Below are 57096 nucleotides of genomic sequence, written 5' to 3'. Positions count from 1 at the left end.
CGTGGACGTTTAGATGTCGCTGCGGACCCGCGAGAGGCAGGCTTCGGGCAGCATCCGGGGTGAAATAGCTTAGATGCCAACCCTCAATAAACCGTCTAAAGGCAGATATTCTAGGATGCTGCCTTAACGAGCCGAGAGTGGCGATACCTAGCCGGCGAATATCGTCCATTTCGACCACTTCAGTATCCGGAGACTCCTCATCGGATTTGGCCAACAATTGCTCGAGTGTTAGCTCGTTCTCATCTTGAAGGCTAATTCCAAAGGAGTCACCACGCCATGCAACTCCTTTGCCATCATTCAAAATCAAAAATGAGAATGGCCAGCCGCGCGATTGATTGGCACGTCGCTGACGCAGTCGTTCCGATTTTACGAACGGCCGTCCGACATTATCGGTATCGAATGAGACTTCATAAGTAATTGGTCGCGAACGCTCATCTTCTCTGTAGTATATCGCAAACTCAATCGGATCTGAACTCCCCTGTGACCTGATGCGGTCGAAGCCGCCTCTATTATGTTGGTCACACGCTTCCTCCACGCCGAGCCTGAGGCAATCGGAAAGAAATCCAAAGGCGTCGAAGAGCGTGCTCTTACCAACGCCATTTTTCCCGATGACGGCTGTTAACGGAGTGAGTGGATCTGACTTTTCCCGCGCGTTCCATAACTGACCGAAAGTTATGTCCTTTAAGGCTCGGAAATTTCGAACCCTAAAGCCCAGAATGCTCGCCATGCCATGTCCCGACTGAAGCCTGCGCCCGCCTAATTGTTGCAGACGGCTATTGTCTGATATTGGTGCAAAAGATACGCTGCGGCAACCCGTTCGTCATCAACGCTTCCCCAACAACGGCGCTAGATACCGCCCCGTAAAGCTCCCCTCAGCCTTCGCCACAACCTCAGGCGTCCCCTGCGCCACAATCTCCCCGCCCTTCACGCCGCCCTCCGGCCCCAGATCCAGCACCCAATCCGCGGTCTTGATCACATCGAGGTTGTGCTCGATCACCACGACCGTATTTCCCTGCTCGACCAGTTGGTGCAGCACCTCCAGCAGCTTGCGCACGTCCTCGAAATGCAGCCCGGTGGTCGGCTCGTCCAAGATGTACAGCGTCTGCCCCGTAGCGCGGCGTGACAGTTCCTTGGCGAGCTTGACGCGCTGTGCCTCGCCGCCCGACAGCGTCGTCGCTTGCTGGCCGACCTTGACATAGCCCAGGCCGACTTCGGCGAGCATCGCCATCTTGTCGCGGATCGGCGGGACGGCCTTGAAGAATTCGACCGCATCCTCGACCGTCATGTCGAGCACGTCGGCGATCGACTTACCCTTGAACTTCACCTCCAGCGTCTCGCGATTGTAGCGCGCGCCGTGGCACACGTCGCACGTCACATAGACATCGGGCAGGAAGTGCATTTCGATCTTGAGCAGCCCGTCGCCCTGGCACGCCTCGCAGCGCCCGCCCTTGACGTTGAAGCTGAAGCGGCCGGGCTTGTAGCCGCGCGCCTGCGCCTCGGGCAGGCCTGCGAACCAGTCGCGGATCTGGGTGAAGGCGCCGGTATAGGTGGCGGGGTTGCTGCGCGGGGTGCGGCCGATCGGCGACTGGTCGATGTCGATGACCTTGTCGAGATATTGCAGGCCAGTGATCTTGTCATGCTTGCCCGCCAGCACCCGCGCGCCGTTGAGCGCGCGCGCGGCGGAGGCATAGAGCGTGTCGATCGTGAAGCTCGATTTGCCGCTGCCGCTGACCCCGGTGATGCAGGTGAAGGTGCCGAGCGGCAGGCTGGCCGTCACGCCCTTCAGATTGTTGGCGGTGGCGTTGTGGACGGTCAGTTTCTTGCCATTGCCCTTGCGCCGGGTGGTGGGCACCGCGACCTCGCGCCTGCCCGACAGATAATCGGCGGTGATGCTGTTGGGGTTGGCGAGCACTTCCTCGAACGTGCCCTGCGCGACGATCGCGCCGCCATGGACGCCCGCGCCCGGCCCCATGTCGATGACATAATCGGCGGTGCGGATCGCATCCTCATCATGCTCGACCACCAGCACGGTGTTGCCGAGGTCGCGCAGGCGCCGCAGCGTTTTCAGCAGCATGTCATTGTCGCGCTGGTGCAGGCCGATGCTGGGCTCGTCGAGCACATAGAGCACGCCCGACAGCCCGCTGCCGATCTGGCTGGCGAGGCGGATGCGCTGCGATTCCCCGCCCGACAGCGTGCCGCTGGTGCGATCCAAGTTGAGATAATCGAGCCCGACATTGTTGAGGAAGCCGAGGCGTTCGAGGATTTCCTTGAGGATGCGCTCGGCGATGGCGCGTTGCTGGTCGGTGAGATCGGCGGGGACGGATTCGAACCAGGCGAGCGCGTCGACCACCGACAGGCGCGTGACGCTGGAAATGTCGCGCATACCGATCTTGACCGCGAGCGCCTCGGGCTTGAGGCGCGCGCCGCCGCACACTTCGCACGGCGCGCTGCTTTGATATTTGGCGAGTTCCTCGCGCATCCACGCGCTTTCGGTCGAGAGCATGCGGCGGTTGAGATTGCCGATCACGCCCTCGAACGGCTTCTTCACGTCATAGGACTTCTTGCCGTCGATGAAGGTTAGCGTCACCGGCTTGCCGCCCGTGCCGTGCAGGATGATGAGCTTCACCTCGCCCGGCAGATCCTCCCACGGCGTATCCAGGCTGAAGCCGAATTCGCGCGCGAGGCTGCCCAGCACTTGCATGTAATAGGGGCTTGGGGGGTTGGACTTCGCCCACGGCACGACCGCGCCCTTCTTGATGCTGAGCGCGTGGTTGGGGACGACGAGGTCCTCGTCGAACAGCAGCTTTTCGCCCAGGCCGTCGCACGCCGGGCACGCGCCTTGCGGGGCGTTGAAGGAGAAGAGGCGCGGTTCGATCTCGGCGATGGTGAAGCCCGAGACGGGGCACGCGAATTTCTCGCTGAACACGATGCGGTTGGCGGGGATGCCGGTATTTTTCATTCCCTTCTTCTCCCTCTCCCCGCTTGCGGGGAGAGGGTCGGGGAGAGGGGCAGTATCGGAGGACGGCGCTTGCGACTGCCCCTCTCCCCGGCCCTCTCCCCCAGGGGGGAGAGGGAGAGCCAGCGCCGCCACGGTTGTGTCCACCAGATCGACATAAGCCAGCCCCTCGGCCAGCTTCAGCGCCGCCTCGAAGCTCTCCGCCAGGCGCGTCGCCATGTCGGGGCCGACGACCAAGCGGTCGACCACCACTTCGATGTCGTGCTTCAGTTTCTTGTCGAGCGCGGGGGCCTCGTCGATCTCGTAAATCTCGCCATCGATGCGCACGCGCGTAAAGCCCGCTTTCTGCCATTCGAGCAGTTCCTTGCGATACTCGCCCTTGCGCCCGCGCACGACCGGCGCGAGCAGATACAGCCGCGTGCCCTCGGGCAGCGCCATCACCCGGTCGACCATCTGGCTGACGGTCTGCGCCGCAATCGGCAGGCCGGTGGCGGGCGAATAGGGGATGCCGACACGCGCCCACAGCAGGCGCATATAATCGTAAATCTCGGTGACGGTCGCCACGGTCGAGCGCGGGTTGCGGCTGGTGGTCTTCTGCTCGATGCTGATCGCGGGGCTGAGGCCCTCGATATGGTCGACATCGGGCTTTTGCATCAGTTCGAGGAACTGGCGCGCATAGGCGCTCAGGCTCTCGACATAGCGCCGCTGCCCCTCGGCATAGATGGTGTCGAAGGCGAGGCTCGATTTGCCCGATCCCGACAGGCCGGTGATGACCGTCAACGTATCGCGCGGAATATCGACCGACACGTCCTTGAGGTTGTGCTCGCGCGCGCCGCGCACCGAAATATGAGTCAGCATGAAGGACGTGTTCCAGATTTGTTCTTGAAAGGCAAATGGCAATCGGGCAAAAACCAACATGGCGTCGCCAGTCGGCATCGACAAGCAGGGGGCTTGCACCGGGCAAGCGATCGGGCATGGTGAATCGATGAACGAACGGCCCGGCTTTTACGAATTTTTCGCAGGCGGCGGAATGGCCCGCGCGGGGCTGGGCGGGGCGTGGCAATGCCTGTTCGCCAATGATTTCGATCCCAAAAAGGCCAAAGCCTATGCCGACAATTGGGGCACGGACGAGCTGTTGCTTGGCGATGTCGGCGAGGTAACACCCCGCCAACTGCCCGGCCAAGCGGATTTGGTGTGGGCGTCCTTCCCCTGCCAGGACCTCTCGCTCGCCGGGGCCGGTGCCGGGCTTACGGGCACGCGATCGGGCGCATTCTGGCCGTTTTGGAACCTGATTCAGGAGGTGAGCACGCAAGGCCGAAAGCCGCGCGCGATCGTGCTGGAAAACGTCTGCGGGCTGCTGACATCGCGGAACGGCGCGGACTTTGCCGCGCTGTGCCAGACGGTTGGGGATGCCGGCTATTGGCTGGGCGCGATGGTGATCGACGCGCAGCATTTCGTGCCGCAGTCGCGCCCACGTCTGTTTGTCATCGCGCTGGATCGCGCGACAGAGGTGCCCGCCCGCGTCTTCAGCCCCTGGGCGGTCGATCGCTGGCACCCCGAGCGGTTGCGGCAGGCACAAGCCGCGCTACCGGAAAAGCTGCGCGCGCAATGGCTGTGGTTCACCGCCCCTGCCCCGGCAACGCGCCAAGCCCGGCTTATCGATATCATCGAGGATCATCCCCGGGACGTCGCATGGCATAGCGCCGCCGAGACGCGGAAGCTGCTGACGATGATGAGCAACGGCAACCGCGCGAAGGTCGATCTGGTCGCTGGCAATGCGCGCAGGGCGGTCGGCGCGGTGTACAAGCGCACCCGGATCGAGAACGGCAAGAAGGTGCAGCGCGCCGAAGTGCGGTTCGATCTGGCGGGCTGCCTGCGCACGCCAGGGGGCGGGTCCAGCCGGCAGACGATCCTGGCAGTTGAGAAGGGCAAGGTGCGCACGCGGCTCATCTCCGCTCGCGAGACCGCCCGGCTGATGGGGCTGCCCGAAGCCTATCGCCTGCCCGAGCGCTATAACGATGCCTATCATTTGACGGGCGATGGCGTGGTCGTTCCGGTCGTGCGCCACATTGCGGAATGGGTGCTGGAACCCGCGCTGACGCAATCGGGGATCGCCCTTGCCTCTGCTTAAGGAGCCACGATCGCCGACCCGGCGTCGGGTCGCCGACATCGACACCAAAAACGCCCCCGATGAGACGATCGAGCTGCGCCGCGCACTCGAGCAGTTCAAGCGCCAGAAACTCTCCGATTTCTTCGACCAGGCCCCGGTAACCAAAGCCGGGGTCTCGATTTCGGTCGGGGCGGTGAAATGGGGCGTCTACGCCTTTTTCGATTATGACGGCGAGCCGATCTATGTCGGCCAAACGCGCGAAACCGTGGGCGGGCGGATCGGGCGGCATTTGACCAACCAGCGCACCGACGCGGTGGCGATGTCGGTGCTCGATCCATTTGAAGTGCGCACGATCAAGGTCTGGCTTTTGCCTGAATATCAGGACGTAAAGGGCGATCCGAAACGCGTGCCCGCTGCGCGCGCCGCCGCCGACCACCTCAACGCGCTGGAACGCAGCGTGTTTATGAAGCTTGTCAGCGAAAGCGATTTCGGGCGCATCCTCAACGAAAAGGATCCGCCCGACGTCCCGTTATGCGCGCTGCCACCGGCGATCGAAGGCGAGATCGTCAGCCCCGACGTGCTCAAACTCCGCCAACACCCCGATGTGCGGATCGCCCGGCGGGCGCTAACCATCGCCCGACTGGCACAGATTATCGCCGGACGCGACGTGCAGGCCGGGCTGCGTCGGGCGCTGGCAACGCAGGCGGATCGGTTGGCATGGCTGGCGAACGAACGCTTCGCGGCGCTAGGCGGCGAAGCGGCGGTCGAGGAACGCGACGCGGACGAGCCGACGGACCATGACATGGATGGCGGTGAGGCGTCCTAATCCGACACCGACCGGATGCGGTTCCAGGTCAGGGCATTGGTGGTCGCAGATCAACCCTATGGTCGTGCGGCCCGCTGCAATCGCTGCACTCCGCAGTCCCAAGCAATACCACGAATGGAACGGAAAACGATCCGTTGCAGAGCAGCGATGAACCGCTAAAGTCCTGAAAACACTATGCTGGGGGGCAAGCAATGAGGACGATCGCGATCGCGGCGCTGCTGATGCAAGTTACGACGGCACCCAACGACGCTCCGTTGGTCCCAAGCGGTAAGTGGACCGTGGACTATGCCAATGCCGGCTGCATCCTGTCGCGTGATTATGGAACGGCACCCGCAGTCACGTCGATCGGGTTCAATCCATTCCCGCTCGGCGACACGCTTGAAGTCATCACGGTATCGCCGGGCATGCCCGCAAAACGCTACGAGAAATTGAAGGGTACGCTGACCCTGCAGCCGTCGGGTGAAACGTTCCAGAGCGACGTTGCCGTTTATGGCATAGCCGCCAGGAACAACACCCTCACCACCTTGAACGCCGAAGGCGATATCGCGGCGAAGTTATTGCGCTCGACCAGCGTATCGATCGCTTTGGCCGACGGAACCCACAAAAGCTTCGCAGTCCCCGGCATGCAGGGCGCGGCGGCGGCGCTGAGGGCCTGTCAGGACGATCTGCTTAAAGGCTGGGGCATTGATCCCAACGAACGCGACCGCGTTCCGACGCCCAAACCGCGCACTGAGATTGCGACGTGGCTCAGCACCGACGACTATCCATCCGAAGCTATGGCATCGAATTCGGAGGGCACCTCCGTGATCGTATGGACGATCCAAACCAACGGCCTGATAGGGGATTGTCGCGTCGTCCAATCCAGTGGCTCAAAACCTCTGGACGACGCCGCCTGTCGCGCTTTCAAAAAGAGGGGACGCTACCCCCCGGTCATCGATCGTGACGGAAAACCTGCAACAGCGCACGCGATGCACAAAGTCGTATGGCGTCTTCCCTAACGGTAGCTATTTCGCCCCATAAGCCGGCAGCCCCAACCGCCACCGGATCGCCGCCGCGCGCAGGGCGAAGCCGCAGCTTGCCGCCACGCCCGCCGCGAGCGTCGGCGATACGCCCAGTTCGACCAGCGCGACGTGCAGCCCCGCCGCTAGCGCGGCTGCCGTGACATAGAGTTCGGGCCGCATCAGGATCGACGGTTCGCCCGCCAGCACGTCTCGGATGATGCCGCCGACGCACGCCGTTACCACCCCCATCAAGGCTGCGGGCACGGGCGGGATGCCGAAGGCCAGCGCCTTGGCCGCGCCGAACACGGCATAGGCAGCCAATCCGACGCCATCGAGCCAGTCGAGCGCCGAGGTCGGCGCGTGCGCGCCCTGCCACCAACCGCGCGGTGTCGTCCACACCAAGACCGCCACCGCGAGGCAAATGGCGGCGACCAGCGGATCATGCACCCAGAACACCGGCGCACCGATCAACAAATCGCGCACCGATCCGCCGCCAACCCCGGTGATCAGCGCGAAAAAGGCGGCGGTGACGAAGGTCTGCCCGCGCCCCGCCGCCGCCAGCGCCCCGGTAATGGCGAACACCGCGATCCCGAACAGATCGAGCCACGGCAGAATCGAGCCGAATTGCCAGGGAGCGAGGGGGAGCATCCGCACTCCTGTAGCGCGCCTGCGCGAGGAAATGAATGCTGGGGCGGGCTTATCACGGACGCGGCCCAAACTGGCATGGGCAAAGCCCATGCCGTCGGTCGGCGCCGTAGCGCCGCCGGCCGGTCTGATCGCGGCAAGCCTCGGCCGTAGCTTTCGCTACGGCCTCGGGCGATCAAACGTGGATCGCTTTCCCGCGTACCGCCATCGCCGCTTCCTTGATCGCTTCGCTATGCGTCGGGTGAGCGTGGCAGGTGTAGGCGATGTCCTCGCTGGTCGCGCCCATTTCCATGCCCAAAGCGGCCTCTGCGATCATGGTGCCCGCTGGGACGGCAATCGCCCACACACCGAGCACGCGGTCCGACTTAGCGTCGGCGATGATCTTCACGAAACCGTCGGGCTCGTGATTGGTCTTGGCGCGGCTGTTGCCTGCCATCGGGAACTTGCCGACCTTGATCTCGCCTTTGGCCTTGGCCGCTTCCTCAGTCAGGCCGACACCCGCGATTTCGGGCCAGGTGTAGACCACGCTCGGGATGACATCGTGGTTCACGATGCCGGTCAGCCCGGCGATATTCTCGGCAACGGCAATGCCTTCGTCCTCTGCCTTGTGCGCGAGCATAGGGCCGGGGATGACGTCGCCAATCGCCCAGATGCCGGGAACCGCGGTCTGGAAGCGGTGGTCGGTGTCGATCTGGCCGCGCGCATTGGTGGCAAGGCCTGCCTTTTCGAGCGCCAGACCATCGGTGTTGGGACGACGACCGATCGCGACCAGTACGCAATCCGCCGTGATCGTCTCGGCGGCACCACCTGCCGCGGGTTCGACCGTGATGCTGGCGGTGTCGCCGCTCACAGAAACGCCAGTGACCTTGGTCGAGAGCTTGAATTCGATACCTTGCTTGCGGAAAATCTTGTTGGCTTCCTTGCGGATGTCGCCATCGAAGCCCGGCAGGATCTGGTCGAGATATTCGATGCAGGTGACTTTGGCCCCCAGCCGACGCCACACGCTGCCCAGCTCAAGCCCGATCACGCCGCCGCCGATGACCACCAGATGCTCGGGCACCTTGGCCAGTTCAAGCGCGCCGGTGGAATCGACCACGACCTTCTGGTCGACCGTCACACCCGGCAGCGGGGTGACCGAGGACCCGGTCGCGATCACAATATCCTTGGCGGTGACGGTCTGCTCGCCGACCTGCACGGTATGCGCATCGACGAACGCGCCGCGGCCCTTCAGCCAGGTCACTTTGTTTTTCTTGAACAGGAAGGCGATGCCACCGGTCAGCTGCGTCACCGCATCGATGCGCTGTGCATGCATCGCGGGGAGATCGAGCTCGGGCGTGACCTTGATGCCCATCTTGGCCATCGTGCCATTGGCGGCGGCATCGAAATATTCGGACGCATGCAGCATCGCCTTGGACGGGATACAGCCGACGTTGAGGCAGGTGCCGCCGAGCGTCTCGCGGCTCTCGACGCATGCGGTGCGGAGACCCAGCTGCGCCGCGCGGATCGCGGCGACATAGCCGCCGGGGCCCGAACCGATGATGAGGACGTCGTAATCGTAGTCAGCCATGTGTCACTCCGTTCGCCCTGAGCTTGTCGAAGGGCTGCGTTCTCTTCCGTCCGATGAAAAAGGACAGTGCTTCGACAAGCTCAGCACGAACGGAATATGGGTAATCTCAGTTCGCGATTACAGGTCGATCAAAATCCGGGTCGGGTCTTCGATCGCGTTCTTCAGTGCGACGAGGAACGTCACCGCTTCGCGCCCGTCGATCAGGCGGTGATCGTAGCTCAGCGCCAGATACATCATCGGGCGGATCACGATCTCGCCGTTCACCACCACCGGGCGGTCCTCGATGCGGTGCAGGCCGAGCACAGCCGCCTGGGGCGGGTTGATGATCGGGGTCGACATCAGCGAACCGAACACGCCGCCGTTCGAGATGGTGAAGGTGCCGCCCTTCATCTCTTCCATCTTCAGCGTGCCGTCCTTGGCGCGCTTGCCGAAATCGCCGATCGTCTTTTCGACTTCGGCGACCGACATCTGATCGGCATCGCGCACCACCGGCACGACGAGCCCACCCGGCGACGACACCGCGACCGAGATATCGGCATAATCGTGATAGACGATCTCGTCGCCCTCGATCGAGGCGTTGACGCTGGGGATGTCCTTCAGCGCAAGGCATGCCGCCTTCACGAAGAAGCCCATAAAGCCCAGGCGAACGCCATGCTTCTTCTCGAAGAGATCTTTGTACTTGGCGCGCGCCGCAATCACCGCGCTCATGTCGACGTCGTTGAACGTCGTCAGCAGGGCGGCGGTGTTCTGCGCTTCCTTCAGGCGCTTGGCGATGGTCTGGCGCAGGCGCGTCATGCGCACGCGCTCTTCCTTGCGGCCAGTGGCGGCAGCGACCGAGGGGGTTACCGGGAGCGGTTCGCTCGGCGCGGCGACGGGCGCTGGCGTCGCGGCGGCGGCGAGGACATCGTCCTTGGTCAGGCGACCGTCCTTGCCGGTGCCCTTGACCGTCGCCGGATCGACGCCGTGTTCGAGCACCGCGCGGCGCACCGACGGGCTGAGCGCGGCGGGTGTGTCCGCCGCCGGGGCCACGGGCGATTCGAGCACCGCCGGCTGCGGTGCAGCGGCGACCGCAGGCGCCCCGTCACCCGCCTCGATCGTCGCGATCATCGCGCCGACGAGGACGGTGTCACCAACCTGCACTGCATGCTGGCCCATCACGCCCGCCACTGGCGAAGGTACTTCGACCGAGACCTTGTCGGTTTCGAGGCTCGCGATCGGCTCGTCGACCGCGACCTTATCGCCCGGCTGCTTGAGCCATTCGCCGAGCGTCGCTTCGGTGATCGATTCGCCGAGTACCGGTACTGTGACTTCGGTTGCCATATCTTGCTTCTTCCAACTGTGCTCCTGCGGAAGCAGGAGCCTAGGGTTGCTCTGCGGGAGCCTGGGTTCCTGCCTGCGCAGGAACACAAGCGCCGTCGTTAAACCTTGCGCGTCCGCCGAATTTCCTCGCGGACGCTATGCCCCAGCGCATCGGCAACCAGCGCTGCCTGCTCCATCTGGTGCCGCTTCATCAGCCCGGTGGCGGGCGATGCCGAAGCCGCCCGCCCGGCATAGCGCGCGCGTGTCGAGCGCACGCCCGCTTCGACCAGACACTCCTCGATGAACGGATCGACGAAGCTCCACGCGCCGTTATTCTTTGGCTCTTCCTGCGCCCAGACGACCGTCTCGAGATTGGGCATCTTCTTCAGACGCTCGACCAGCGGCTCGCCGGGGAAGGGATAAAGCTGTTCGAGGCGGACAATCGCGGTGTTGGTATCGCCAGCCGCATCGCGCGCTTCGATCAGGTCATAAGCGACCTTGCCGGTGCACAGGACGAGGCGTTTCACATCGACATCCGCCGGAGCGGAAGGGTCACTAAGGATGCGCATGAAATGGCTGTCGCCGAGGAAATCCTCGGTCTGCGACACCGCTAGCTTATGGCGCAGCAGCGACTTGGGCGTGAAGATCACCAGCGGCTTGCGGAACGAACGGTGCATTTGCCGCCGCAGCAAGTGGAAATAATTGGCGGGCGTGGTGCAGTTGGCGACCTGCATGTTATCCTGCGCGCACAATTGCAGGAAGCGCTCGACGCGCGCCGAGCTATGCTCGGGCCCCTGCCCTTCATACCCATGCGGCAGCAACATCACCAGGCCGTTGGCGCGCAGCCACTTGGCCTCGCCGCTGGCGATGAACTGATCGATCATGATCTGCGCGCCGTTCATGAAGTCGCCGAACTGCGCCTCCCACATCACCAGCGTCTTGGGGTCGGCCAGCGCATAGCCATATTCGAAGCCGAGCACGCCATATTCGCTAAGCGGGGAGTCGAGCACTTCGAAGCGGCCATGCGGGATCGTCTCGAGCGGGCGGTACTTATGCTCGTCGGTCTGGTCGACCCACACTGCATGGCGCTGCGAGAAGGTGCCGCGGCCCGAATCCTGGCCCGACAGGCGCACGCCATAGCCTTCCGACAGCAGCGACCCGAAGGCCAGCGCCTCGCCCGTCGCCCAGTCGAAATTCTTGCCCGACTTGAACATCTCGCGCTTGGCGTCGAGCACGCGGTTGAGCGTCTTGTGGACGGTCAGCCCCTCGGGGATCGTGGTCAGCGTGCGACCAAGCGAATCGAACAATTTCTGCTCGATGCCGGTGTTGACGTTGCGGCGTGCGGTCTCGGCGTCTGCGGGTGCGTGCAGCCCCGACCAGCGCCCGGCAAACCAGTCGGCCTTGTTGGGCTTGTAGCTCGCCCCTGCCTCGAACTCGCCCTCGAGCAGCGTGGTGAACTGTTGGATATTGTCGTCGATCCAGGCGCGGTCGATCACCTTCTGCGCGATCAGCTTCTGGCCGTAGATTTCGCTGACCGGGGGATGATCCTTGATCGCCTTGTACATCAGCGGCTGGGTGAAGCCGGGCTCGTCACCTTCGTTATGCCCGAAGCGGCGATAGCACCACATGTCGATCACGATGTCGCGGTGGAAGCGCTGACGGAACTCGATCGCCATCTTGGTGGCGAAGGTCACCGCCTCGGGATCATCACCGTTGACGTGGAAGATCGGGGCCTGCACGCCCTTGGCGACATCGCTCGGATAGGGCGAGCTGCGCGCATATTGCGGGCTGGTGGTAAAGCCGATCTGATTGTTGATGACGAAGTGGATGCAACCGCCGGTATTGTACCCGCGGATTCCGGAGAAACCGAGGCACTCCCACACGATGCCTTGCCCGGCAAACGCCGCGTCGCCGTGAATCAGCACGGGGAGCGACGCCTTGTGCTCGGTCAGATCGTTGGCGATCGTCTGGATCGCGCGGGTCTTGCCCAGTACGACCGGGTCTTCCGCCTCGAGGTGCGAGGGGTTGGCGACCAGCGACATATGCACGCTGATCCCGTCAAATTCACGATCGGTCGAGGTGCCGAGGTGGTATTTCACGTCGCCAGACCCGGCGACGTCATCGGGATTGTCCGACCCGCCGCCAAATTCGTGGAAGATGATGCGGAACGGCTTGGCCATCACGTTGGTGAGCACGTTCAGGCGACCGCGATGCGCCATGCCGAACACGATTTCGCGCACGCCGAACTGGCCGCCATATTTGATGACCGATTCGAGTGCCGGGATCATGCTCTCGCCACCGTCGAGGCCGAAGCGCTTGGTCCCCACGTACTTCTTACCGCAGAAGCGTTCCCACTGCTCGGCCTCGATCACCTTGTTGAGGATCGCCTTCTTGCCGAGATCGGAGAACTCGATCGCTTTATCCTTGCCCTCCATGCGCTCCTGCAGGAAGCGGCGCTCCTCGACATCGGCGATGTGCATATATTCGAGGCCGACATTGCCACAGTAATTGGCGCGCAGGATGTCGACGAGTTCGCGCACCGTCGTCCATTGCAGCCCCATCGTGCCGCCGAGATAGACAGGCCGATCGATATCGGCGTCGGAAAAGCCGTGATATTCGGTCTTCAGGTCATCGGGCATCTCGCGCTTGGACAGGCCAAGCGGATCGAGGTTGGCCGCCAGATGGCCGCGCACGCGGTAGGTGCGGATGAGGAGCATCGCGCGGATCGAATCGCTCGCCGCGCGCAGGATGGCGTCCTGCGACGGGGCGGCGGGTGCTGCGGCAGCGGCAGGCTTGCCCTTGGACGGCTTGGGCGCGGGCTCCATCTGGGTTGGATCGAGCGCGGAGGTCAGGTCGTCGGTGGACGAGAGCGGCCAATTGGCCTGCTGCCACGACGCGCTGCCCGAAGCGCCTTCCAGCCCTTCGAACCACGATCGCCAGGACGGCTCGACACTGTCGGGCGACGCCTTGAAGCGCGCATACAGCGATTCGATAAAAGCGGGGCTTACGCTGCCCGCCACATCCGCGAAATCCTGGCCTTCGAAGCCCATAATCTTCACCTCTGCTTTCCCTCTCCCACCGGGAGAGGGAGGGGCCCGCCCGCGAAAGCGGGTGGGAGGGTGAGGGTGACATCGGGCACTGTGCCCGTCACCCTCATCCGGCCCTGACGGGCCACCTTCTCCCACCGGGAGAAGGTTCTTGTTTAACCGTTCAACACCGCCAACAAGGTGGTGCCGAGCTCGCTGGGCGAGTCCGCGACACGGATCCCGGCGGCTTCCATCGCCGCGATCTTGTCTTCGGCACCACCCTGCCCGCCACTTACTATAGCACCGGCATGGCCCATGCGACGGCCCGGAGGTGCCGTGCGGCCCGCGATGAAACCTGCCATCGGCTTTTTGCGGCCGCGCTTGGCCTCGTCGATCAGGAACTGCGCCGCCTCTTCTTCAGCCGAGCCGCCGATTTCGCCGATCATGATGATCGACTTGGTCGCCTCATCGGCGAGGAACAGCTCGAGCACGTCGATGAAGTTGGTGCCGTTGACCGGATCGCCACCGATGCCGACCGCGGTCGTCTGACCGAGACCTGCATTCGACGTCTGGAACACCGCTTCATAGGTAAGCGTGCCCGAACGGCTGACAACCCCGACCGAACCCTGCCGGAAAATGCTGCCGGGCATGATGCCGATCTTGCACTCGCCAGGCGTCAGCACGCCCGGGCAGTTCGGGCCGATCAACCGCGACTTGGAGCCCGACAGCGCGCGCTTGACCTTGACCATGTCGAGCACGGGAATGCCCTCGGTGATCGTCACGATCAGCGGCACCTGCGCATCGATCGCTTCGAGGATCGAGTCGGCTGCGAAGGGCGGTGGAACGTAGATTACCGATGCGGTCGCGCCGGTCTTGGCGACCGCCTCGGCCACGGTGTCATACACCGGCAGATCGAGGTGCGTCGTGCCGCCCTTACCCGGGGTAACGCCGCCCACCATCTGCGTGCCATATTCCAGCGCCGCCTTGGTGTGGAAGCTGCCGGTCTCCCCGGTCATGCCCTGGGTGATGACCTTGGTATTCTTGTCGACGAGGATGCTCATAAGGGTCCTGCTCTTCGTTCAATTCCACCCCGGCGAACGCCGGGGCCCAGTTGCGATTCGGCTCATGGCTGCGCGATCCGGTCGTAGAGATCTTCCCAATCCGGGTTGAGCCCTTCGATCTCATCGACTTTCCAGCGCCGCCTCCATTCCTTCATCTGCAGCTCGCGCTGCCTTGCATCTTCCCAGTCGGCTCGGGCTTCGTACCAAACCAGCAGCTTGCACCCGTATCGCTTCGTGAACCCTTCAACGAGTCCGTTGCGATGCTCCCAGGCGCGCTTGGCCAGATTTACCGTCGAACCCAGATAAATCGTGCCGTTGCGCTGACTGGCCATGATGTAGACATAAGCGTGTCCGTTCATCGCCAGCGTTCCACAACTGGGCCCCGGCGTTCGCCGGGGTGGTACTTACTCCCTTAGTTCAAGCTCGAATCGATCGCCTTGCAGGCAACCAGCAGCTCCTTGACCGCATCGACCGACACGGCAAGGTTCGCCTTGGCTTCGTCGTCGAGTTCGATCTCGACCACCTGCTCGACGCCGCCTGCACCGATCACCACCGGCACGCCGACATAGAGATTGTCGATGCCATATTGGCCGGTCAGGTGCGCCGCTGCCGGCAGCACGCGCTTCTGGTCATAGAGATAGGCTTCCGCCATCGCGATGCCGCTGGTGGCAGGCGCATAATAAGCCGAACCGGTCTTGAGCAGCGCAACGATCTCGCCGCCGCCGCCCCGCGTACGCTTGACGATCGCGTCGATCTTTTCCTGAGTCGAACGGCCCATCTTGATGAGGTCGGGAACCGGGATACCCGACACCGCCGAATATTGGATCACGGGGACCATGGTGTCGCCGTGGCCGCCGAGCACGAAGCTGGTCACGTCCTTGACCGAAACATCGAACTCCTCGGCGAGGAAGTGGCTGAAGCGCGCCGAATCGAGCACGCCGGCCATGCCGACGACCTTGTTGTGCGGCAGACCCGAAAATTCGCGCAGCGCCCACACCATCGCATCGAGCGGGTTGGTGATGCAGATGACGAACGCGTCAGGCGCGTTGGCGGCGATGCCCTCGCCGACGGCCTTCATCACCTTGAGGTTGATGCCGAGCAGATCGTCGCGGCTCATGCCGGGCTTACGCGCGACACCGGCGGTGACGATGATGACGTCCGCGCCCGCGATGTCCTTGTAATCATTGGTGCCGGTGATCTTGGCATCGAAGCCCTCGACCGGCGAGCACTGGCTGAGATCGAGCGCCTTGCCCTGCGGTACGCCTTCGACCACGTCGAACAGAACGACATCGCCCAGGCCCTTCAGTGCTGCGAGATGGGCGAGCGTGCCGCCGATGTTGCCGGCGCCGATCAGCGCGATCTTCTTGCGAGCCATCGAATGTCCTTCTTCGCTGTGGCCGCGTGCGGCCGACCTGTCTCGGCCGCGTTCGGCCTGAACGCGCGCGGCTTAGGCCGGTTTTCCCTGCGGGGCAACCCGAAAGAGAACGCCTTTGTCAAGGCTTATTGCACATGGTTCGCAAGTGCAATTATTTGACATCCGGGTGCTCCATTGCCACGTACCGCCGCTCGCCAGTCTTCGCATCAAACCATACCGACACCGGCTTGCCCGACGCATCGTCGATGAAACGCTCCGACGTCTCGCGCCAGTCAGGCCCCTGGGGCGCGCGCTGCACCGCGCCGTAGCGCACGCGCTCAAACGCAATGCCACCCGCCAGCAGCCCGGCCGCGACGACCGTCGGCCACGTTCCCGGATCCAGCACCACGCCAATCAGCGCGGCCGTCAAAAACAGCGCGGCGGCGACCAGCACGAAGGTACGCAGCATCATCGCCGGGGCTTCATTCGGGCGCGGGATCGAGCAGCACGGCGGTGCCGTACGCGACCACCTCGTTCATCGCCTGCGCGATCTCGCCCGAGTCGAAGCGCATCATCACCACCGCGTTCGCCCCCATCAGCGTGGCGTTGGCCACCATCCGGTCGATCGCGTGCCGCCGCGTATCCTCGACCAGCCTGGTATATTCGGGAATCTCGCCACCAACGATCGAGCGCAGGCTGGCGGTGATGTTGCCGCCAATCCCGCGACTGCGCACGACAACGCCAAACACCTGACCCAGCGTCGCGCGCACGGTGTGGCCGGGGACATTCTCGGTAGTGGTCACGAGCATGGCATGGCTCCCAAGGGCAGCAACTCCCTTAACGCGCCAACACGCCGCTGTTAAGCGGGTTCAGTCCGCGCCATGCCCCTGCGCCAGATAGGTTTCCGAACGCATCTCTTCCAGGCGGCTGATCGTACGGTCGAACTCGAAGCGGCCATCGCCCTTTTCGTAGAGCTGCGCCGGTTCGGCATCTGCGGCCGCCAGCAATTTGACCTTATGCTCATACAAAGCGTCGATCAGCGCCACGAACCGCGCCGCTTCATTGCGGTTTTCCGGCCCTAATTTGGGAATGCCGACCAGAATCACCGTATGAAAGCGCCGGGCGATCGCGATGTAATCGGCGGGCCCGCGCGCTTCCGCGCACAGTCGCTTGAAGCTGAACACCGCGACGCCTTTCAGCGCCTTGGGCACATGCAGCGTGCGGCCCTGCACGGTCAAATCCTCGGACGGCACGTGCGCGCGATCCTCGACCGGGAAATCGGTGAGGCGGAAAAAATCGCCCGAAAGGATGCGCGTCGCCTCCGGGCCGTTGGGCACCAGCCAGGTATCGACCTGACCCAAACGGTCGCGCCGATAATCGGTCGGGCCGTTGAGCGCGATCACGTCCAGCCGCGATTCGATCAAGGCGATGAAGGGCAGGAAATGCTCGCGGTTGAGGCCGTTCTTGTAGAGATCGATCGGCGGGCGGTTGGAAGTGGTCACCACCGTCACGCCTTCCTCGAGCAAGTGCGTGAACAGCCGCGACAGGATCATCGCATCGGGGCTGTTGGTCACCATCATCTCGTCAAAGGCGAGCAGCCGCGCTTCCTCGGCCAGCGCACGGGCAAGGCCCGGGATCGGATCGCCCTGCTCCTTGGCGCGTTCGATGGCGAGGCGCTGGTGCACCTCCAGCATGAATTCGGCAAAATGCACGCGCCGTTTCCGGCGGATATCGAGGCTGGTGTAGAACAAGTCCATCAGCATCGATTTGCCGCGCCCGACCCCGCCCCACAGATAAAGGCCACGGGGTGGCGCGGGCTTGCGGCCCAGCGCTCGCCACAAGGTGGAACCACGCTTGGGTGTTGCCTGCAGCGCCGTGGCGAGATCCGCCAGCCGCCGCGCCGCCGCCGCCTGTTCCGGATCGGGCTTGAGCTCGCCCGACGCGAGCAGCGCATCATAGCGCTTGAGGATGTCGGTCATCTGTCGCCGCTCGGCGCTTGAACGAAGCGGACGGACGCTCTGCGGCTCACTGATTGGCCCCCGGCGGCGTCGATTTGCGGAGCGTGCCCGTGAAACTGGCGATCGTCGGCGTGGCGTCCTGGACAATCAGCCCGCGCAGAAACAGCATGTTGCGCGTTTCCCGCAGCAATTCGACATGCGCCTCCAGCGGAACGCCGATCGCGCCGCCCCCGATGAGCTGCGCCGACAGATCGAGCGTCACCGCCCCGCCCGCCTGCAAGACACCGAAGCCGCGCGCCGCCGCGAACAGCGCGACATCCATGAAACCGAGCAAGGCCCCGCCATGCACATCGCCGCGCATATTGGAATGTTCGTGCCGCGGCAGCATCCGCACCCGCGCGATCGGGCCTTCGACCTTGACCAGCAACGGCTCGATAAAGCTGTTGAAGCGCGTCGGATCGCGAAACTGCCAGCGCTTCCATCCCGGCAGATCGGGATCGTCGTCATACGAAAAAGGAGCTTCAGTCAAAACGCGACGATCCCCGATAGCCTGCTCCCCGCGGGAGACGACAGCCCCCGCAGCGCGGATTAGGGTGACGCAGGCGACCGTCGGCCTCACCCCAACCCTTCCCTCCAGGAGAGGGCGTTATACGATCCGTTCGACTTCCAGCTTCTTGATCTCGGCAATCGCCTTGGCCGGATTCAGACCTTTGGGACAGACGTTCGCGCAATTCATGATCGTGTGGCAGCGATACAGGCGGAACGGATCCTCCAGATCGTCAAGCCGCTCGCCGGTCATCTCGTCGCGGCTGTCGGCGAGCCAGCGATAGGCCTGCAACAGGATCGCCGGGCCGAGGAACTTGTCCGAATTCCACCAATAGCTCGGGCACGACGTCGAACAGCACGCGCACAGGATGCACTCGTACAGGCCATCGAGCTTTTCGCGATCTTCCGGCGACTGCAGCCGCTCCTTGCCCGAGGGCGGCGGCGTGACGGTCTGCAGCCACGGCTTGATCGAGCTGTACTGCGCATAGAAATGCGTGAAATCGGGGACCAGGTCCTTGATCACTTCCATATGCGGCAACGGCGTGATGCGCACGTCGCCCTTCACGTCTTCGATCGCCTTGGTGCAGGCGAGCGTGTTGGTGCCGTCGATGTTCATCGCGCACGATCCGCAAATCCCCTCGCGGCACGAGCGGCGGAAGGTGAGCGAGCTGTCCTGCTCGGACTTCATCTTGATCAGCGCGTCGAGCACCATCGGCCCGCACGAATCGAGATCGACCTCGAACGTGTCGTAATGCGGGTTTTCGCCGGCATCGGGATCGTAGCGGTAGATTTTGAAATTCTTGGTCCGCGACGCCTCGGCAGCGGCTTTATGCACCTTGCCGGTCTTCTTGATCTTAGAATTGGCGGGAAGAGAGAATTCGGCCATCGCTTGCTCGCGCTTTCCATCCGTGGGGAGCGGTACACCGCCCTAGAGTCTTATAGGCCGTACACAAGCAGGGGCCCGCTCGCAAACCCCTATGGCGACGAATTGCTGCAACTGCGATTGTCCATGCCGGTGCCCCGACGCATCAATCTTTGACGATGCAAAGAATAAGTAGCGGCACGGCGCGTTGAACGCGCAGGGCGCAACGCCATTTGCGAGGCAGCGCCGAAGACCCTCCAGCGGGCGGGCCGCGCCAGGGAATTCGCATCATGACCAGCAGACTCGAGGGCAAGAAAGCAATCGTGACCGGCGGATCGCGCGGGATTGGCGCGGCGATCGCCCGTCGGCTCGCCGCCGATGGCGCCGACGTCGTCATCACCTTTGCCGGCAATCAGGACGCCGCCAACCAGACCGTCGGTGCGATCACCGCCGCCGGCCGGAAGGGCTATGCAATCCAGGCCGACAGTGCCGATCCCGTCGCCCAGCGCGCCGCCATCAAGGAGGCGATCGAAAAGCTCGGCGGGCTCGACATCCTTGTCCACAATGCCGGAATCGCCGACTTCGCCTCGATCGAAACCGATCCGGCCGACTCGTTCCGGCTCCAGTTCGGTGTCAATGTCGACGGCGTGTTCGCCGGCACCGCAGCGGCAGTGCCGCTGATCGCCGATGGTGGACGGATCATCGTGATCGGCAGCATCAACGCGCACACCATGCCGATCGCAGGCGGCGCCATTTACGGCGCGACCAAGGCGGCGGTGGCCGGGCTGGTGCGCGGCTGGGCGCGTGACCTGGGATCACGCGGCATTCTGGTCAACGTCATCCAGCCGGGCCCGATCGACACCGACCTCAATCCCGCCGATGGCGAAATCGCCAAGCTGCTCACCCCCGGCATCGCGCTCGGCCGCTATGGCAAAGCGGACGAGGTGGCAGCGCTTGCCGCTTTCCTCGCCAGCGACGAAGCGTCGTACATCACCGGCGCGGCGATCGACATCGACGGCGGCTTCTCGCTGTAAGCGAAGGGCGGTGCCGGAAATTCCGGCACCGCCCGCCAGCGCCGCCGCGATACGCGGTTAAATCACGTCGAGCACCAGCCCCAGCGCGCGGGCTTCCTCGGCCTCAATGTACCAGTTGGACGGAGCCTTTTCGCGCAGTTCCTCGAAATCGACTCGGCTGCCCATCACGATGTCGCGAAAGCCTTCCTCCTCGATCAGGATCGAATGCTCGACTTCGTGCAAAGCCGCCTTGATTGAGGCGACGACCATGCGCAGCGGGCCGTTGAGGTTGAGCGTCTTGGTGATCGTGCGCTCATGGATCATCAGCCGCGTGTGCCGCGTGAGGAAGCGGCGATCGACCGGGAAGGCCGCCATGAACGTGGCACCTGCCGAATAGACCGCGACCTTGCCCAGGAACAGAATCTCGCGCCCGTCATGATCCTCGAGCAAACGGATATCGTCGGCCATCGTCCGCGCGACCTCGGGGTCGCCACCCAGCGTCGTTAGGGCGATGACGAGCGTGCCCTCGCCCGGGCATTGCTCGAGCTGCTGGCGGAAGCTTGAATACATCATCTGGTCGACCGGCCCCGACAAGCGAATGTGCGGGTTGGCGAGCAGGGGATAGCGGGGCTGGGACATGAGCGCGCAAACCTCCGACGCGCGCGAGAGTTCCGGCGCGATTGGCAAGATCCCGGCCCTCCCTTGCAGAGGGAGGGCCGGGACGCGCGATCAGTATACGCGCTTCTTGGGCTTGATGTATTCGACGTCGTCGGTGAGCGTGTAGTCGTGCACCGGGCGGAAGCCGAGATCGACCGTGCCGTCCTTGCCGCCCCAACCGGTGAAGGTCGCGGTGGTGTGCTTCATCCAATTGACGTCGTCGCGATCGGGATGATCCTCGTTGACGTGCGCGCCGCGGCTTTCCTTGCGGTTGGCCGCCGAGTTCATCGTCACCACCGCTTGCGCCAGCAGATTGTCGAGTTCGAGCGTCTCGACGAGATCGGTGTTCCAGATCAGCGAGCGATCCTGCACATCGACATCGGCCAGGCGGCTATAGGTCGCACCAATCTTCTCGACGCCTTCGCTGAGCAGCGCATTGTCGCGGAATACCGCGCAATTCTTCTGCATCGTGCGCTGCATCTCCAGCCGGATCGCCGCGGTCGGCGAGCCGCCCTTAGCATTGCGGAAATGGTCGAGACGGCCGAGCGCCAGCTCTTCCGAGCCCTTTGGCAGCGGCCCGTGCGGCGTGTTGGGCTTGAGCGTCTCCTTCAGGCGCAGCCCGGTCGCGCGGCCGAACACCACGAGATCGATCAGGCTGTTGGAGCCAAGACGGTTCGCGCCATGCACCGAGACGCACGCCGCCTCGCCCACGGCGAACAGGCCCGGCACGACGCTGTCGGGGTTGCCGTCCTTCAACTGCACGACTTCGCCGTGGAAGTTACACGGGATGCCGCCCATATTGTAATGCACCGTCGGCGTGACCGGCAGCGGCTGGCGCGTCAGATCGACACCGGCGAAGATCTTGCCGGTCTCGGTGATGCCGGGCAGCCGCTCGTGCAGCACCTTGGGGTCGATATGGTCGAGGTGAAGGAAGATATGATCCTTCTCCTTGCCGACGCCGCGCCCCTCGCGCATTTCCATCGCCATCGAGCGCGACACGACGTCGCGGCTGGCGAGATCCTTGGCACTCGGCGCGTAGCGCTCCATGAAGCGCTCGCCCTCGGAGTTGGTCAGGTAACCACCCTCGCCGCGCGCGCCTTCGGTGATGAGCACGCCCGCGCCGTAAATGCCGGTCGGGTGGAACTGGACGAATTCCATGTCCTGCAACGGCAGCCCGGCGCGCAGCACCATCCCGCCGCCGTCGCCGGTGCAGGTATGGGCGGACGTCGCCGAGAAATAGGTACGGCCATAGCCGCCCGTCGCCAGCACGACCGCATGGCTGCGGAAACGGTGGATCGAGCCGTCATCCATGCACAACGCGATCACGCCACGGCACACGCCGTTTTCCATGATCAGGTCGAGCGCGAAATATTCGATGTAGAAGTCTGCGTCATACTTCAGGCTCTGCTGATACAGAGCGTGGAGCATCGCGTGGCCGGTACGGTCGGCCGCGGCGCAGGTGCGCTGCGCGGGTGGGCCTTCGCCCATATTCTGCATCATGCCGCCGAACGGACGCTGATAGATCTTGCCTTCGTTGGTGCGGCTGAACGGCACACCGGCATGTTCCAGCTCATACACCGCCTGCGGTGCCTCGCGGACCATATATTCGATCGCGTCCTGGTCGCCGAGCCAGTCGGACCCCTTGACGGTGTCGTACATGTGCCAGGTCCAGTGGTCCGGGCCCATATTGCCGAGGCTGGCGGCGATGCCGCCCTGTGCGGCCACGGTGTGGCTGCGCGTCGGGAACACCTTGGTGATGCACGCGGTCTTCAGCCCGGCTTCGGCGCTGCCCATCGTCGCGCGCAGGCCCGAGCCCCCGGCACCCACGACAACCGTGTCATAGGTATGGTCGATGATCTTATATGCCTCAGGCATGCGGCGCTCCGGTGGTGGCGGTGAAGGCGACCTTGAGGATCGCGAAAAGGGCGATGGCGGCGGTGCCGAAAGTGAAGAAGTTGAGGATCAGCAGCCACGCGACGCGTGCTGCGCCGTGGACATAATCCTCGATCAGCACCTGCAGGCCGAGTCGGAAATGGTAGAAGACCGACACGATCAGCAAGCCCATCGGGATCGCCGCCCAGGGCGATTGCAGCCAGCCGCGCGCGGTGTCGTAATCATAAGCAGGCATCCGCGCGATCGCGACGAAGAACCAGACCATCAGGAACAGGTTTGCCGCTGCGGTGACACGCTGCGCCCACCAGTGATGCGCGCCTTCCTTGGCGCTGCCGAGGCCGCGCACGCGGCCGAGTTCGGTTCCATTGCCCATCTTATTTCACCATCAGCAAATAGGCCCAGAAGGCCACGGTCGCGAGGACCGAAAATACCATCGTCGCGATCGACCCGACGCGATTGCCCTTCAGTTCATAACCGGCCCCGGTATCCAGCACGAAATGGCGGATGCCGGTGGCGAGATGCTGAAAAAAGCACAGCGTCAAGCCGATGCCAAACAGATAGCCGAGCGCCCCGCCCAGCCATTCGCCAAACACGAAGGTGAAGGTCGCATAGCTCTTGGCACCACCGGCCAGCGCCGCGAGCCACCACACCAGCACCACGGTGCCGACCGTCGCCATGCCATCGCCGGTGATGCGGTGAACGATCGAGACGATCATGTGCGGACCCGGTTTCCAGATCGACAGATGCGGGCTGAGCGGGCGGGCGCGGGGAGCAGAGCTGGCCAAGGCGGAACGTCCTCGTCGATTGATGGGTCGAAATGTGCGGTCTGATACAGGTGTGCTCTCTTAGACACCGAAGCGCGCGATGCAAGGTTTGTAGGCTGCTTGTGCGCATGCAATCGCTACATGCGCCCCCGGGCACTGGTGGCGAACATGCCGACATCGCCCGCAGCGCGGTTGGCCAGAGCGAATCGAAGGGGCGATCGTCGCAGGGCGGCAACCGCGCTTACCGCGCATTAACCAAATCGCGCTACGCCATGTGTCGGACCGTCCGCTTCATCGGTCATGCCAGACACGGAGTTTTCGCCTTGACCGTCAATGAATTGCCCAATCCCGGCACGGTTGCTGCGACGATCGACATCCGGGCGCGGCTGCGCGCGTTCGATTCCGACAATTCGCTGGAGAGTGCGGCACGCGACGTGTGGACGATCCTGGAGCCCGATGCCGCAGACATCGCGCTGGCGTTCTGGGCCCAGTGGCGGCGCGCGAGTCCCGGCGCGCAAAGCTGGCAACCGCATGAAGAAACCAAGATGGTCGAACTTGGCGTCACCTATCTGCGCCACCGTTTCTGCGACGTGTCCGGGCGCCTGTGGGTCGAGTCGATGGAGCGCTCGGTCGCCTCGGGCTACAAGGCGGGGGTCTCGACCATGGCTTTGCTGTCGATGACCTGCGCCAGCGATCGAGCCGCTCTGGAAATTCTGTTCAAGCGCGTGAAATCGGACGACCCGCGCTTGCCGACGTTCATTGATACGGTGATGCGCCTGACCGGCCTCGAAGCCGAGATCACCGTCGAAATCTACAACGCATTCCGCGCTCACACCGCGCGCGGCGAACGCGACCGGCTGGCGATCGACTTCCGCGAAGGAATCGCTGCCACAGTCGAACAGGCGACCCAGGAATCGGAAGTGCTGCGCGGCCAATCGGTCAAAACCTCCACCTCGGCGCGCGGAATGCTGGGCAAGACCAGCGAAGTCGCCGCAGCAGCCGAGCAATCGGCGATGGCGATGCGCGAAGCAGCGCAAACCGCCGCCGGGCTTATCCGCGCGATCGAGGACGCGCGCACCGAAGTCGAAGCCGCCGCCGAAATCGCGACGCGCGCCTCGTCCCAGGCTGGTGCTGCGGTCGGCATGTCGGAGACGCTCAGCGACCACGCCAAGTCGATCGAATCGATCCTCGGTCTCATCCGCGACATTGCCGGGCAGACCAATCTGCTCGCGCTCAACGCCACGATCGAGGCCGCCCGCGCGGGCGATGCCGGGCGCGGCTTTGCCGTGGTTGCGCAGGAAGTGAAGAGCCTCGCCAACCAGACCGCACGCGCGACCGACGACATCGCCGCCAAGATCGCCGCGATCCAGTCCGCCACGCGCTCGACGGTCGAGACCAACGCCTCGATCAAGGCGACCGTTTCGGAAGTGCAGGAAAGCGCCAACCGCATCCGCTATGCGATGGAAGCGCAGGCGCAGACCGTCACCGCGATCACCGCCGCCGTCGATGAAACCGCGCTGGCCGCGGATTCGATGTCCAACACCATCACCGCGATCCGCGAGGACACCGAAAGCGTTGCCTCCGAGATCGACCGCGTCGGGCGCGGTTTCGACTCGCTCGATACGAAACTTGGCATGCTCAAGAACAGCGCGAGCGAATTCGTCGCGAAAGTCGCTGCATGAGCCCTGGAGAGGATCTGACATGGCTGGAAGCGGGACGCCCGAGGGCGCGACCGCCGGCGGGTGGAGTGGCGTAAGCCGCACTGCCGCCGCGCGCGTCGCGGACTATGATTGGGATGGCAGTGTCGCCGCCGCCTCCGCCGAAATTGCGGACGCCATCGTCGGCCATGAAGGCGAAATCGCGCGCGCTTTCTGGGAGTATTATCTCTCGCTGCCGCAAACGGCGCATATCCGGGGGTTCTTCACGCCCGACTATCTGTCCGCGCGCGTGGCGCACAGCGCAAAATATACCCGCGCCAAATATGCCGCGCCGCTGGACGACGATTGGATGCGCATGGCGATCCGCCACGCCACCGATTCGCAAAAGGCCAATATTCCGTTGCCAGCGCTGCTGACCTCGTTGAGCTTCGCGCATAGCCGTACGCTCGAACGGATCGAGGCGAAGCTCGGGATGGGGTCCCCCCGGCTGCGGGTGCTGGCGGATTGCGTGCAGCGACTTGGGCTGGTTGAGGCCGACGTCATGGCATCGCATCTCGGCGCACGCGATGCCGAGCGGGCCCGCGACGAGCGCCGCACGCGGTCAAGCGCGTTCAGCGCGACCATCGCCGGATCGATCGAGGGCACCGCCGCGCTCGGCAATCGCATCCGCATTCAGGCGCAGGGCGCTGCGCGATCGGCGCGCGGGATGCTGGGCAAGACCAGCGAAGTCGCGGCTGCGGCCGAGCAATCGGCGATGGCGATGCGCGAAGCCGCACAGACCGCCGCCGGGCTGATCCGCGCGATCGAGGATGCGCGCACCGAGGTCGAAGCCGCCGCCGAAATCGCGACCCGCGCCTCGACTCAGGCGGGGGCTGCGGTCGGCATGTCGGAGACGCTCAGCGACCATGCCAAGTCGATCGAATCGATCCTCGGGCTCATTCGCGACATTGCCGGGCAGACCAACCTCCTCGCGCTCAACGCCACGATCGAGGCCGCGCGCGCTGGCGATGCCGGGCGCGGCTTTGCCGTCGTTGCGCAGGAAGTGAAGAGCCTCGCCAGCCAGACCGCCCGCGCCACCGACGACATCGCCGCCAAGATCGCCGCGATCCAGTCGGCCACGCGCTCGACCGTCGCGACCAACGCCTCGATCAAATCGACCGTGGCCGAGGTGCAGGAAAGCGCCAACCGCATCCGCTACGCGATGGAGGCACAGGCGCAGACCGTCACCGCGATCACCGCCGCCGTCGACGAAACCGCGCTCGCCGCCGATTCGATGTCTAACACGATCACCGCGATCCGCGAGGACACCGAAAGCGTTGCGGGGGAAATCGAAACGCTCGAACACGATTTCGGCGAGGTCGATGATCGTCTTGGGGGCCTGAAGCGCGCCGCTGATACCTTCTCGGCCAGCGTCGCGGCCTGACCGCGCGCCATCACGAGCGAGCGATATGGCGGCGACCGCGATCGCCCGCTACACCGGGCGCATGACCCATATTCTCCTCACCGGTTCCTCGCGCGGTATCGGTGCCGCGACGCTGACGGCGCTACAGGCGGCTGGTGCCACCGTCATCGGACAGGGGACCGCAAGCGGCATCCCGGCCGACTTTGCCGATCCGGCGGCACCGCGCGCGCTGTGGGACGCGGCGCTCGCCGCGCATGGCGGGCGGATCGACGTGCTGATCAACAATGCCGGGGTGTTCGAAGCCAATCCGATCACGCGCGACGATGCCGCCTGGGTTGCGGAATGGGAGCGCACAATGCGCATCAACCTGACCGCCGCCGCGGAATTGTGCCGCCTCGCGGTGCTGCACTGGCAGGACCGTGGGACCGGTGGGCGGATCGTCAACATCGCCAGCCGCGCCGCCTATCGCGGCGATTCGCCGCAGCATTGGCATTATGCCGCGTCCAAAGCGGGCATGGTCGCGATGACCAAGAGCATCGCGCGCGGCTATGCCAAGGACGGCATTCTTGCCTTTGCGGTCTGTCCCGGCTTCACCATGACCGGCATGGCCGAAGAGTATCTGGAGAGTCGCGGCGGGGACAAATTGCTCGCCGACATTCCGCTCGGCCGCGTGGCTAGCCCCGAGGAAGTCGCCGAGGTCGCCCGCTTCCTCGCACTCGATGCGCCGCCATCGATGACGGGCGCAGTGCTCGACGTGAACGGCGCGAGCTACGTGCGCTAAGTCAACGCAACGCGCGCAAGCGTTCGAGATCCTCGGGCCGGTCGATATCGAGCAATTCGGCCTCGGGCGCGATCACATGCCGCCCGGCCCGCACCATTGCGCGACCGCCTTCATCGCCGCTCAGCGTCATCAGCGCATCGAACTGATCGACCCCGAACAATGCGGGCGGGCTGCTGTGAACCCCGTTACTCGACGCGACCACCGCATCCGGGCCGCTCGCCGCCTCGAGCAAGCGGTGGATGTGCGTCGCGGTCACGCGCGGCATATCGGCCAGAGCGATCACCACCGCTGCGCAGCCAATCTCGCGCGCCGCCGCGACGCCGAGCTTGACCGATCCCGACATGCCGTCATCGGGATTGTGATTGTGGAGCACGGCATAGCCCCGGCTGGCGAAATCGAGCTCGGTGCCCGAACATACCACGAAGCGCGCCTTGAACGGCACGTCCTCCAGCGCAGTGACGACATGATAGGCCAGCGGCTTGCCGAGAAAGGGTTCCTGCAATTTGTCCGCGTCACCGAACCGGCGCGATCGCCCGGCCGCGAGCAGGATCAGCACGCACTCTTCGACCGCGATCATCGCTTCAGTCCTTCCGGTTGAACGCTCCTACCATGGCCGCCGCGATCGACAGCGCGATTTCGGCGGGGCCGATCGCGCCGATATCGAGCCCGACCGGCGCATCGATGCGATCGATGTCCGTGTCTGCAACGCCCGCCGCCGCCAAACGCTCCCGCCGTGCGGCATGGCTGCGGCGCGAACCGAGCGCGCCGACATAGGCGGTGGGCCGCGCAAGTGCTGCAACCAGCGCCGGATCGTCGATCTTGGTGTCGTGGCTGAGCGTGACCACCGCGCTTGCCGGACCCGGGTCGAGCGCTTCGATCGCCTCGTCGGGCCAGCGATCGTCGAGCGTGACGCCGGGGAAACGCTCCTCGGTCAGGAAGCGCGCACGCGGATCGATGATCGTCACCTGGATGCCCAATTGCCGCGCGAGACCAGCCAGCGCCTGCGCGATCTGCACCGCACCGACGATGAACAGCCGCCGCGGCGGATCATAGCGATTGACGAACGCCGCGCCCTCCAGCGGGCGCAGCGAACTTTGCCCGCTGGCAAGATCGGTCGACACCGCCAACGCCTCGCCGCTCGCCTGCGCCTCGGCAATGCGGTCGAACAGTTCGGGGTCGAAGCCTTCGGCCGATACCGGCTGCACCAGCACGGAAATCTCGCCGCCGCACGGCAGGCCGACTTCCCAGGCGGCGGCATCGGCCACGCCATAGTTTTTGAGCTGGAACGGCGCGCCCGCAATCACCTCGGCGGCGGTCGCCAAGATGTCGCTCTCGACACAGCCGCCCGACACCGAGCCTTCAAACCGCCCGTCGGCATGGACGATCATATGGCTGCCACGCGGGCGCGGGGCCGATCCCCAGGTCGATACCACCGTGGCGAGCGCGAGCGGCGCGCCCTTCCACTGCGCGGCGGCGTTCAGCACGGAATCGTTATCGGCCATCATCTTCTCCTGATCCTCCCCGTTCCGGGGAGGAGTCACATTTCCGGCAAACCGGACACTATCTTGTCGAGCGTCAGCGGAAAGTCGCGTACGCGCACGCCGCAGGCATTGTAGATCGCGTTGGTCACCGCCGCGCCCGCGCCGGAAATCGACAATTCGCCCAATCCCTTCACCCCGATCGGATTGGCATGGGTGTCGATCTCTTCGAGGAACAGCACGTCGAGCGGCGGCACGTCGGCATGGCTCGGCACATGATATTCGCCCAGGTCATGGTTGACGAACTGGCCGTGGCGCTGGTCGAGCACCGCTTCCTCCATCAGCGCATAGCCAATGCCCCAGATCATCCCGCCAATCGCCTGGCTGCGCGCCAGCTTCGCGTTGAGGATTCGCCCGGCCTCGAACACGCCAAGCATGCGCCGCACGCGCACTTCGCCCGTCACGGCATTCACCGCAACTTCGGCGAATTGCGCACCGTGCGCCGCCTGGCTGAAGGTGCGGGCATTGGAGCCTTGCGAAATCTTGCCCATCGCCACCAGCGGCGCGTCACCAACCAGTTCGGCGAGCGGCACGCGCCGGTTGCCGGCGACCGCATGACCGTCCTTCAACGTCATGTCCTGCGCCTTGGCCCCCATCCGCTCGGCCAGCGTCGCGACGATGTCCTCGCACGCCAGCGCGACCGAGGACCCCGCGCTCGCCGCACCGAACGACCCGCCCGAGCCCGCGCCCGGCGGCAAATCGGTATCGCCCAGGATCACGTCGATCTGCTCCATCGGCAGCCCCAGCGCCTCGCCCGCAATCTGCGCGAGGATCGTGTAGCTGCCAGTGCCGATATCGGTCATGTCGGTTTCGATCCGCGCGCGGCCATCGGGCGACAGCGTCACGCGCGCTTCCGAATCGACCAGCAGGTTGATCCGCACCGCTGCCGACACGCCCATGCCGATCAGCCATTCACCTTCGCGCACCTGCCCCGGTTGCGCCGAACGCTTGGCCCAGCCAAAGGCCTCCGCCCCGCGATCAAGACAAGCGACCAGCCCGCGCGTCGAAAAGGGCGCACCCGTCATCGGATCGACCTTCGGCTCGTTCAGCTTGCGAAAGTCGATCGGATCGCGGCCCAGCGCCTCGGCCATCTCGTCCATCGCGCTTTCCAGAGCGAGCGTGCCGACCGCCTCGCCCGGCGCGCGCACCGCGCCCGCCATCACCATGTCGAGCGTGACCACCTTGTGGCTGAAATGCCGGACCGGTGCCTCGTAAAGCGAGATCGACCCCAAAGCGACCGGCTCCATGAAACCGCCATCGGGACCTTGGCTAATGACACTGTCATGCCCGACCGCCAGCAGCTTGCCCTCTTCGGTCGCGGCGAGGCGGATGCGCTGATGGGTGTCGGTGCGGCGATACACGTTGTGGAACAATTGGCGGCGCGCCATCGCGATCTTGACCGGACGCCCGAGCTTCTGCGCGGCGATTGCCGCCAGCACCGCATCCGGCCCCAGCATCTTTCCGCCGAAGCCACCGCCAATATAGGGTGACAGGATTCGCACCTTTTCGTCGGCAACGCCCAGCGACTTGGCCAGCACTTGCCGCGCGACCTTGAGGATCTGCAGACTGGAATGCAGCGTCAGCGAATCGCCATTCCAGATCGCAACCGAGGCGTGCGGCTCCATCGCGGCATGGACGTGGTTGGGCGTGGTATAGATTTGGTCGATCGTCACCGCCGCCTGCGCCATGGCGGCTTCGATATCGCCCTTGGCAATGTCCTGCAGCCGCGAATCCTTGGGCGGGCCGCTCGCTTTGTCGATATCGGCCATCGTGTCGAAATGGCCGGGTTCGATGGCGACATGCACGCGCACCGCCTTCGCCGCCGCGCGCGCCGCCTCGAAACTGGTCGCCACCGCAACGCCGACGACCTGATCCCAATGGTCGATCTCGTCGTTCCCTGTATGAGCCGGGCCGAACGCCGCCGCCTGGCGCGGGATGCGCGGATCATCGACGATGATGTCGAGCACATCGGGTAGCGCGCGCGCGGCATCGGTATCGATGCCCGTCACCTTACCCTTGGCGGCGGGCGCTGTGATCAGATAGCCGTACGCCACCTCGCCTTCGACCAGATGCTCATAACCATAATGTGCCGCGCCGCTGACCTTGAGCGCGCCTTCGCTGCGGTCAAGCGCGGCACCGAGCACGCCTTGCACGCCGCGATCCATTGCGAGGCCGGGATGATCGGCATCCATCGTAAAGTCGCTCATGCACCTGCTCCTGTCAGCGTGCGCAGCGTCGCGATCAGCGTCCGGCGCGCGAGCGGTATCTTGAAATCGTTCGCGCCGTGGCCCCTGGCGTCGGCCAGCAGCGCATCCGCCGCAGCCGCAAACACGGCGTCACTCGGCGCTTGCCCGACCAGCGCGGCCTCGACCGCCGAGTCGCGCCACGGCATCGGCGCAAGCCCGCCAAACGCCAGCGCGGCGGAGGCGATCTTCCCGTCCACAACCGCAACCACCCCCGCCACCGACACCAAGGCAAAGGCATAAGACGCGCGGTCGCGCACCTTGCGATAGGCCTGCGCACCGGCAGGCGGCACGGGCAGTTCGACATGGGTGATGAGTTCGCCCGGCCGGAGCACCGTCTCGATTTCGGGCGTATCCCCCGGCAAGCGATAGAAATCGCCGATCGCGATCCGGCGCTTGTCACCGTCAGAGGTGAGCGTGACGATCGTCGCATCCAGCGCGCGCAAGGCCACCGCCATGTCGCTGGGGTTGGTGGCGATGCACTGCTCGCTGGTCCCGAGAATCGCGAGATTGCGGTTGAACCCGTCCATCGCCGAACAGCCCGCGCCGGGGTCGCGCTTGTTGCACGCCATCGCGGTATCATAGAAATACGGGCAACGCGTGCGCTGGAGCAGATTGCCGCCGGTCGTGGCCTTGTTGCGCAATTGCCCGGAGGCTCCAGCGAGCAAAGCGCGGCTCAGCACCGGATAATCGGCGATCACCTGCATGTTCGCAGCAAGGTCGCTATTGGGCACCAACGCCCCGATCGTCAGCCCGCCATCGCCGCGCCGCTCGACCCGTGCGAGATCGAGCCGGCTGATGTCGACCAGTTTCTCCGGCGTTTCGATCTGCAGCTTCATCAGATCGAGCAAATTGGTGCCGCCCGCAATGAAGCGGCCACCGGCGGCGACCGCAGCTTCGGGGCTCTCGGCGCGGCTGTAGGTGAAGGTCTTCATGCGCGCTCCGCCCCCGCGACTTCGGCAATGGCATCGACGATATTGGGATAGGCCGAACAGCGACACAGATTGCCGCTCATCCGCTCCGAAATCTCAGCCCCGTCGAGCGTGACCGTTTCCAGATCGGCACTGACATGGCTCGGCCAGCCCTTGGCCATCTCATCGAGCATCCCGACCGCCGAACAAATCTGCCCCGGCGTGCAATAGCCGCATTGATAACCGTCATGTTTGATGAAGGCGGCCTGCAGCGGATGCAGGTCCTCTGCGCTGCCAAGTCCTTCTATCGTCAGAATGTCATCATCCTGATGCATCACCGCCAAAGTGAGACATGCATTGATCCGTCGGCCGTTGACCAGCACCGTGCACGCACCGCACTGGCCATGGTCGCAGCCCTTCTTCGTTCCCGTCAGCCCGAGATGTTCGCGTAGCACATCGAGCAGTGAGGCACGGATATCGGGCTCGACCGTATGGGTCGCGCCATTGATGGTGAAATGCATTGAGGCTCGCCTCCCGTTGAGCTTGGGGTAACGATTATGAACGCTTTGGTTTCCGTATATCGGCGCACGCCCGCCCTTCTTAAAGGGATCGCGCGCACGCGAATAGCCGGTATGGCGGCGCTGCTGCTGGCATCGGGCGGCGCAATGGCGCAGACTGTGCCGGTGAAGCCGCTTTCCTCCCCTATCGTCATCGCGCATCGCGGCGCGAGCGGGCTGCGTCCCGAACATACCATCGCCTCCTATACGCTGGCGATCGAACAAGGTGCCGATTTCATCGAGCCCGATCTGGTGCTGACCAAGGACGACGTGTTCGTCGCGCGCCATGAAAACGACATTACCGGCACCACCGATGTCGCCAAGCATCCCGAATTCGCCGCACGCCGCACCACCAAGGTGATCGACGGCGAAACCCACATCGGCTGGTTTACCGAGGATTTCACGCTCGCCGAGTTGAAGACGCTGCGCGCGATCGAGCGGTTGCCCAAGGTTCGCCCCGACAACGCCAAATATGACGGCCAGTTCGACGTGCCGACGCTGGCGGAGGTGATCGCGCTCGCCAAGAAACATTCGGTCGGTGGCCGCGTCGTCGGCATCTATCCCGAGACCAAGCATCCGACCTATTTCGCCAGCATCGGCCATCCGATGGAGGCCCGCCTCGTCGCGCAGTTGAACGCGGCGGGCTGGTCCAAGCCGAGCGACCCGGTGTTCATCCAGTCGTTCGAGGTCAACAACCTCAAGCAATTGCACAGCATGACCGGCCTGCGCCTGATCCAGTTGATTGACGCCACCGGCGCCCCCGCCGACAACGCCGCACCGAGCTACGCCGCGATGGCGACACCCGAAGGGCTCAAGGCCGTCGCGGCTTATGCGTACGGGATCGGCCCCAATAAGGACATGATCCAGCGCGGCGATGCCGCCCCGTCCACGCTGGTGGCGGACGCCCATGCCGTCGGGCTGCGGCTCCATCCCTGGACCTTCCGCGCGGAAAACATGTTCCTGCCGCCATCGCTGCGTATCGGCACCGACCCCGTCGCGCGCGGTAAGCTGGCCGAGGAAATCACGCGCTTCCTCAATCTCGGCATCGATGGTTTCTTCACAGACTTCGCGTATATCGGCGTGGACGCGCGCAATGCTCGGCGTGCCAAGGCGAAAGGCCAGTAATGCGCAAATCCGTGATCGCTGTCGCCGCCCTGCTCCCGCTGCTTGGCGGCGGTTGCCTAGCCAAGACGGTGGTCAATGTCGCCACCCTGCCCGTGCGCGCGACCAGCAAGGCGGTCGACTGGACGACGACGAGTCAGTCCGAAGCCGATCGCAATTACGGCCGCAAGATGCGCAAGCAGGAAGCGCGCGAAGGACGGGATCTGAAACGGCAATATAAGGAATGTCGCGCGCAAAATCGCGACGATTGCGATCAATACCGGCCCCACGCCGAACGCTAAACCGGCACATGGCGGCGGGTGCGTTAGGTCGCCCCGCCGCCCAGCACGCGCGCCACCGCCAGCATCACCGCCGGGCGCACCTGCACCCCGACATGGCTGCTCCGTACTTCGATCGCGCGGCTGGCGGCATCATGGCAGATCATGCCGTTGACCAGCCCGTCGCTGCGGCTCCAGATCGCGGTGCTCGGCACCGGCAACGGCTCCGCCACCAGTGCGCTTTGCGCGCGGACATGCGGGGCATCGACGCGCTCCCCGGTCAACAACTCGAACGCGCGCCACACGTTGGTGGCACGCGGGTCGCCGGCGAAGGGCGAACTGATCGTCACCACCTCGCGCACCATGCCGGGCAGACGGTGTGCCGCGAAGCGCGCCATGATCCCGCCCAGGCTGACCCCGATCAGCGTCACCGGTGCGCCCGTTTCGTCATACATCGCACGGATCCGTGCCAACAGCCGCTCGCCCTCCGGCCCGATCGTGCGCGCGCCGAGATTGCGCCCGAGCCCCCAGCCTTCGGCGCGATAGCCAAGCCTACGCAGATAGCGCCGCAGGAACACCCCCGAAGCATCGCTGTTGAACAGCCCCGGCAGCAGCATCACCGCTCGCCCGTCACCACGCGGAGCCTGCGCCAGCATCGTGCGCGCGCCCGCAAGCGAGGCAAGGCCCCAGGCACCCCGCGGCACCTCCAGCGCCCATAACAGCTTCGATGGTGGCTTCATCGCCGATTCCGGTCGCACAGCGCGCTGAAAAGTCGTTTCATCTGCAACCCGTTTCCTGCCCTGCTATGGCTGTGCTACCCTGAAGTCATGACCGAAGAAACGCATGTTCTCGACCGCCCACCAGCCAACGCGGCGGATGATTGGACGATCCCGCAAGACTGGGCGCACTTCACCCAGGAGGAGCACCGCGTGTGGGATACGTTGTTCGCGCGCCAGGCCAAATTACTGCCGGGCCGCGCCTCCGACGCCTATTTACGAGGGCTGGATGTACTGAAGCTGTCCAAACCCGGCATTCCCGATTTCGAGGAGCTATCGGAGCGGCTGATGAAGCTCACCGGCTGGCAAGTCGTGGCGGTGCCGGGGCTGGTGCCCGACGACGTGTTTTTCGATCACATGGCCAATCGTCGCTTCGTCGCGGGCAATTTCATCCGCCGCCCCGACCAGCTCGATTATCTGCAGGAACCCGATGTGTTCCACGACGTGTTCGGCCATGTGCCGATGCTCGCCGACCCGGTCTTTGCCGATTATCTCGCGGCTTATGGGCGCGGCGGGCAGCGCGCGCAGGGCCTGGATGCGCTCAAATATCTCGGGCGGCTTTACTGGTATACGGTCGAATTCGGCCTGATCGCCGAGCCCGAGGGTTTGCGCATCTATGGCGCGGGCATCGTCTCCAGCTTTGCCGAAAGCCGCTTTGCGCTCGACGATGCCAGCCCCAACCGCATCGCCTTCGATCTCAAGCGCGTGATGCGCACCGACTACCGGATTGACGATTTCCAGCAGAATTATTTCGTGATCCCGAGCTTCGACGAACTGCTGCGCGTGACGGTCGAGACCGATTTCGCGCCGCTTTACGAGGCGCTGGCCGGTACACCGGACATACCCGTGGCCACGCTTTTGCCGGAGGATCGCGTCCTCACCCACGGAACCCAGGCCTATGCGCTCGCCAAGCGCTAATCGCGCGTGCGCACCTCGACCAGGACGCGGATTGCCTCGTGCCGCCAATATTCGTGGTCATATTCCACGATGCGATCCGCCGCATCGTAACTGCGGCGCACCACCAGCAGCCCCGGCGTGCCCGACGCGACGCCCAGCGCCTGCGCGATGTCCTTGATCAGCGCGCACGGTCGCATCTCGACATGGTTGCGCACCACCCGCACGCCATACCGCCCGGTCAGCACCGCCGTTAGCGACCCATCCAGATCGTGATCGATCAGGCCGGGCGCGATCGCAGGATCGACCAGGATCCGCTCGATCAGTACCGGCCGCCCGTCGATCGCGCGGCGGCGGGCGAGCGCGTACAGCGGCGCGCCAACCGCGCAGCCGAACACCGCCGCATCCACCGCCGCTGCCGCCACCGTATGCTTGTGCAGCGTTTCGGTCGTCGGCACGCGGCCTTGCTCGGCGACATAGGTCATGAAGCCCGCCCAGCGCGTCGGGTCATAGACCACAGGCGGCGGCGAGACATACCAGCCGCTGCGGTCGCGACGATAGATCAGCCCCTCCGCCTCCAGTTGGAACAGCGCTTCACGCACGGTGCCGCGCGCCGCGCCCGACCCAAGCTGAAGCCGCCGCTCGGACGGCAACCGCGCGCCCGCTCCCAGCGCGCCGCAGGCGATCTCCTCGACCAGACGATCGCGTAGCGCGAGATAATGCGGACCTGACCCCGCTTCTGCTGCCTTCTGCATAGGCCCGATCATGGCCGAAGCCGGAGGATCACGCCAGCGGACGCACCGCAAGCCGTTCGAGCAGCGGACGATAGCTGGCGAGATCGGGCACCTGCCAATCGGGCTGCTTGCCGATATCATCATAGCGGCGCAGCGCCACCGCATCGGCGAAATACGGTTCCTGTTCAAACGCCGCGATGCCCGCCGCATCGAACGCCCCGCCTTGCAAGCGCAGACTGAGTGCCGACGCAGCGCTCAAGCCCGCCTCATAGCTGGGCTCGACCGCGCAGAGATAGCGCTTGGCGGCGACGTGCAGGCGCACCGGCTCATACACTGCGGGCGGAAAGGCCGTGGCGAGCAGCGCCGCACCCAACTCCTCGTGCCGCGCGTCCGCGCCGTGCAGATCGGCAGCGAGCCCGGCCCCGTCAACGAACTGACCAATGTCATGGAGCAGCGCCGCCGCGATCAGCGTGTCCGACGCGCCATCCTCGCGCGCGGCCTGCGCCGCTTGCAGCACGTGCTGCAGCTGATCGACCTCCTCGCCATAGCGATCGTCGCCATACTCGGCGAACAGCGCGTAAATCTGGTCGATAAGGGCGGCGGGCATGGGCATTTTCCTTTGCAGAAGCGGCGATCCGAAGCGCGACTGTCGCACGATTGTCGTTTAACTGGACTATACCAGATTTATGACCTGGTGGCGACATTCGCCCCGGATCGACGGAGAATACCTGTGAACGATGCGACCAGACGGCGCTTTCTGCAGATGGCGGCGGGGGCCGGTGCGGGCGCAGCCGGGATGCTGCCGGGTCTGATCGAGCGCGCCGCCGCGATCGCTGCCAACAGCCCGACCGGCACGATCCGCGATGTCGAGCATGTCGTGATCTTCATGCAGGAAAATCGGTCGTTCGATCATTATTTTGGCAGCTATAATGGCGTGCGCGGGCTGGGCGATCCACGCCCGCTGCGCCTCCCCGGCGGGGGCAGCGTGTGGGCGCAACCGAGCGCGCAGCATCCCGATGGCTTCGTGCTGCCCTTCCACGGCGATTCGACCACGACGCAGTCGTTCCGCGTCGATGGCTCCGAACAGGGCCATCAGCACAATCTCACCATCTTCAACCGGGGTCGGTGCGATCGCTGGGGCGCGACGCGGCAATTGCACCAGCGGATGCTGCATTATGGCGCGGGCGACCTGCCCTTCTATTACGCGCTCGCCAACGCTTTCACGATTTGCGACGCCTATCACGCTTCGACGCTGACGCAGACCTATCCCAACCGGCTGCATTTGTTCACCGGCTGCAATGGCGGTGGCACGGTCGGCGGCGATCCCGAAATGGACAATTATGGCGAGGACGAAACGCCCAGCGCCGACATGGCGACCGACCAGCCGCTGCGCCCCGATGCCTATCGCTGGACCACTTATGCCGAGCGGCTGGAACAAGCGGGCGTAAGCTGGAAGGTCTATCAGGAATATGACAATTTCGGCGACAACACGCTGTCGGTGTTTCCCGCCTTCCGCCCCTGCGCGCGCGATTCCGCTTTGTATCGGCGCGGTCGATCGTGGGTGAGCGAGCACAAGACCGGGGCCGACCGCACCCGTTCGGACGGGGAGCAACTGGTCGAGGGCTTCCGGCGCGATCTGGCGGCGGGGACTTTGCCGCAGGTGTCGTGGATCGTCACCGCCGCCGACCTGTCCGAACATCCGACCGCCGTGCCCGCGCGCGGCGAACATCTCTGCGCCGAACTGATCGCCGCGTTGGTCGACCATCCGGAAGTCTTCGCCAAGACGGTGTTCATCGTCAATTATGACGAGAGCGGCGGCTTTTACGACCATATGCCGTCCCCCGTCCCGCCGGTGGGGGACTTGCCGGGCCACAGCACGGTGTCGATCGCCGGTGAAGCAAAACACTATGCCAGCGGCGACAATCAGGGCGCGCAGCCGATCGGCCTGGGCATTCGCGTGCCCGCACTCCTCGTCTCGCCGTGGAGCCGGGGCGGTTTCGTCTGCTCCGAACTGTTCGACCACACGTCGGTACTGCGCTTTCTGGAGGCGCGCTTCGGCGTGGCCGAGCCCAATATCGGTCCGTGGCGGCGCGCAGTGTGTGGCGATCTCATCTCCGCCTTCGATTTCGCACAACCCAATCGCGACTGGGCGAGCCTCGCCTTGCCCGGCACCGCCGATTTCGAACAGCGCATCGCGCGTTCGCAGGCCGGGCGCGCCACCGCGATTCCGGCGGTGCAAAGCGCATCCCGGCAAATGTCCGGGCAACGCCCTGCCCGCGCCCTGCCCTATCGGCTCGACATCCTCGCTCGGGTCGACGCGGATCGGCGCTTCCGCCTCGACCTGGTCAACCGCGGCACGACCGGTGCAGTGCTGACCGTCCACGACAATCACGATCGCGGCGGCCCCTGGCACTATACGATCGGCGCGGGCGACCACTATGCCAGCACGCAGTGGCATGACGACGGCACCGTCACCGACCGCTACGACCTGAGCGTGATCGGCCCCGACGGGTTGCTGCGCCGTTATGCCGGGACGCTGGCGGGCACGGCGGAGGTCGGCTTGCTCGCATTGCCCAGCCAGGATGCGGTCGAACTCTCGCTCGCCAACCCCGCTACTGTGCCACTACGCTATACGATCACGCTCGACCCGGCCTATCCAGCGTCGACCCTGCGAACCCGTGCCTTCACCGTGCCCGCCGGTGCAACGCTGCGCGACCGCTGGGATCTGGCGGCGAGCGACCGCTGGTATGATCTGACGATACGCTCGCCCGACGATCCCGCGTTTTTGCGTCGCTTCGCGGGCAAGGTCGAAAACGGGCGACCGGGCCGGACCGACCCCGCCATCGGGGAGATGCGGCTCGATGTCTAAGCGTCTTTTCCTCGCAGGCCTCGTCGCGGTTGCAGCAATGGGCAGCGCCGTCGCCGCGATCGGCGATCCCTGGATGCACCCCATGGACGGCGTGCGGATCCTGTCCGCCCCGCCCGCCGCCGGATCGGCGCGCGATATTGCCGACCGCGCGATCTTCCAGGCGACGCGCGCCCTGCAGGGCAGTCCGCGCTGGCGGATCGCGCAGCGCGATGTCGAGAATGGCCCGTTGTCGCGTTATGCCTGCGCGCTCGGCGTGACGTTGAAGGCCAGCGACGTGCCGATCCTGGCGAGTCTCTTCGACCGGGCGGGCGCGGGCTTCCTCGTCGAGCCCGTCAAAACCCATTACGCGCGGGCCCGGCCCTATGCCGACAATGATGCGCCCATGTGTCAGGCGCGCACCGCCGCGCTCGCCCGCAGCGGCGATTATCCCTCGGGCCATGCCGCCAATGGCTGGCTGGAGGCATTATTGCTCGCCGAACTCGCGCCCGACCGGGCGAACGAATTGCTCGCGCGGGGTCGTCAGGCGGGCGAAAGCCGCGTGATTTGCGGCGCGCATTCGGCCAGCGCGGTTGAGGGCGGCTGGCAAGCGGGGGCCGCCGCCTCGGCGGTGCTGCACGGCTCCGCATCGTTCCGCCAGCAGCTCGAGCTGGCGCGCGTCGAACTCGCCCGCGCCCGCGCCACCGCCCCCAAGGTCGATCCCGCCGCTTGCGCGATCGAGGCGGAGGTGCTGGCGCGCGCGTATTATTGAAGCCCCGGTCGCGTCACGCGGCCGGGTTGGGCGAGGCGATGACCAGCGGTGCCGCGCCATGCGCGACCGGATCGCTGAAGGATTCGCCGCCGTTCTCCTGATGACCGGCAAGGCGTACCTGCTCGGTCGCGCTGGTGACGAGCAGATCGTACCAGCCTTGGCTGCCCGACAGATCGATCGGCACCACGCTCTCGGCATGCGCAGCGACCTCCAGCGTGCGCGGCGGCTGGCCATAAGCGAGATCGCGCACCGTCAGCGTCAGTGCGGCGTGACCATGGTTGCGTACCCGCACTCCCTTCGCCTCGAGCATCGGCGCAAAGCCCGCGCTGCGCCCAGTGAAGCGCCGGTGAAACCCGGCCGGCCCGAGCAGAAACGCATCATAGGCCCCATCCGCGCCCACCGGCAGTTCGGCGGCAAGCGATTGCCCTGCGCCAACGGTATAGCGGCGCGGCCCGCCCGCAAGATCGGTCAGCGGATAGAGATGGAACACCGCCGCGCGCTCGCGCCCGGTGTTGGACAGCAGCAACCCCGGCACCTGCCCCGCCGCAGCCATCAGCGTCGCATCGAGCCGATAGGGCGTTGCGCGGCGGCGACGGATGCCTGCTTCCTGCACCGGCGCGGTCAGCGCGGCGGGTGGCAGCGGGCGCGTCTCCTTGAGCGTCGCCGCGCGTTCGGACAGCGCCCGCGTTGGCGGCAAGGCGCTGGCAAACGCCCGGTCGTCGGCGCGCGAGAAATCGAAACACGAGGTCAAATCGCCGCACACCGCGCGCCGCCAGGCGCTGATATTGGGTTCGGCCACGCCGAAGCGCGTTTCGAGGAAGCGAATGACGCTGGTGTGATCGAACACTTCGGACGCGACATAGCCGCCGCGGCTCCACGGCGACACGACATACATCGGCACGCGCGGCCCGAGCCCATAAGGGCGGCCGAGATACGCCGCATCGGCCTCGCCTTGCGAATGGCGGTGATATTCGTCCTCGGCGGCAACCGTCGTGCCGCCCAGCAAGCGCGCCGGATCGCGCGGATCGTGCGCGGGCGGTGCGGGCGGCGGGACATGGTCGAACAACCCGTCATTCTCATCGAAATTGAGCAGCAGCACTGTCTTGGCCCACACCTCGGGGTTCGCGGTCAGCGCATCGAGCACCTGCGCGGTATAATCCGCCCCCTGCAAGGGCGTTGAGACGCTGGGATGTTCCGATGCCGCCGTCGGCGCGATGATCCACGAGACCTGGGGAAGTTTGTCGGCCAGCACATCAGCCTTGAGCAGATCGAGCCCACGCGTGGTCAGCGTGCGCCGGATCAAATCGGCGTCCGGCCCCGACGTCGCGGTGCGCGCATCGCGATAGCGGCGGAAGCCGATCAGCGGGTTGTCGCTGAAATTGTCCTCCATCTGCTGATAGATTTGGAAGCTGATCCCCGCCGCCTGCAGCCGCTCGGGATAGGTCGTCCAGGCATAGCCGCCATGGCCGCGCGGATCTTCCAGCCCGTCATAACCGTTGTCGATCGCCGGGCCATGCCCGCGCGCCTGCGGATCGTGGGTGCCGGTCCACACATACAGCCGGTTGGGATTGGTGCTGAGATGCAGCGCGCAATGATAGGCGTCGCACAGCGTGAAGGACTCGGCCAGTGCATATTGGAACGGAATGTCCTCGCGCGTGAAATAGGCCATCGCATGGTCGTGCTTGGCCTTGGGCCAGCCGCCCATCCGGCCATTGTCCCACGCCGCCTGGCTGTCGGGAAAACCGTGCGGCGTGCCGAGCGGCCGCATCAGCCGGAAATCGCGCTTGGTATCGAGGTGGAAGGGCGCGATCCAGTCGGGCGGCCCGGCATGTTCGCTCGGCTGCACGAACACCGTCGCCCCGCGCCGTTCGCCCAGATCGGGCACCGGAATGGCAAAGCGATCGCCAAAACCGCGCACCCCCGGCATCGCGCCGAAATAATGGTCGAAGGCGCGGTTTTCCTGCGTGAGGATCACGACATGTTCGACATCCATCACCGTCCCCGTGCGGCGATTGGCGGGGATGGCGAGCGCGCGCGCGATCGACGGGAACATGCCTCCCGCCGCCGCGCCGCCACCGGCCATCAGCGTCTTCAGAAAGGCACGGCGATCGGCGGGAGGCAGCGACATGGGCGTTCGTCCATTCACAAAGAGACGGCGCGCCGACAAGCTCGACGCGCCGCCCGGAGGGGGTCGTCAGAACTTCAGCGTGAAACCGGCAAAGACGGTACGGCCACTCTGAGTCTCGTTATGCAAGCGGTGATAGATGCTGTTATACTGCACCTCAGTCGTGTTGGCGATGTTGATTGCGTCCACCGTCAGCCGCAGTTTGCTGGTAAGGTTCACGAACGCCGCTGCGTCGACATACACCGTGCCGTCGAAACCGTCCTCGCTCGCCGGATTGGAACCGTCATAGGCGCTGCGCAGATAGGACGACCGATAGTTCGCCGATCCGCGAATGCCCCAGCGCTTGGTCTCGTAATAGAGCGTGCCATTGGCGTTGGTCTTGGACAGGCCTGGGATCGGGGTCTTCACACCCTTCACCGGCGCGTTCGAATCGATCACCGTCACGTTCGCCGACATACCGAACTTGTCGAACGGGGCCGGAAGGAAAGTGAAGTTGGTTTGCGCCGCCGCTTCGAAGCCGGTGATATAGGCCTTGCTCAGGTTCACCGGCCGCGAAAATTCCGCGACGATGGTGGTCGGCGTTACGCCGGGTAGCGTCGAGACCGGCAGGCCCGTCGCGCTGAACGGCACATTGAACAGCGTTTCGCTCGAGATCAGGTTGCTGATGTCCTTGTGGAACACGCCCACCGAAATCAGGCCGATCTTGCCGAAATACCATTCGGCCGACAGGTCGTAGGCATTGTCCTTATATGGTTTCAGGTTCGGGTTGCCGACGCTTGCGGTGATCTGGCCGCTATCGGCATTGGCGCTGCCCGCCGCCGCCAGCGAACCGAGCGAGGGACGGTTGATGTTCTTGGCAGCCGCCACGCGGATCAGGAAGCTCGGCGTGACTTCCAAAATGGCGTTGAGTGCCGGGAGCACGCCCGAATAGCTCGATTTGGTAACGTTGCTGCCAATCGGCGTGTCATCGCTGTTGGTGATCAGGCCGTTGCTGTTGACGTCGGTGAAATACGCCCGAACGCCGACATTGCCGCGCAGCCGCATGCCCGCAACATGGCCGTCCCAGTCGAGCTGGCCATAGGTCGCCTTGGTCGTTTCGGTGACGGTGTAGGTGTTTTCGATGTCGGTTGCACCGGCGGTGGTGTGCGAGGCGTTATATTTGGCAAATGCGGCCGCATAATTGCCGGTGATCCAGCTTGCCGCCTCGTTCTGCGTGAAGACGTCGGCATAGGATGTCACGGGGCTGCCGGTGAACTGGTGGAACTGCCCGTCATTGTAGATTTCGGAGCCCGACGTGCTGTAGCGGCGATAGCTCGCCCCCGCGCGCAGCGTGAATATGTCACTCAGCTTTAGATGCCCGTTGCCGGTCGCTTCGCGCAGGCTGGTCTTGTTCCAGAATTCGCGGAAGTAGAATTCCTTGAACTCATATTTCGACGCATCGGTGGTGTTCCAACGATAGACGTTGGTCGCCGAGGTGCCGTCCGCCGCATAGGTGGTGGTCATGCCGCCATAAGCGCGCAGGTACAGCTTGTCGTCATACGGGGTAGTGTATTTCGAATCCTCATAGCCGACATGGCCGTCGAAGCCGAGGCTGTCATTCACATCCCATTTGCCGGTCAGCGCGAGCTGGTTGAAGCGGTTCTTGTTGAGCGAGCGGCGGTGTTCGCTGGCATAGGTGACGTTGTCGACGCTGATCGCATCGACAAAGTTGCTGCTGTCCCAATGGATCGAATTGATCTTCGAGGTCGTATCGAAGATCACCGAGCCCGACGTGTTGTTGGGCCGCGTCGCGAGGTGATATTCGTCGCGGTGCGTGGTGAATTCGCCATGCAGCGCATCGAGCGTCAACAGCACGTTGTCCGCCGGACGCCACTGCGTGGCGAGCGTCAGGCCAAGCCGCTCCTGCTGCGCATCCCACACCGACAGGCGGTTGCCCGAGGCGAACACCAGATCGCCCGACTTGAACTTGGTCTGCTGGTCGGCCGAGAGCCCTGAGATATCGAGGCCCTTGCCGAGGTAGCTGGAGATCTGGCTCGCGCTCAACTGGGTCGGCGAATAGGTGTTGTAGCCCTGCTCCTCGGTCTTGCGCTTCGAATACGCTACCGAGACCAGCACGCCGAAGGTATCGCCCCAATTCTGGCCGATCATCGCGGCGATGCGCGGCTGCGCGTCCTTGGTGTAGCTGTTGGTGCCGAGCTTGGCCGAGATCGCGCCGGTAATGCCCTGCTTATATTCCAGCGGCTTGGCGGTGAACAGGCCGACCGTACCGGCCATGCCCCCTTCATTCTGCGCCGCCTGATAGGTCTTTTCGACCTCGATGCGCGAGAACAGTTCGGAGGCGAAGATATTGAAGTCGAACGCGCGGTCGCGCGACCGCTGGCCGCGGCTGTCCATCGCCGAATCGACGTTGCCGAGCACTTCCATGCCGTTGAGCTGGACGCGGGTATAGTCCGGCCCAAGGCCGCGCAGCGTGATGCGGCGGCCTTCGCCTGCCTCGCGGTTGATCGCCACGCCCGGCAGGCGCTGGATCGATTCGGCCAGGTTGAGTTCGGGGAACTTCGCCATGTCTTCCGCGACGATCACGTCTTTGACGATGGTGGCATCGCGCTTCAACGCGCGCGCTTTGGCAAGCGACTGGATATAGCCGTTGACGACAATATCGGCTGGGGCCGCGTCCGTGGCGGCGGCAGGGTCGGTCACGGTTTGCGCCATCGCGCTGGTTGCAAAGACGCCGCTCGTCGCGGTTGCGATCGCCAGAATCGCCGTACTCATTTTACGCATTTGTGGTGCCCTCCCTGCGCGGCTGGGAAAAGCCCCAAGTCGCGCTGCCCGACCCGGCCGGTAGAGCGCGGACATGACGAGTATGTGACATTTTGTGGTTTTGTGGCGGTTTTTATGTGGATAAATGTGAGTTTCCATTGTGTGACAGCCGCGATATGATCGCGCCATGCAGACACCGTTCTCACCGCTCGACGATGCTCCGGGGCTGCGCGTCATCCAGAGTTCGCGGATCGCAGCGATCCTAAAATTGCTCGAGGCGCGCTCCAGCCTGTCGATCGCCGAGCTGGCCGCGCGCTTTGACTGTTCGGAAGAAACGATCCGCCGCGATATCCGCCAGTTGGAGCAAACCGGTCGCGTGCTGAAGGTGCATGGCGGCGTGCGCACACCGGATGCCGATTTCGAAGCGCCCTATCGCTTGCGCTTTCGCGAACAAGCCGAAGCCAAACAGCAGATCGGGCAGGCTGCGGCAGAACTGGTCGAACCCGGCATGACCCTCCTGGTCGATTCGGGCACTACCTGCTTCTGGCTGGTTCGCGCCTTGGCGCGGGTGCCGGACCTCACCATCATCACCAACAGTATCGACGTTGCGAGCGAAGTGCTCGGCCGTCCGAAACAGCGCCTGTTCGTCGCGGGCGGCGTCATCAATCACGATTATCGCGCCGCATTCGGGCCGGAGGCGATCGCTTATTGTGGCGGCTTCGTTCCCGATCTGACGATTTTTTCCATGGGCGCGATTGATGCGGAGCGCGGCTTCCTCGACTTCGAACCCGACGAGGCCACCTTCAAGCGCGCCTTGCTCGAGCGTGCGCGCCGGATCGTCGTTCTGGCGGATTCGACCAAATTCGGGCGCAAGGGGACGACGCGAGTGGCCGACTTTGCCGATGTTGCCGATCTGGTGACCGAGGCCCAGCCGCCCCACGCCTTTGTTGCAGCGGCCGCTGCCACCGGGATGGCGGTGCATGTGGCCCGCGCGGCCCCGGCTGCGGATTCACCGCCGCTATAAGGCCATCGCCTTACCCGCCATGGCCGATCGCCGTCTTCAGCATGGATAGCTGTTTGCGATAGATGTTGGTCATTGCCGCGAAATCGGCCTGGATCTGCCCCATCTTCAGCAATTGATCTTCCAGCGTGACGTTGTTGCCGTCGGGCTTGGTCTCGCTCACATCGGTATCGAGGATCGACGATGCGCCCATCGGCGCGCGTGCGCCGAGCGCCGCCATGCTCGGGGTCAATTGCACGGTGGGCACGGCGATACCCGGTGCACCGCCCGCGCCGCCGCCCTGCGCCGCCAGCAGCGCCGAAAAATTGGGTGCCGCGACATCGCGGGCCTTGAAGCCCGGCGTTTCGGAATTGGCGATATTTTGCGAAATGACCCGCTGGCGATCGGCCAGATGCTTCATTTCGGCGCGGATGCCCGACAGGATCGCGGGAACGGCCATGGCTTAGCCTCCGAACAGGGATACGAGGGAACCGCTATTGCTCGTGTCCGAAGTCGACGAGCTCAAACGCGCGAGGGCAGATTGGTAACCCGCCAGTTGCGCCTGTTGATAGGCACTCACCGTGCCACCGCCCGCCTTCTTCGTGTTGTCGACGATCGACGCCTTGGTATCGTCCCAATAGAGCGAACGATACGCGGTTTGCGTCATCGACAATGCCGACTTGATCTTGCCCAATGCCGCCTTGGCGTCTGCGGGGGTCGCCAAGGTCAGCGATGTACTGAGATCCAGTCCATAGGCACCGCCCGGCCGCACGGTCGGCGCATTCGCCGCCACGGGCACCGGCGTCTCGATCCGCTGCGGTGCGATCCCGAGCTTGGACAGGGCATCGCGATCCCCGGTGCCAGGAATGAGTTCGATCGAATGACCGGCGGCGGCATCGATGCGCAGGCTCTTCATGCCGCTGATCCGCGGGGTGCTGGTGCTGCCCTTGGTGCCGGTCAGCTTGCCGATCCGGTCCGACAGCGTCTGCATCGTGTCGTCGGCGGTGATGGTGATCTTCTTGGCCGTGCCGCCATCGATGCTGATCGAAAAACTGTCGCCTACGCGCAGCGCGGTCTGGGTCACCAATTTGGCCGAGACTTCGGGGTTGATCGTCCCCGTGCCGAAGCCGATCGCCCCCAGGCTATTGTCCCCGGTCGCCGCCACCGCCAGCCGCACCGGCTGCGTCGTCTGCCCACTTTGACCGAATTGGGTGGTGCTGGCGATCGCGCCGGTCGCACCGTCGATCCGGCTGACGAAACCATCCACCGTACCCGAGCGCGCCGCACCGATCGTGCCGGACGTCCGACCGCCGGCGTAGATCGCACCGTCGAGAAAGGCGACGCTGTCGACCTGGTCGTCCTGCGCGCTGCCGACATAAGTGACCGCCGCGCTGCTCAGCGCACCATCGATGCGCGCGACAAAGCCATCGCGCCCGCCCGACGTTCCATTCACCTGTGTGCCCGAAAGCGCCGCGCTCGCGGAACCACCGACCGCAATCGTGCCATCGCTGCCCACCGCCAGCGCGCGCGCATCGGCCGTGCCCAGATCAAGCGTCGCCAGATCGTTGGACAAGGCACCGGCGTCGAGTTTGCGCACTTGTGCGGTGCCATTGTTGTTCATCAGCGCCAGCACATTGCCGTCGCTGCCGATCGCCAGCGCCGTGATCGATTCGCTTCCACCCGAATCGATCGCGCGACGATCGGCAACGTGGCCCGTCGAGTCGATCCGCGCGACAAAGGCGTCGCCGCCCCCCGTCGCGCTCTTGCCCCCGACGAAGACCGAACCATCGTTCCCGATAGCGAGCGCTTTGGCGACATCATTGCCGGTGCCCGCCACGACCGTCGTAAACGCTTCATCGCCCAGCGTGCTGTAGCGCGCGACGAACATGTCGCCATCATGCGTCACCCCGTCGAGGCTGCCCGTGACGGTGCCCGCCACCACGACATCGCCATTGGCAGCAACGCTAACCGCCGCCCCGGTGGAGGCCCCGGCCGCGCCAAGCCCCCGTTCCCACACGACTTTGCCCGCGCCGTCGAGCTTGGTCAGGAACAGCGTGTCCGAACCGTTGGAGCGTTCCGACCCCAAATCGCCCCGCGTCGTGCCGACCACATAGGTATTGCCCTGCGCATCGGTCGCCATCGCTGCGGCATCGGTATTGGCCTGGACGGCGGTGGTCTTGGTGGTGGTCGCCACCGCCTTGCCATTGTAATCGGTCTTGAAGGTTGTCGTCGAACTGGTCGTCTTGCCGGCGATCTTTGCTTGTTCGGTGGCAACACGGTCCAGCGCGCTCAGCGTCGCCACCGACTTTTGCACCATCGCACCGGCAGGATCGGCGAAGCGGAAGATCTGCGTCGCGGTCGGTGTGGTGGCGGTCGGCTGACCGGCAACCGCCGTCTGCCCGGCGGCGAGCGGGACCGGCCCGCTCTCACCGGTCGCGACGAGCAGCGCGGGCTTGGCGTTGATCTGGTCGATCGTCACCCGGTCGGCCCCGTTGGGCGCGTTGAGCGTCAGGCCCCATTTTTCGGTCCCGCGTTCGGGCGTGAAGTGCGCCACCCACTTTGGCTGCTGCATCCCCTTTTCGTCCAGCTGCAGACTGCCATCGGAATTGAGGCGCGGCAGCGCGGAAATCGCGGCGTTGAGCGCATCCGAGACCGAATCCAGCGTCGGCGGTTGCGGCCCCTGCGACAAATCCACCGTCAGCGTGTCGCTCGCCCCAGGCTTGGACAGCGTGATCTTGAGTTGCTCCTGCCCGGTCATTCCCGGCAACGCGTCCGACCGGCTTGCCGCCACCTCCGGCCCCTTCACCGTGTACGCATCGGGGGACGGAATTCCGACGCTCGTCGCGCTGCGCGCAGGCTGAGCGAGCGAGAGGTCCAGGATCCCGTTGGGGGCGTGCGCCAAAAAGCTCTGCAAATCCGTCAGGCCTTTGGCGAAGGTCGTCTGCAACGTCGCGCGCTGCGCGGCGTTGCTGGTGGTCGCGGCCGCAGTTTCGGCGAGCAGACGCAAGCGATCGAGCGCCTTATAGGTCGTAAAGCTGGTTTGCACGTCGCTCGGCAGCGCAGACGGGCCCGTCGCGGGCTTGTCGATGATCGTCGTCATCGCCTTGATCGCGGACACTTGCGCCGACACCGGTAGCGTCGTCGGCGTTTCCTTCCACGGCGGCGTCGTTGGCGCAGTCGTAAACTGCGCCTTGGCGACGCGCACGGCTTTGGATTCGATCGTGGGGGCGCTGCTGTTGGAGGCGCTGAAATCCGCGAACGAATTGCTGCCCGTCATAAGGCTCAGCCCGATCAAGCTCCCCGATAAATCCGCCGACATCTCCGTCATCCCTATAAGACTCTTCCTATAATAGCAGGGAGAGACGCTCGAAGGCCGTGCTTTCGGCGAATTTTCTGGGGAAAATTGGTGAACATGATGGCGCAGATGGGCGAACCGCCTGAAATGAAGCGATTCACCGGTCAGCAGCGAGCTGCGGCCTTGATGCTCGCGCTCGGGAAAGAACACGGTGCGCCGATCTGGGAACAGCTTTCGGTCGACGAAATCAAGGAACTGTCGGCGACGATCGCGGGCCTCGGCCGCATCCCCGCCGTCGTGGTCGAATATCTGCTCGTGCATTTCAGCGGCGAGGTCGCCAGCATGGCCTCGCTGCACGGCTCCTACGAATCGACCGAGCGGCTGCTCTCGGGCATCCTGCCCGGCGAGCGCGTCAAGGACATCATGGAGGATATTCGCGGGCCCTCTGGCCGGACGATGTGGGACAAGCTGTCGAATGTCAGCGAAACCGTGCTCGCCCAGGGGCTACGACACGAATATCCGCAGACGGTCGCGGTGATCCTGTCGAAGCTGCGTTCCGAACATGCCGCGCGCGTGCTGTCCGAATTGCCCAGTGAATTCGCCGTCGATGTCATCATGCGCATGTTGCGGATGGAGACGGTGCAGAAGGAAGTCATCCTCGAAATCGAGCAGACGCTGCGCACCGAATTCATGGCCAATCTGTCGCGCTCCAACAAGCGCGATCCGCATGAGGCAATGGCCGACATGTTCAACGCGCTCGACCGCGCGACCGAAGAAAAGATGCTGGCGGCGCTCGACGAGCGCGTGCCCGAATCCGCCATCCGCATTCGCGCCCTGATGTTCACGTTCGAGGATCTGGGCAATCTGTTGCCCGCCGCGATCGGCGTGGTCGTGCGCAATGCCGACAAGCGCGAAATGGCACTGGCGCTGAAGGGTGCCCCGGAGGAAATGAAGAAGCTGTTCTTCAGCACCATGACCGAACGCGCCGCCAAGTTGCTGCGCGAGGACATGGCCGGCATGGGCCCGGTCCGCGCCCGCGATTGCGAGGAAGCCCAGTCGTCGCTCGTGCGGCTCGCAAAGACCCTGGCCGATGCCGGCGAAATCACGCTCGTCGATCCCAAGAGCGACGATATGATGATCGTGTGACGGAGACAGGCAAATGAGTTTTCAAACCGTCCAGCGCTTCGCCTTCGACCGCGTCTTTACCGAGATGGGCCCGACGCCGTTCGACATGCCCGATTCGATGCTCGATCAGGCGGCGCTGCGTGCCGAACTGGACGCGCGCAACGCCGATCACGAAAGCGCCTTGTCGATCGCGCGCGCGGATGCCTTCGAGGCGGGGCTTGCCCAGGCGCGCACCGAACGCGACGCTGCGTTGCTGTGCGCCATCGACGCGATGCACGGCGCGCTCGACGCGCTCGACGCGCGCTTTGCCGATACCACGCGCCGCATCGTTGCCGACGCGACCGAAGTTGCGCTGGCGGCTGCGGAGGCGATTGCGGGCCGCGCGCTCGCCTGCGATCCTGCGGGGCTGATCGACGAGGGAATCGGGCGCGTGCTGCAACAAGTCGCGCGCGGCACCGAGTTGCAGGTCCGCGTCCACCCCGATCTGGTCGAGGCGGTCGAGCAGCGCATCGCCCAGCGTCAGGCCGCCGACCGGCGCAAACTCCACGTCGGCGTCGTACCGGATGCCACGCTGGCACCCGGCGACGCCTTGATCGATTGGGAGCAAGGCGGCTTGCTGCTCGAAAAGGCCGCGCGACGGGCGGCCGTGGAGAGCGAACTCGCCCCGCTGCTGCCCCCACTACCCAGCGCCTGATCTCGCCACACGGCAATTTTTTCCGCCCGGCAGAAATTGCCGCCCGTCTCCATCCTATAAGATAGTCATGGGGGCTCGCCCCGACGGTCAGGATCGGGACACACTTTGGACGCAGCGCGCACTCTCTTTTCGCAATTGGGCGTAAGACGGCTTGCCGTAATGGCCGGTGTGGCGCTCGCGGTATTGGCGGCGCTCGCGTTCGTGGCGACACGAGGCGGGTCGACCTCCTCGATGGGCTTTTTGTTCACCGATCTCGATCCTGCCGCCGCGCAATCGATCACCGAGAAGCTGAAGGCAAAGGGCGTCGACTATCGGCTGTCTGCCGACGGCACCTCGATCCTCGCGCCGCAGGACAAGCTGGCGGAATTGCGTATGGCGATGGCGGGCGATCATCTTGGCGGCAAGATCGGCTATGACGTGCTCGACAACGAACAGAGCTTCGGCGTGTCCGCTTCGCGCGCGAAGCTGAACGAGACGCGCGCGATCGAAGGCGAATTGGGCAAATCGATCGAAAGCCTGGACGGCGTATCCAAGGCGCGCGTCCACATCGTCATGCCCGAGCGCGCGATGTTCGCGACCGAAAGCCGCAAATCGACCGCCGCCGTCACGGTCAAGACCAAGGGGCGGCTGTCCACCGAAGCGGTCGCCTCGATCCGCTATCTGGTCGCCTCCTCGGTGCCCGAGCTCGCGCCCGAAGCGGTGTCGGTGGTCGACCAGACGGGAGCCCTGCTGGCCCGCGCCGGTGACGCCGGGTCGGCGGGCGGAGCCGAAGCCGATGAGCGCCAGACCGCCACCGAAGCGAAATTGCGCGACGAAATCGAATCGCTGCTCGCCCCGATCGTCGGCATGGGCAAGGTCCGCGCCGAGGTTTCCGCGCTGATCGACCGCGACCAGACGCGCGAGGAGACCACCGCCTTCGACCCCGACAAGCAGGTCATCGGCCATCAGACCACGGTCGAATCCGGCGACCAGAATGCCGAGAATAACGCAACGACGCCGCAAGCTTCGGTTGCGGGGCAATTGCCCGATGCGCAGGCCAGCCCGGCTACGGGAAGCGGCACCTCGCGCAAGACGGCCAGCACGCAAAATTCCGAAGACACCACCTATGAAAATAGCAGCACGCACACGGTGACGGTGCGCGTCCCCGGCCAGATCAAGCGCTTGTCGATCGCGGTCATGGTCGATGGCGGCCCCAAGGGCCTGCCCGCCGCGCAGATCCAGCGGCTGACCCGCATCGTCGAGAATGCGGCGGGAATCGACACCAAGCGCGGTGACAGCGTCGTCGTCGAGAGCATGCCCTTCACCGCCGGCGACGCACTGGCCGAAAACAAGAGCGGGTTGCTGTCGCTGCTGCCGATGGACAAGGTCTTCTCGCTGATCGAACTGCTGGTGATCGCGGTGGTCGGCATCATCGTCCTGCGCATGCTGCTCCCCAAACCGGCACCTGAACCCGTCGCAATGGCCGAGCAGACGCCGCAACTCGGCAGCGATCCCGAGCGCCTGGCGCTCGCCGCGCGCGCCGCCGATGGCGACCCCGACGCGATGCAGCAAATCGCCGCGCTCGGCGGCGAGCAGCATCTGCTCGACCAGGAAATCGCGCTCGCCCAAGTCGATGGCCGCATCAAACTTTCGGCACTCAAGCGCATCGGCACGACGATCGCCGAAAGCCCGCCCGAATCCGCCTCCGTAATCCGGCAATGGATGAACTCATAAGATGGAACAGCCCATGGATTCCGAACCCTCGCTGGTTGCGATCGACTCGCCGGCGCAGACCGAACAACCTTTCATCGCCGATTTCGCCGACGAGCCCATTCGCCCTGCGGCTGGCGGCAGCCCCGCCGAAGGGCTGGAAGCGGTCTATGATGTGCCGGTCAAGGTGCAGGCCGTCCTCGGCCGGTCGCGCATGCCGGTGGGCAAATTGCTGCAACTCGTCGTCGGCACGGTGGTCGAACTGGACCGTCGCGTCGGGGAGCCGGTCGACATCTTCGTCAACAACCGCCTGATCGCGCGTGGCGAGGTCGTGCTGATCGACGGTTCGCTCGGCGTGACGCTGACCGAAATCGTGCGGGGCGAACGATGAAGGGTATGACACCGGCGGTACGATTGCTGCTCGTCGGGGCCCCCGGCTCGGAATTTCGCCTCGCCGCCGATCTGGCACGCGCGGCGGGGGCGGACGTGACGATGGCGGACGATGCCCCCCAGGCGATCGCGCTGTTGCGGATGAACGGCGGCGACCTGGTGATGATCGACGTCGATGCCGACGTTCGCGGTTTCTTGCAGCACCTGCGCGACGAACGCTTCGCCGTCCCCGTCATCGCGTGCGGCATTAATGCCTCGGCGCAGCAAGCGGTGGCGGCCATTCGCGCAGGCGCGCGCGACTATCTGCCTTTGCCGCCCGAACGCGCGCTGATCGCCGCGGCCATCGCCTCGGTCGTCACACGGGGGTCGATCGAAATCCTCGGCGACGCACCCGATCTTGCGCGGGCGCGCAACCTTGCGCTGGCGGTGGCGCGAAGCGCGTCGCCCGTACTGCTGGTCGGCGAAACCGGCACGGGCAAGGGCTTGATGGCCCGCGCCATCCATGAGGCATCGGGGCGGCTCGGCCCGATCCTGGTAGTGGAATGTGCAGGCGTCGCGCCCGAAATCGTCGATTCGGAACTGTTCGGGCATGAGGAAGGTGCCTTTGCCGGAGCGCTCGGGCTGCGCATCGGCCGCTTCGAAAAGGCCGGCAGCGGCACGATCCTGCTGCGCGAGGTTGGTGCCCTGTCGCCGGGAACGCAGGCGCGCTTGCTGTCGGCGCTGCAGGAACATCACATCCGGCGCGTCGGTGGCAACCACGCGGTGGCGGTGCAGGCGCGCGTTCTCGCGACCTCCACGATCGACCTGCAGCAACGCGTCGCGGCGGGGGCATTCCGCGCCGACCTGCTCGCGCGGCTCGGCCTCGCCCGGATCGAAATGCCGCCGCTGCGGGCGCGGCGTGGCGATATCGCGCTGCTCGCACGGCATTTTGCCCACCGCCTCGCGGACGCCGACGGCCTGTCCCCACGCCCGCTCAGCGAAGCGGCGGAAGGGGTATTGCAGGCCTATGGCTGGCCCGGCAATGTCAGCGAACTCGAAGACGCTATCCATCGCGCGGTCTTGATCGCGCGCGGGCCCAGGATCGAAGCGCGCGACATCGTCCTGGTCGATGGGTCGCAGCTCGCGCAGGACCATGCCGCCACCGAAGGCCGCCTCGAAATCGAAGGATTGGTCGGCCGCACGGTCGAAGAGGTCGAGCGCGAACTGATCCTGCAGACGCTGCAGCGCTGCCACGGCAACCGCACCTCGGCCTCGGGCATCCTCGGCATTTCGGTGCGGACGATGCGCAACAAGCTGAAGACCTTCATTGAGGCCGGTATCGCCGTGTCGCCCGCTCCGTGAACGCTGTGCTGCCGCTGCCCATTACCCGCCTGCTCGAACGGATCGGTGCCGGGCGCGATCTCGCGCTGGCATTCGGCGTCATCGCGATCATCGGCATGCTCATCCTGCCGATCCCGGCATGGCTGCTCGACATCGGTCTCGCTTTGTCGATCACCTTGTCGGTGATGATCCTGATGACGTCGCTGTTCATCGAAAAGCCGCTGCAACTCTCGGCTTTCCCGACGATCCTGCTGATCGCGACGATGCTGCGGCTCGGCCTCAACCTCGCCTCGACCCGATTGATCCTGGGGCACGGACATGAAGGGCCGCAGGCGGCGGGTGGCGTGATCGGCGCGTTCGGCGAATTCCTGATGGGCGGCGAAACGATCATCGGCCTGACCATCTTCGCGATCCTGATCGTCATCAATTTCGTCGTCATCACCAAGGGTGCGGGCCGCATCGCCGAAGTGGCGGCGCGCTTCAGCCTGGACGCCATGCCCGGCAAGCAGATGGCGATCGACGCCGATCTGTCGGCGGGCATGATTTCGGAAGAGCAAGCCAAGGAACGCCGCGCCGAAGTCGAAGCCGAAAGCGGCTTTTACGGCTCGATGGACGGTGCCTCGAAATTCGTGAAGGGCGATGCCGTCGCCAGCCTGCTGATCACCGGAATCAACATCATCGTCGGGCTCGGCATTGGCGTGTTCTCACACGGCGTGCCCGTTGCAGAGGCGTTCCGCACCTATACCGTGCTGACTGCGGGCGATGGCCTCGTCAGCCAGATTCCGGCGCTGATCGTGTCGGTTGCGGCGGGCATGCTGGTGTCCAAGGGCAGCGCGCGCGGCAAGACCGGCAATGCGCTGGGCGAACAGCTCGGCCGCTTCCCCAAGGCGTTTGGCATGGTCGCGTTCCTGATGGGCGCGCTGGCGCTGATGCCGGGCCTGCCCTTCGTGCCGTTCGCCGGTTTTGCCGGTCTGTCGGGCTGGCTTGCCTGGAGCATGAGCCGCAAGGCAATCGCCACCGCCAATGCCGAGCGACTGGCCGAAGCGACCGAGGCCGCGACGGTCAAGATCGCCGAAGAGCCGATCGCGCAAACGCTGGCGATCGATGCGCTGCGCATCGAAATCGGCTATGCGCTGCTGCCGATCATCAACGATGCGACGCGCGAACCGCGCCTCGACGACCAGGTGCGCGCGCTCCGCCGCCAGATGGCGACCGATTACGGCTTCGTGCTGCCCGCTGTGCGCATCATCGACAATATGGCGCTCGGGGCGAGCGAATATGTCATCTACATCAAGGAGAGCGAAGCCGCGCGTGGCGAGGTACGGCTCGACAAATTGCTGCTGATCAACCCCGGCGGCGGCGCGCCCGGCCTGCCCGGCGAGCCGACGCGCGAGCCGGTGTTCAACCTGCCTGCTTTGTGGATCGACCGCGAATTGCGCGAGGAAGCGGGCTTCCGCGGCCTGACGGTCGTCGATTGCGGCACCATCATCACCACGCACCTGACCGAACTGGTGAAGGACAATATCGCCGATCTGCTCTCTTATACCGAAACGCAGAAGCTGCTCGGCGACATCCACAAGGACGCGGCCAAGCTGGTCGCCGACATCGTGCCGTCCAAGGTCTCGGTGTCGAGCGTGCAGCGCATCCTGCAGAATTTGCTGTCGGAAGGGATTTCGATCCGCGACATCCCGACCATTCTGGAAGGCATTGCCGAGGCATCCCCTTCGACCAGCAACCTGACGATGCTGACCGAACATGTCCGCTCGCGCCTCGCCCGGCAGATTTCGGTGGCGCAAACCCGCGACAATGCCATTCCGGTGGTGACGCTGTCGCCCGAATGGGACACCGCCTTTGCCGACAGCATCGTCGGCACCGGCGACGACCGCCAGCTCGCTATGGCCCCCTCAACGCTGCAGGGTTTCGTATCGGCCGTGCGCGAAACCTATGATCGCCTGGCCGAGAGCGGCGAGATTCCGTGTCTGCTCACCAACCCGAGCGTGCGCCCCTTCGTCCGCTCGATCATCGAGCGGGTGCGACCCTCCACTGTGGTGCTGTCGCAGAACGAAATTCATGCCCGCGCCCGTATTCGTGCGCTTGGCACGGTCAGTTGAGCACGGTCCGGCTGCGACCCGCCTATAATGGTAGGACGGGCTCGCCGTGAAAGGGACTGCATGCAGATCGTTGGAAGCGGAATGGCCGGGTTACCCGGCGCGATCGGTCGCCCCAACGTCGTAGCGCAGGGTTTTGCCGCAACGCTGGGCGATGTCATTTCGCTCGCCACGCCACCTGTCGCATCCGCCGTCCCAGCGCTGCCGCTGGTCTCCATGACCGGCGATACCAACGCAATGGCGTTCGCTACGCTGGCCATGCTCGGTCGTGCTCCCGCAACGATACTGACCACTGGCGAGCCCACCGCAACTCAGGCGACTTCCGCGCTGTCGCTAACCGGCACGATCGGCAGCGCGCCAGCGCTAACCGCAGACGGTGCGCCAACCCCGGGCACCATCACCACCACCGCTCCGATCCTGCCGGTAGCAAAGGGGGAAGCGACCGTACCCCCCGCTCCTGCCGCGCTGGCTATCGGCGTGCCCACGCCCGACGCGGCACCGCCGGTGACGGCCGGTGTGTCTACAGCGCCCGCAGCGCCACCCTTCGGTGCGTCGGCATCCG

General features: G+C 64.9%; 50 protein-coding genes (2 of these 50 running past the window's edge). 20 read left to right on the top strand and 30 right to left on the bottom strand.

Annotated features, from left to right (window positions below):
• Together ACP7BY_RS12415 and uvrA are read right to left on the bottom strand one after the other, a co-directional pair.
• Positions 1-727, bottom strand: partial view of an AAA family ATPase gene (locus tag ACP7BY_RS12415; RefSeq protein WP_081988641.1) — the 5' portion only. 551 nt of this gene lie to the left of the window's left edge; 727 of the gene's 1278 nt are visible here — the first part of the coding sequence; its start codon is at positions 725-727; the stop codon falls past the left edge of the window.
• Positions 728-823: 96 nt separating this feature from the next.
• On the bottom strand, positions 824-3814 hold the full coding sequence (gene uvrA / locus ACP7BY_RS12410) for an excinuclease ABC subunit UvrA (protein WP_137902845.1): 2991 nt from the start codon (positions 3812-3814) through the stop codon (positions 824-826).
• A gap of 58 nt (positions 3815-3872) precedes the next feature.
• Here uvrA and ACP7BY_RS12405 point away from each other — a divergent pair, with 58 nt between their 5' ends.
• From ACP7BY_RS12405 to ACP7BY_RS12395, 3 genes are all read left to right on the top strand, one after another.
• Positions 3873-5087 carry a DNA cytosine methyltransferase gene (locus ACP7BY_RS12405; protein ID WP_137902844.1) on the top strand — a complete coding sequence of 405 codons (1215 nt, stop codon included), beginning with the start codon at positions 3873-3875 and terminating at the stop codon, positions 5085-5087.
• A complete protein-coding gene (locus ACP7BY_RS12400; protein ID WP_137902843.1) occupies positions 5074-5892 on the top strand; it encodes a GIY-YIG nuclease family protein in 819 nt (272 codons plus the stop codon). Before ACP7BY_RS12405 ends, ACP7BY_RS12400 begins: the two co-directional genes overlap by 14 nt.
• Positions 5893-6083: 191 nt before the next feature.
• The gene (locus ACP7BY_RS12395; protein WP_052192413.1) at positions 6084-6890 is read left to right on the top strand and encodes an energy transducer TonB; all 807 of its coding nucleotides are present in this window, start codon (positions 6084-6086) and stop codon (positions 6888-6890) included.
• 6 nt (positions 6891-6896) lie between these two features.
• Here ACP7BY_RS12395 and ACP7BY_RS12390 read toward each other — a convergent pair whose 3' ends face one another.
• The 12 genes from ACP7BY_RS12390 to ACP7BY_RS12335 all read right to left on the bottom strand — a co-directional run bounded on the left by ACP7BY_RS12390 (position 6897) and on the right by ACP7BY_RS12335 (position 19235).
• On the bottom strand, positions 6897-7541 hold the full coding sequence (locus ACP7BY_RS12390) for a trimeric intracellular cation channel family protein (protein ID WP_033965803.1): 645 nt from the start codon (positions 7539-7541) through the stop codon (positions 6897-6899).
• Between the two features lie 172 nt (positions 7542-7713).
• Positions 7714-9105 (bottom strand): dihydrolipoyl dehydrogenase, encoded by a 1392-nt coding sequence (gene lpdA / locus ACP7BY_RS12385; RefSeq protein ID WP_033965802.1) that lies wholly within the window; start codon positions 9103-9105, stop codon positions 7714-7716.
• Between the two features lie 117 nt (positions 9106-9222).
• Positions 9223-10425, bottom strand: coding sequence for a 2-oxoglutarate dehydrogenase complex dihydrolipoyllysine-residue succinyltransferase (gene odhB, locus ACP7BY_RS12380; protein WP_137902842.1), 1203 nt, complete (start codon positions 10423-10425; stop codon positions 9223-9225).
• Positions 10426-10523: 98 nt separating this feature from the next.
• On the bottom strand, positions 10524-13454 hold the full coding sequence (locus ACP7BY_RS12375) for a 2-oxoglutarate dehydrogenase E1 component (protein WP_137902876.1): 2931 nt from the start codon (positions 13452-13454) through the stop codon (positions 10524-10526).
• A 152-nt stretch (positions 13455-13606) separates the two neighbouring features.
• Positions 13607-14491, bottom strand: a complete 885-nt coding sequence (gene sucD / locus ACP7BY_RS12370; protein ID WP_033966213.1) for a succinate--CoA ligase subunit alpha — start codon at positions 14489-14491, stop codon at positions 13607-13609.
• 62 nt (positions 14492-14553) lie between these two features.
• Entirely contained in the window at positions 14554-14850 is a 297-nt protein-coding gene (locus tag ACP7BY_RS12365) for a GIY-YIG nuclease family protein (protein ID WP_033966214.1), read from the bottom strand.
• A gap of 53 nt (positions 14851-14903) precedes the next feature.
• Positions 14904-15866, bottom strand: coding sequence for a malate dehydrogenase (mdh, locus tag ACP7BY_RS12360; protein WP_137902841.1), 963 nt, complete (start codon positions 15864-15866; stop codon positions 14904-14906).
• Positions 15867-16017: 151 nt separating this feature from the next.
• Positions 16018-16317, bottom strand: a complete 300-nt coding sequence (locus ACP7BY_RS12355; protein ID WP_052192463.1) for a hypothetical protein — start codon at positions 16315-16317, stop codon at positions 16018-16020.
• A gap of 10 nt (positions 16318-16327) precedes the next feature.
• A complete protein-coding gene (locus ACP7BY_RS12350) occupies positions 16328-16654 on the bottom strand; it encodes a YbjQ family protein (RefSeq protein ID WP_033966215.1) in 327 nt (108 codons plus the stop codon).
• A gap of 60 nt (positions 16655-16714) precedes the next feature.
• On the bottom strand, positions 16715-17824 hold the full coding sequence (gene zapE / locus ACP7BY_RS12345; RefSeq protein ID WP_033966216.1) for a cell division protein ZapE: 1110 nt from the start codon (positions 17822-17824) through the stop codon (positions 16715-16717).
• Between the two features lie 46 nt (positions 17825-17870).
• Positions 17871-18332, bottom strand: a complete 462-nt coding sequence (locus ACP7BY_RS12340; protein ID WP_033966217.1) for a PaaI family thioesterase — start codon at positions 18330-18332, stop codon at positions 17871-17873.
• 117 nt (positions 18333-18449) lie between these two features.
• Complete coding sequence (locus tag ACP7BY_RS12335) at positions 18450-19235, bottom strand: succinate dehydrogenase iron-sulfur subunit (protein WP_033966218.1); 786 nt, start codon at positions 19233-19235, stop codon at positions 18450-18452.
• 266 nt (positions 19236-19501) lie between these two features.
• Between ACP7BY_RS12335 and ACP7BY_RS12330 the strand changes: the two genes are divergently transcribed.
• Positions 19502-20245 carry an SDR family NAD(P)-dependent oxidoreductase gene (locus ACP7BY_RS12330; protein WP_033966219.1) on the top strand — a complete coding sequence of 248 codons (744 nt, stop codon included), beginning with the start codon at positions 19502-19504 and terminating at the stop codon, positions 20243-20245.
• 57 nt (positions 20246-20302) lie between these two features.
• Here the strand turns inward: ACP7BY_RS12330 and ACP7BY_RS12325 are convergent, their stop codons facing one another.
• The 4 genes from ACP7BY_RS12325 to sdhC all read right to left on the bottom strand — a co-directional run bounded on the left by ACP7BY_RS12325 (position 20303) and on the right by sdhC (position 23559).
• Positions 20303-20863: an ATP-dependent Clp protease proteolytic subunit gene (locus ACP7BY_RS12325; protein ID WP_033966220.1), complete on the bottom strand. Its 561-nt coding sequence runs from the start codon at positions 20861-20863 to the stop codon at positions 20303-20305.
• A 90-nt stretch (positions 20864-20953) separates the two neighbouring features.
• Positions 20954-22756: a succinate dehydrogenase flavoprotein subunit gene (sdhA, locus tag ACP7BY_RS12320; protein WP_033966221.1), complete on the bottom strand. Its 1803-nt coding sequence runs from the start codon at positions 22754-22756 to the stop codon at positions 20954-20956.
• Positions 22749-23147, bottom strand: coding sequence for a succinate dehydrogenase, hydrophobic membrane anchor protein (gene sdhD / locus ACP7BY_RS12315; protein WP_033966222.1), 399 nt, complete (start codon positions 23145-23147; stop codon positions 22749-22751). Before sdhD ends, sdhA begins: the two co-directional genes overlap by 8 nt.
• A 1-nt stretch (position 23148) precedes the next feature.
• On the bottom strand, positions 23149-23559 hold the full coding sequence (sdhC, locus tag ACP7BY_RS12310; protein WP_081988796.1) for a succinate dehydrogenase, cytochrome b556 subunit: 411 nt from the start codon (positions 23557-23559) through the stop codon (positions 23149-23151).
• A 317-nt stretch (positions 23560-23876) separates the two neighbouring features.
• On the opposite strand from sdhC, the gene ACP7BY_RS12305 reads away from it, so the two are divergent.
• The 3 genes from ACP7BY_RS12305 to ACP7BY_RS12295 all read left to right on the top strand — a co-directional run bounded on the left by ACP7BY_RS12305 (position 23877) and on the right by ACP7BY_RS12295 (position 27379).
• Positions 23877-25220: a methyl-accepting chemotaxis protein gene (locus ACP7BY_RS12305; protein WP_126848212.1), complete on the top strand. Its 1344-nt coding sequence runs from the start codon at positions 23877-23879 to the stop codon at positions 25218-25220.
• Positions 25221-25239: 19 nt separating this feature from the next.
• Entirely contained in the window at positions 25240-26619 is a 1380-nt protein-coding gene (locus tag ACP7BY_RS12300; RefSeq protein WP_033966224.1) for a methyl-accepting chemotaxis protein, read from the top strand.
• Between the two features lie 61 nt (positions 26620-26680).
• On the top strand, positions 26681-27379 hold the full coding sequence (locus ACP7BY_RS12295) for an SDR family NAD(P)-dependent oxidoreductase (RefSeq protein WP_033966238.1): 699 nt from the start codon (positions 26681-26683) through the stop codon (positions 27377-27379).
• Position 27380: 1 nt separating this feature from the next.
• Here ACP7BY_RS12295 and ACP7BY_RS12290 read toward each other — a convergent pair whose 3' ends face one another.
• From ACP7BY_RS12290 to ACP7BY_RS12270, 5 genes are read right to left on the bottom strand one after another with little or no spacing between them, the layout of a single operon-like run.
• Positions 27381-27956 (bottom strand): nucleotidyltransferase family protein, encoded by a 576-nt coding sequence (locus tag ACP7BY_RS12290; protein WP_033966225.1) that lies wholly within the window; start codon positions 27954-27956, stop codon positions 27381-27383.
• 4 nt (positions 27957-27960) lie between these two features.
• A complete protein-coding gene (locus ACP7BY_RS12285) occupies positions 27961-28881 on the bottom strand; it encodes an XdhC family protein (protein WP_033966240.1) in 921 nt (306 codons plus the stop codon).
• Positions 28882-28916: 35 nt separating this feature from the next.
• The gene (locus ACP7BY_RS12280; protein ID WP_033966242.1) at positions 28917-31124 is read right to left on the bottom strand and encodes a xanthine dehydrogenase family protein molybdopterin-binding subunit; all 2208 of its coding nucleotides are present in this window, start codon (positions 31122-31124) and stop codon (positions 28917-28919) included.
• A complete protein-coding gene (locus ACP7BY_RS12275; protein WP_137902840.1) occupies positions 31121-32095 on the bottom strand; it encodes an FAD binding domain-containing protein in 975 nt (324 codons plus the stop codon). The genes ACP7BY_RS12280 and ACP7BY_RS12275 overlap by 4 nt, the downstream gene beginning before the upstream one ends.
• Positions 32092-32592 (bottom strand): 2Fe-2S iron-sulfur cluster-binding protein, encoded by a 501-nt coding sequence (locus tag ACP7BY_RS12270; protein ID WP_137902839.1) that lies wholly within the window; start codon positions 32590-32592, stop codon positions 32092-32094. Before ACP7BY_RS12270 ends, ACP7BY_RS12275 begins: the two co-directional genes overlap by 4 nt.
• A 111-nt stretch (positions 32593-32703) precedes the next feature.
• Between ACP7BY_RS12270 and ACP7BY_RS12265 the strand changes: the two genes are divergently transcribed.
• Positions 32704-33753: a glycerophosphodiester phosphodiesterase gene (locus ACP7BY_RS12265; protein WP_081988798.1), complete on the top strand. Its 1050-nt coding sequence runs from the start codon at positions 32704-32706 to the stop codon at positions 33751-33753.
• Positions 33753-34031, top strand: coding sequence for a hypothetical protein (locus ACP7BY_RS12260; RefSeq protein WP_033966226.1), 279 nt, complete (start codon positions 33753-33755; stop codon positions 34029-34031). The genes ACP7BY_RS12265 and ACP7BY_RS12260 overlap by 1 nt, the downstream gene beginning before the upstream one ends.
• A gap of 23 nt (positions 34032-34054) precedes the next feature.
• Here the strand turns inward: ACP7BY_RS12260 and ACP7BY_RS12255 are convergent, their stop codons facing one another.
• Positions 34055-34747, bottom strand: coding sequence for an alpha/beta fold hydrolase (locus ACP7BY_RS12255; protein ID WP_033966246.1), 693 nt, complete (start codon positions 34745-34747; stop codon positions 34055-34057).
• A gap of 87 nt (positions 34748-34834) precedes the next feature.
• Between ACP7BY_RS12255 and phhA the strand changes: the two genes are divergently transcribed.
• Complete coding sequence (phhA, locus tag ACP7BY_RS12250) at positions 34835-35701, top strand: phenylalanine 4-monooxygenase (RefSeq protein ID WP_033966227.1); 867 nt, start codon at positions 34835-34837, stop codon at positions 35699-35701.
• On the opposite strand, the gene ACP7BY_RS12245 is transcribed toward phhA, so the two are convergent.
• A complete protein-coding gene (locus ACP7BY_RS12245; RefSeq protein WP_033966228.1) occupies positions 35698-36432 on the bottom strand; it encodes a UTRA domain-containing protein in 735 nt (244 codons plus the stop codon). The two genes, phhA and ACP7BY_RS12245, sit on opposite strands and share 4 nt — an antisense overlap.
• 28 nt (positions 36433-36460) lie before the next feature.
• Positions 36461-37018 (bottom strand): HD domain-containing protein, encoded by a 558-nt coding sequence (locus ACP7BY_RS12240; protein WP_081988801.1) that lies wholly within the window; start codon positions 37016-37018, stop codon positions 36461-36463.
• A gap of 123 nt (positions 37019-37141) precedes the next feature.
• On the opposite strand from ACP7BY_RS12240, the gene ACP7BY_RS12235 reads away from it, so the two are divergent.
• Both ACP7BY_RS12235 and ACP7BY_RS12230 read left to right on the top strand, forming a co-directional pair.
• Positions 37142-39280 carry a phosphocholine-specific phospholipase C gene (locus ACP7BY_RS12235; RefSeq protein WP_137902838.1) on the top strand — a complete coding sequence of 713 codons (2139 nt, stop codon included), beginning with the start codon at positions 37142-37144 and terminating at the stop codon, positions 39278-39280.
• On the top strand, positions 39273-40028 hold the full coding sequence (locus ACP7BY_RS12230) for an acid phosphatase (RefSeq protein WP_081988799.1): 756 nt from the start codon (positions 39273-39275) through the stop codon (positions 40026-40028). The genes ACP7BY_RS12235 and ACP7BY_RS12230 overlap by 8 nt, the downstream gene beginning before the upstream one ends.
• 13 nt (positions 40029-40041) lie before the next feature.
• Here the strand turns inward: ACP7BY_RS12230 and ACP7BY_RS12225 are convergent, their stop codons facing one another.
• A complete protein-coding gene (locus ACP7BY_RS12225; RefSeq protein WP_137902837.1) occupies positions 40042-42156 on the bottom strand; it encodes a phosphocholine-specific phospholipase C in 2115 nt (704 codons plus the stop codon).
• A 66-nt stretch (positions 42157-42222) separates the two neighbouring features.
• Positions 42223-44934, bottom strand: a complete 2712-nt coding sequence (locus tag ACP7BY_RS12220; protein ID WP_033966231.1) for a TonB-dependent receptor — start codon at positions 44932-44934, stop codon at positions 42223-42225.
• A 166-nt stretch (positions 44935-45100) separates the two neighbouring features.
• On the opposite strand from ACP7BY_RS12220, the gene ACP7BY_RS12215 reads away from it, so the two are divergent.
• A complete protein-coding gene (locus ACP7BY_RS12215) occupies positions 45101-45937 on the top strand; it encodes a DeoR/GlpR family DNA-binding transcription regulator (protein WP_033966232.1) in 837 nt (278 codons plus the stop codon).
• A 10-nt stretch (positions 45938-45947) separates the two neighbouring features.
• Here ACP7BY_RS12215 and ACP7BY_RS12210 read toward each other — a convergent pair whose 3' ends face one another.
• Both ACP7BY_RS12210 and ACP7BY_RS12205 read right to left on the bottom strand, forming a co-directional pair.
• Positions 45948-46373, bottom strand: coding sequence for a flagellar basal body protein (locus tag ACP7BY_RS12210; protein ID WP_033966233.1), 426 nt, complete (start codon positions 46371-46373; stop codon positions 45948-45950).
• Positions 46374-46376: 3 nt separating this feature from the next.
• Positions 46377-49241 carry a hypothetical protein gene (locus ACP7BY_RS12205; protein WP_081988800.1) on the bottom strand — a complete coding sequence of 955 codons (2865 nt, stop codon included), beginning with the start codon at positions 49239-49241 and terminating at the stop codon, positions 46377-46379.
• Between the two features lie 84 nt (positions 49242-49325).
• Between ACP7BY_RS12205 and ACP7BY_RS12200 the strand changes: the two genes are divergently transcribed.
• The 7 genes from ACP7BY_RS12200 to ACP7BY_RS12170 all read left to right on the top strand — a co-directional run.
• Positions 49326-50354 (top strand): flagellar motor switch protein FliG, encoded by a 1029-nt coding sequence (locus tag ACP7BY_RS12200; protein ID WP_033966234.1) that lies wholly within the window; start codon positions 49326-49328, stop codon positions 50352-50354.
• A gap of 13 nt (positions 50355-50367) precedes the next feature.
• Positions 50368-51027, top strand: coding sequence for a FliH/SctL family protein (locus tag ACP7BY_RS12195; protein WP_126848163.1), 660 nt, complete (start codon positions 50368-50370; stop codon positions 51025-51027).
• A gap of 159 nt (positions 51028-51186) precedes the next feature.
• Positions 51187-52740, top strand: a complete 1554-nt coding sequence (gene fliF / locus ACP7BY_RS12190) for a flagellar basal-body MS-ring/collar protein FliF (protein ID WP_171010530.1) — start codon at positions 51187-51189, stop codon at positions 52738-52740.
• Between the two features lie 13 nt (positions 52741-52753).
• A complete protein-coding gene (gene fliN / locus ACP7BY_RS12185; RefSeq protein WP_033966249.1) occupies positions 52754-53107 on the top strand; it encodes a flagellar motor switch protein FliN in 354 nt (117 codons plus the stop codon).
• Positions 53104-54447, top strand: a complete 1344-nt coding sequence (locus ACP7BY_RS12180; protein ID WP_137902836.1) for a sigma-54-dependent transcriptional regulator — start codon at positions 53104-53106, stop codon at positions 54445-54447. Before fliN ends, ACP7BY_RS12180 begins: the two co-directional genes overlap by 4 nt.
• Before the next feature lie 5 nt (positions 54448-54452).
• On the top strand, positions 54453-56537 hold the full coding sequence (gene flhA / locus ACP7BY_RS12175; RefSeq protein WP_249340858.1) for a flagellar biosynthesis protein FlhA: 2085 nt from the start codon (positions 54453-54455) through the stop codon (positions 56535-56537).
• Positions 56538-56597: 60 nt separating this feature from the next.
• Positions 56598-57096: the start of a flagellar hook-length control protein FliK gene (locus ACP7BY_RS12170; RefSeq protein ID WP_137902835.1), read on the top strand. 2333 nt of this gene lie beyond the right edge of the window; 499 of the gene's 2832 nt are visible here — the first part of the coding sequence; the start codon lies at positions 56598-56600; the stop codon falls past the right edge of the window.

This window comes from Sphingomonas sp. PSPC2-2 (genome assembly GCF_049897725.1).
Classification (GTDB): domain Bacteria; phylum Pseudomonadota; class Alphaproteobacteria; order Sphingomonadales; family Sphingomonadaceae; genus Sphingomonas.
This window is presented reverse-complemented; position numbering and strand designations above follow the sequence as displayed.

Excerpts from the sequence above, each read along its gene's own strand:
- fliF (WP_171010530.1), top strand. The coding sequence starts at position 51,187 with ATGGCCGGTGTGGCGCTCGCGGTATTGGCGGCGCTCGCGTTCGTGGCG.
- ACP7BY_RS12350 (WP_033966215.1), bottom strand. The coding sequence starts at position 16,654 with ATGCTCGTGACCACTACCGAGAATGTCCCCGGCCACACCGTGCGCGCG.
- ACP7BY_RS12375 (WP_137902876.1), bottom strand. The coding sequence starts at position 13,454 with ATGGGCTTCGAAGGCCAGGATTTCGCGGATGTGGCGGGCAGCGTAAGC.
- ACP7BY_RS12225 (WP_137902837.1), bottom strand. The coding sequence starts at position 42,156 with ATGTCGCTGCCTCCCGCCGATCGCCGTGCCTTTCTGAAGACGCTGATG.
- ACP7BY_RS12255 (WP_033966246.1), bottom strand. The coding sequence starts at position 34,747 with ATGAAGCCACCATCGAAGCTGTTATGGGCGCTGGAGGTGCCGCGGGGT.
- ACP7BY_RS12265 (WP_081988798.1), top strand. The coding sequence starts at position 32,704 with ATGGCGGCGCTGCTGCTGGCATCGGGCGGCGCAATGGCGCAGACTGTG.
- ACP7BY_RS12245 (WP_033966228.1), bottom strand. The coding sequence starts at position 36,432 with ATGCAGAAGGCAGCAGAAGCGGGGTCAGGTCCGCATTATCTCGCGCTA.
- ACP7BY_RS12295 (WP_033966238.1), top strand. The coding sequence starts at position 26,681 with ATGACCCATATTCTCCTCACCGGTTCCTCGCGCGGTATCGGTGCCGCG.
- ACP7BY_RS12260 (WP_033966226.1), top strand. The coding sequence starts at position 33,753 with ATGCGCAAATCCGTGATCGCTGTCGCCGCCCTGCTCCCGCTGCTTGGC.
- ACP7BY_RS12275 (WP_137902840.1), bottom strand. The coding sequence starts at position 32,095 with ATGAAGACCTTCACCTACAGCCGCGCCGAGAGCCCCGAAGCTGCGGTC.
- ACP7BY_RS12270 (WP_137902839.1), bottom strand. The coding sequence starts at position 32,592 with ATGCATTTCACCATCAATGGCGCGACCCATACGGTCGAGCCCGATATC.
- ACP7BY_RS12220 (WP_033966231.1), bottom strand. The coding sequence starts at position 44,934 with ATGCGTAAAATGAGTACGGCGATTCTGGCGATCGCAACCGCGACGAGC.
- ACP7BY_RS12195 (WP_126848163.1), top strand. The coding sequence starts at position 50,368 with ATGAGTTTTCAAACCGTCCAGCGCTTCGCCTTCGACCGCGTCTTTACC.
- ACP7BY_RS12215 (WP_033966232.1), top strand. The coding sequence starts at position 45,101 with ATGCAGACACCGTTCTCACCGCTCGACGATGCTCCGGGGCTGCGCGTC.
- ACP7BY_RS12210 (WP_033966233.1), bottom strand. The coding sequence starts at position 46,373 with ATGGCCGTTCCCGCGATCCTGTCGGGCATCCGCGCCGAAATGAAGCAT.
- lpdA (WP_033965802.1), bottom strand. The coding sequence starts at position 9,105 with ATGGCTGACTACGATTACGACGTCCTCATCATCGGTTCGGGCCCCGGC.
- uvrA (WP_137902845.1), bottom strand. The coding sequence starts at position 3,814 with ATGCTGACTCATATTTCGGTGCGCGGCGCGCGCGAGCACAACCTCAAG.
- ACP7BY_RS12280 (WP_033966242.1), bottom strand. The coding sequence starts at position 31,124 with ATGAGCGACTTTACGATGGATGCCGATCATCCCGGCCTCGCAATGGAT.
- sdhD (WP_033966222.1), bottom strand. The coding sequence starts at position 23,147 with ATGGGCAATGGAACCGAACTCGGCCGCGTGCGCGGCCTCGGCAGCGCC.
- ACP7BY_RS12355 (WP_052192463.1), bottom strand. The coding sequence starts at position 16,317 with ATGATGCTGCGTACCTTCGTGCTGGTCGCCGCCGCGCTGTTTTTGACG.
- ACP7BY_RS12180 (WP_137902836.1), top strand. The coding sequence starts at position 53,104 with ATGAAGGGTATGACACCGGCGGTACGATTGCTGCTCGTCGGGGCCCCC.
- ACP7BY_RS12395 (WP_052192413.1), top strand. The coding sequence starts at position 6,084 with ATGAGGACGATCGCGATCGCGGCGCTGCTGATGCAAGTTACGACGGCA.
- ACP7BY_RS12230 (WP_081988799.1), top strand. The coding sequence starts at position 39,273 with ATGTCTAAGCGTCTTTTCCTCGCAGGCCTCGTCGCGGTTGCAGCAATG.
- ACP7BY_RS12300 (WP_033966224.1), top strand. The coding sequence starts at position 25,240 with ATGGCTGGAAGCGGGACGCCCGAGGGCGCGACCGCCGGCGGGTGGAGT.
- ACP7BY_RS12205 (WP_081988800.1), bottom strand. The coding sequence starts at position 49,241 with ATGACGGAGATGTCGGCGGATTTATCGGGGAGCTTGATCGGGCTGAGC.
- phhA (WP_033966227.1), top strand. The coding sequence starts at position 34,835 with ATGACCGAAGAAACGCATGTTCTCGACCGCCCACCAGCCAACGCGGCG.
- ACP7BY_RS12200 (WP_033966234.1), top strand. The coding sequence starts at position 49,326 with ATGATGGCGCAGATGGGCGAACCGCCTGAAATGAAGCGATTCACCGGT.
- ACP7BY_RS12365 (WP_033966214.1), bottom strand. The coding sequence starts at position 14,850 with ATGAACGGACACGCTTATGTCTACATCATGGCCAGTCAGCGCAACGGC.
- ACP7BY_RS12285 (WP_033966240.1), bottom strand. The coding sequence starts at position 28,881 with ATGGCCGATAACGATTCCGTGCTGAACGCCGCCGCGCAGTGGAAGGGC.
- zapE (WP_033966216.1), bottom strand. The coding sequence starts at position 17,824 with ATGACCGACATCCTCAAGCGCTATGATGCGCTGCTCGCGTCGGGCGAG.
- odhB (WP_137902842.1), bottom strand. The coding sequence starts at position 10,425 with ATGGCAACCGAAGTCACAGTACCGGTACTCGGCGAATCGATCACCGAA.
- ACP7BY_RS12330 (WP_033966219.1), top strand. The coding sequence starts at position 19,502 with ATGACCAGCAGACTCGAGGGCAAGAAAGCAATCGTGACCGGCGGATCG.
- fliN (WP_033966249.1), top strand. The coding sequence starts at position 52,754 with ATGGATTCCGAACCCTCGCTGGTTGCGATCGACTCGCCGGCGCAGACC.
- ACP7BY_RS12390 (WP_033965803.1), bottom strand. The coding sequence starts at position 7,541 with ATGCTCCCCCTCGCTCCCTGGCAATTCGGCTCGATTCTGCCGTGGCTC.
- mdh (WP_137902841.1), bottom strand. The coding sequence starts at position 15,866 with ATGGCTCGCAAGAAGATCGCGCTGATCGGCGCCGGCAACATCGGCGGC.
- ACP7BY_RS12405 (WP_137902844.1), top strand. The coding sequence starts at position 3,873 with ATGGCGTCGCCAGTCGGCATCGACAAGCAGGGGGCTTGCACCGGGCAA.
- sdhA (WP_033966221.1), bottom strand. The coding sequence starts at position 22,756 with ATGCCTGAGGCATATAAGATCATCGACCATACCTATGACACGGTTGTC.
- ACP7BY_RS12335 (WP_033966218.1), bottom strand. The coding sequence starts at position 19,235 with ATGGCCGAATTCTCTCTTCCCGCCAATTCTAAGATCAAGAAGACCGGC.
- ACP7BY_RS12290 (WP_033966225.1), bottom strand. The coding sequence starts at position 27,956 with ATGATCGCGGTCGAAGAGTGCGTGCTGATCCTGCTCGCGGCCGGGCGA.
- ACP7BY_RS12325 (WP_033966220.1), bottom strand. The coding sequence starts at position 20,863 with ATGTCCCAGCCCCGCTATCCCCTGCTCGCCAACCCGCACATTCGCTTG.
- sucD (WP_033966213.1), bottom strand. The coding sequence starts at position 14,491 with ATGAGCATCCTCGTCGACAAGAATACCAAGGTCATCACCCAGGGCATG.
- ACP7BY_RS12240 (WP_081988801.1), bottom strand. The coding sequence starts at position 37,018 with ATGCCCGCCGCCCTTATCGACCAGATTTACGCGCTGTTCGCCGAGTAT.